Origin of the sequence: Candidatus Methylomirabilis limnetica (genome assembly GCF_003044035.1) — a bacterium.
In the GTDB taxonomy this organism is placed as follows: Bacteria; Methylomirabilota; Methylomirabilia; order Methylomirabilales; family Methylomirabilaceae; genus Methylomirabilis; species Methylomirabilis limnetica.
This window is the reverse complement of sequence record NZ_NVQC01000015.1, coordinates 1-57,418: the sequence shown is the minus strand read 5'-3', so window position 1 is coordinate 57,418 and position 57,418 is coordinate 1. Positions and strand designations below refer to the sequence as shown.

The following is a 57,418-nucleotide window of genomic DNA, read 5'->3' as shown; positions in this document are numbered from 1 at the left end:
GGCGGCTCTCTGGACTAGTACTGACGCTGAGGCGCGAAAGCTAGGGGAGCGAACGGGATTAGATACCCCGGTAGTCCTAGCCGTAAACGATGGGCACTAGGTGTGGGAGGTATTGACCCCTTCCGCGCCGAAGCTAACGCATTAAGTGCCCCGCCTGGGGAGTACGGCCGCAAGGCTAAAACTCAAAGGAATTGACGGGGGCCCGCACAAGCGGTGGAGCATGTGGTTCAATTCGACGCAACGCGAAGAACCTTACCAGGGCTTGACATCCCACGAACCTGCCTGAAAGGGCGGGGTGCCCGCAAGGGAGCGTGGAGACAGGTGGTGCATGGCTGTCGTCAGCTCGTGTCGTGAGATGTTGGGTTAAGTCCCGCAACGAGCGCAACCCTCACCCCTAGTTGCCACCGGGTAATGCCGAGCACTCGAGGGGAACTGCCAGCGTCAAGCTGGAGGAAGGCGGGGATGACGTCAAGTCATCATGCCCCTTACGTCCTGGGCTACACACGTGCTACAATGGCCGGTACAAAGGGATGCGAGACCGCGAGGTGGAGCCAATCCCAAAAAGCTGGTCTAAGTTCGGATTGCAGTCTGCAACTCGACTGCATGAAGTAGGAATCGCTAGTAATCGCGCATCAGCACGGCGCGGTGAATACGTTCCCGGGCCTTGTACACACCGCCCGTCACACCACGAAAGCTGGCTGTACTCGAAGTCGCTGAGCCAACCCGCAAGGGAGGCAGGCGCCGAAGGTATGGTTAGTGATTGGGGTGAAGTCGTAACAAGGTAGCCGTACGGGAACGTGCGGCTGGATCACCTCCTTTCTAAGGAGTACCATTAATCTCCTAGGTCAATTTACCCCAGGTCGGTAGCAACAATATTTTTTCTTTTTCTATAGGAGAGTCCGAGGTGCGATCGATAAGTTGGTGATATCGGTGGCGTCTTGGGGTCTTGTATAGTGTTTACTTTGTGTTTTGTCGAAGGGGCCTTTAGCTCAGCTGGTTAGAGCGCACGCTTGATAAGCGTGAGGTCTCTGGTTCGATCCCAGGAAGGCCCACCATTCCATTTCGGATAGCGGAATTATTATTTTGAGCAACGTTCGGTATCGTTTATCCGATATCCGCAGTGCGTGTGGGGGATGTAGCTCAGTCGGGAGAGCACCTGCTTTGCAAGCAGGGGGTCAGCGGTTCGATTCCGCTCATCTCCACCAAGTGGGAACTTCGGGAACTTATTGCACATAGCAAAAGCTAGTTTGAATTAGTTAACGCGAGCATAGCTCGCGGTGCTCTTTGACAATTGAATAAACGATCCGTGTCTCCAATGAATACAGACCTCGAGTTAGGTAATAATTGGGGTCAAGCTAGTAAGAGTGTACGGTGGATGCCTTGGCATCAGCAGGCGATGAAGGGCGTGGTAAGCTGCGATAAGCCTCGGGTAGTCGCATACAGACGTTAATCCGAGGATGCCCGAATGGGGAAACCCGATCCGAGTAATGTCGGATCATCGCTGGGTGAATACATAGCCCAGCGAAGCTAACCGGGGGAACTGAAACATCTCAGTACCTCGAGGAAAAGAAAGCAACCGCGATTCCCTGAGTAGCGGCGAGCGAAACGGGAATAGCCCAAACCAATAACGTGTGATAGCCCGTGTGCGTTGCGTTATTGGGGTCGTGGGGTCCTGTCTGGCTCTAATACGGTAGAGCCGAAGAGTTACAAATCTCATTCCTAATTGAACGATCTGGAAAGGTCGGCCATAGAAGGTGATAGCCCTGTAGAATAAAGGGATGAGACTCTTTGTGCAGGAAACCCAAGTACCACAAGACACGTGGAATCTTGTGGGAATTCGGGGGGACCGCCCTCCAAGGCTAAACACTTGCTGATGACCGATAGTGAACCAGTACCGTGAGGGAAAGGTGAAAAGCACCCCTGTTAGGGGAGTGAAATAGTACCTGAAACCGTACACTTACAAGCAGTCGGAGGGCTATGCTCACCGCAAGGTGAGAATGCCTGACGGCGTGCCTTTTGTTTAATGAGCCGGCGAGTTACTTGTACGCAGCGAGGTTAAGCCGCAAGGCGGAGCCGTAGCGAAAGCGAGTCCGAATAGGGCGTTTTAGTTGCGTGCAGTAGACCCGAAGCCAGGTGAGCTACCCCTGGCCAGAGTGAAGTGCCGGTAACACGGCATGGAGGCTCGAACTCATCACGGTTGAAAACGTGTGGGATGAGCTGGGGGTAGGAGTGAAAGGCCAATCAAACCTGGAAATAGCTGGTTCTCCCCGAAATAGCTTTAGGGCTAGCCTCGCAACGTAAGTGACGGAGGTAGAGCACTGATTGAGCTAGGGCTCCTACAAGGGTACCAAACTCTATCAAACTCCGAATGCCGTCAACTGGAATTGCGGGAGTCAGACTGTGGGGGCTAAGCTCCATGGTCGAGAGGGAAACAGCCCAGACCACCAGCTAAGGTCCCAAAATACAGGCTAAGTGGGAAAGGTTGTCAGGTTGCGTAAACAACCAGGAGGTTGGCTTAGAGGCAGCCATCCTTTAAAGAGTGCGTAATAGCTCACTGGTCAAGCGATCTGGCGCCGATAATGTAACGGGGCTCAAGCCTGTTACCGACGCTGTGGGATACTGTTCGCTTCGGCGAATGGGATCGGTAGGGGAGCATTCTGCAGTCAGTGAAGCTGGACGGTAACGACCGGTGGAGAGTGCAGAAGAGATTATGCCGGCCTGAGTAACGATAAACTAGGTGAAAAACCTAGTCGCCGTAAGTCTAAGGTTTCCTGGGGAAGGTTAATCCGCCCAGGGTTAGTCGGTTCCTAAGCTGAGGCCCAAGGGCGTAGGCGAAGGGCAACAGGTTAATATTCCTGTACCGTCTAGCGACGATAAAGACGCGATGGGGGGACGCAGGAGGGTAGGCCATGCTCGTGTTGGAATACGAGCTCTAAGCCGGTAGGGGGTCCTGACAGGCAAATCCGTCGGGGCATTAACTCCGAGAGGTGATGGGGAGGCCGCAAGGCCACAACTGGTTAATCCCATGCTGCCAAGAAAAGCCTCTAGCGAGTCGTTAGGCGACCGTACCGCAAACCGACTCAGGTAGACAGGGAGAGAATCCCAAGGCGCTCGAGAGAACACTCGCTAAGGAACTCGGCAAAATAGCCCCGTAACTTCGGGAGAAGGGGTACCATACCAACGTGAGCAGGTTTACCCTGCAGAGCGGTGGGAGGTCGCAGTGAAATGGGTCAAGCGACTGTTTACTAAAAACACAGGTCCGTGCGAAGCCGAAAGGCGATGTATACGGACTGACGCCTGCCCGGTGCCGGACGGTTAACAGGAGGGGTTATCTGCCGCAAGGTGGAAAAGCTCTGAATCGAAGCCCCGGTAAACGGCGGCCGTAACTATAACGGTCCTAAGGTAGCGAAATTCCTTGTCGGGTAAGTTCCGACCTGCACGAATGGCGTAACGACTTGACCGCTGTCTCGGCGAGTGGCTCGGTGAAATTGTAGTACCGGTGAAGATGCCGGTTACCCGCAGCTAGACGGAAAGACCCCGTGAACCTTTACTGTAGCCTGATATTGAATCTTGGTGCAGCATGTGTAGGATAGGTGGGAGGCTGTGAAGCGGGGGCGCAAGCTTTCGTGGAGCCATCCTTGAAATACCACCCTTGCTCTACTGTGGTTCTAACCTAGACCTGTGAAGCCAGGTCGGAGACAATGTCAGGTGGGCAGTTTGACTGGGGCGGTCGCCTCCTAAAGTGTAACGGAGGCGCCCTAAGGTTCCCTCAGCACGGTCGGCAATCGTGCGTTGAGTGCAAAGGCATAAGGGAGCTTAACTGCGAGACCTACAAGTCAAGCAGGTGCGAAAGCAGGGCTTAGTGATCCGGTGGTCCCGAGTGGAAGGGCCATCGCTCAACGGATAAAAGGTACTCCGGGGATAACAGGCTTATCTCCCCCAAGAGTCCACATCGACGGGGAGGTTTGGCACCTCGATGTCGGCTCATCGCATCCTGGGGCTGAAGCAGGTCCCAAGGGTTGGGCTGTTCGCCCATTAAAGCGGTACGCGAGCTGGGTTTAGAACGTCGTGAGACAGTTCGGTCCCTATCTGCTGCGGGCGCAGGAGATTTGCGGGGATCTGTCCCTAGTACGAGAGGACCGGGATGGACGAACCTCTAGTGTGCCAGTTGTTCTGCCAAGGGCATCGCTGGGTAGCTATGTTCGGAAGGGATAAACGCTGAAAGCATCTAAGTGCGAAGCCCACCCCAAGATGAGATCTCCCGGGCGCAAGCTCCTAAAGACCCCTTGTAGATCACAAGGTTGATAGGCCAGATGTGTAAGCGCAGGAATGCGTTCAGCTTACTGGTACTAATAGGTCGTGAGGCTTGACCCCAATTATTTCTTAACTCTATTCTGGATTCCTGGTGATGAAACGGATCGCTTGTGTGGTCATATGCATTATCGTGGCGATAGGCCTCGCGGCTTTTGGCGTAGGGTCTGAACCCACTAGGCATACAACGCCCAAAGAGATCACTGCCACTAGCAAGTCAACACTGCGTAAGACTGATCTGAATGCAGCGACAGTTCGAGAGCTTTCGAAGCTTCCTGGTATTGGGAAAGAAGCAGCCGAGCGAATCGTTCGACACCGACCATATCGTAAGCTTGACCAAGTGATTGGTAAGAAGGTGCTGGGACGCAAACAATTCGCTAGAATTAAGGATAGAATTTGGGTTAGTTCAGTCCCATAGATCAGTATTGAGAAGCAATGTGTTGACTCGACGATAAGTTATAAGAACTCGGAAAACTTCTTGCAAGGTTCCTGGTGGCTATAGCGGAGGGGAAACACCCGTTCCCATCCCGAACACGGAAGTGAAGTCCTCCAGCGCCGATGGTACTACGTGGGCAACTGCGTGGGAGAGTAGGTCGCCGCCAGGAGCATTTTAAAAAGCTCACACGTAACATTACGTGTGAGCTTTTTGTCTTTCCGGGTTGGCCCTATGCGTTTCACAACACCGGGACGCAGGGGCATAATTCCTTTCAGAGGATGTTCGAACTTGCTGGTGCGCTGCTGTAGGATGAGAGAACTGACTTGAGCTTGAAGAGGCGAATTCAAGTATCTTCGGCAAAGCGAGCCGTATTAATTTGGGCTATAGTGATTGCGGCTACGCGCATGTCCTCTGTTGAGGCGGCCCAGGTAAGGCTATATCTCGAGAAGGAATCCATAGCCCTTGCATTAGTAAGGGTTTACGGTGCTGAATATGTGTCGCTAGCGGGTCTTGCGAGGGCCGTAGGAAAGCCTGTGGAGCAAGTGCGAAAGCAGCGAAGCTATCGAATTCAGCTTGGGAATTCCTCTCTTTTAGTCACAGTCGGTTCTTCCGAAGTTCGAGTTGGAAAAACCGTCGTCCCGCTCTCGCTGCCGCCTCGGATGTTCGGAGGGAAAGTGATCGTTCCACTCGAGCTCCTGCCAATTGCGCTGAGCGCACGATATGGTGAAAGCCGAGTCAACTGGGATCCTGAGGCGCGGGTGGCTAGGATCGACGAAATAGTGTACTCGCTGCGCGCCTTGCGATTTCGTACATATCCGGATCATACCCGAGTTGTCCTGGAAGGCACGCGACCACACGATTTCGTCCTTGTTGAGGATGGCGTATCAGGACGAGTTGTTCTGGAGGTAAAGCGCTCGGTCGCAAGCCCCGTAATCCAATCCAGCCAGGTCTCCGATGGGCTTGTGTCCTCAATTGAAACTCGGCAGATTGGTCGTGATAGTCAGATCACGATCCATGGGGCAGGGCGCCGTTTGTGGAGCAAGGTATTCGCTGTGGAGAGCCCTGACCGGATTGTAGTCGATCTCTTTCCACGCGAAGGGCTGGAGCTGAATTCGCGACAAACCGATACCGCGACGAAAACGCCATCTGGACGAGTAGGCCACCCAAAACCCATTACTCGAGATGTCGAGCCGGCTGAGCCGTCCGGCGTATTGCCGCCGGAACACATCGTTAAGACAGTGGTGATCGATCCCGGCCATGGAGGAAGAGATCCTGGTGCGATCGGCCAGTCGGGAGTGAAGGAGAAAGATATTACCCTTGATATCGGTCTCAGGTTACAGCGATTGATTGAAGAGAGTCTTGGGTTGAAGGTCATCATGACTCGGACGGAGGATGTCTTTGTCCCGCTTGAGAGACGGACAATGATCGCCAATCGACACCGAGCAGATTTTTTCGTCAGTTTGCACGTCAACGCAGCTCCCAGGAGTCTTGCTGTCGGTGTAGAAACCTATTTCTTGAGCCGTGAACCATCCGATCTGGGCGCAAAGGCTTCTGCCGTCAGAGAAAATACCGCCCTCAACCTCGAGGGCGTCGGCCAGGATGCGCAGCGAGGCTTGAAAAGCGTCCTTTGGGATCTAACCCAAACGTTCTACGTCAGGGAATCCAGTGAGTTAGCAGAACTGCTCCTGAACGAACTCGGGCAGAGTCTCAGGGTAGACAATCGCGGGGTGAAGTCGGCACCCTTCTTCGTTCTAATCGGGGCTGCGATGCCGTCGGTCCTCGTAGAGGTGGCCTTTATCACGAACCTGCAGGAAGAGCAAAAACTTAATCAAGAGGCGTATCGACAACAGATCGCTGAGGCCCTGCTGGCCGGCATCGGCCAGTTTAAGGCAAGATATGAAAAACGGGTAGGTGCGATGTCTGTGCCTTCACCTATCAGCCTTCAGTCTTCAGCCTTCAGCCTCAAATAACAATGCGCAACCTCAAGACTGCGACCGTATCCATCGCTTTGCTGGTGGTGATCGTCGGTGCGATCGCTCTTTGGAACAACGAATCGGTCACGGTGAACAGACCCGCTGTCCAACGTACCGCCTCAGAGCCGATGAAGCCGACGTTTGAAAATGGGAGAAAAAACGTAGCGCTCTTCTTTTTAACCAGTGACGGCAACTCGTTCCACGAGGAGACCAGAGAGATTGGAGGTGGAACGACGACGACAGAAGAGGCCAAGCGAACCTTGGCTGAGCTCGTAAATGGGCCGAAGGGTGGTGATCTGGCACCGACGGTCCCTCGGGATGCCCAGCTTCTCAATCTGTTTATTGATTCATCCGGGACTGCGTACGTCGATTTCAATAGGAGGTTACGGGATCGTCTGCCTGGAGGCGCTCAAGGGGAACTCTACACCGTCTTCTCTATTGTGAATACCCTCGCCTCGAACTTCGTCCAGATCACGCGTGTGCAGATCCTTGTGGAGGGGGCGGAGATTTCAACATTGGCAGGACATGTTAATACACGAATGGCTTTATCTCCACAGTACGTCTTTTGAGATTGCTGGTGGGAGATCAGGCGAAAGGAGAGACTGTGAGGATTGATGGTCGGAAGATGGACGAGAATAGGCCGGTAAAGGTGGACCGCGGCTTCCTCAAGTATGCTGAAGGGTCACTGCTCATTGAGGTTGGTGAGACCAAAGTTCTCTGCACGGCCACGGTAGAGGAAAAGGTTCCGCTGTTCCTGCGTGGAACCGGGCAGGGGTGGGTTACTGCGGAATATGGGATGCTCCCCCGCTCTACCAAGACGAGGATACCTCGGGAATCGGCAACCGGGAGGGCTAGCGGCCGAACATTCGAGATCCAGCGCCTCATCGGTCGGTCGCTACGGGCGGTGATCGATTTGACGCGATTGGGGGAGCGGACAGTGCTGGTCGATTGTGACGTGATTCAGGCTGACGGAGGGACTCGAACCACCGCTATCACAGGGGCCTTTGTGGCAATGGTAGATGCGCTCTCTCGGCTTAAAGAGAACGGCCAGATCAAGAGGCCACTCCTGAAAGATTTCGTGGCTGGTGTGAGCGTCGGGTATGTGGATGGAGAGCTCTTGCTGGACCTCAACTATGCCGAAGACTCCATGGCAGAGGTTGATATGAATGTGGTGATGACAGGCTCCGGAAAGTTCGTCGAGATCCAAGGGACCGCCGAGGAGGTTCCCTTCGACAAGGCCCAGTTAGACCAGATGCTCCACCTGGCGACGCAAGGCATCGACAGGCTCGTTGATCTTCAACGCCAACTTTTGGGATCTGATCTCAACAGCCTGAAGACGGCCTAAAGATGTAGCTTGACATCGGGGGGCGAGGTTTCTAGAATGCAGGTGGTGTTGGCTACGGCAAACGTAGGAAAGCTTCAGGAAATCATAGCCATCCTCAGCGATCTGAGGATTTCTTTTTTGTCGCTCGCCTCGCTTCACGGGTATATTCCGTCGGTCGAGTCCGGCGTTACGTACGCGGAGAACGCCGCTGCCAAGGCAAAGGCAGCCGCAGAGTTCAGCGGTTACTGGGCTCTCGCGGATGATTCCGGTATCGAGGTAGACGCTCTCGGAGGGCAGCCCGGGGTTCACTCTGGCCGCTATCTCTGTGTGACAGCCACTGATCAAGAGCGTAATCAGCGCATCCTTGAGTTACTGGATGGGATGCCTCTCCAGCGGCGGGGGGCGCATTTTCAGTGTGGGGTGGCCGTGGCCGGACCAGGAGGAGAGTTGTCTATCTTTCATGGGAGTTGTTACGGGAGCATCGCTGAGGCTCCCTACGGCAATAGTGGGTTTGGCTACGATCCTATTTTTATCGTCCCTGACTTTGGCGTAACGATGGCCGCGCTTCCACCGGACGTCAAGAATGGAATCAGCCATCGTGCGCGTGCCATCGAGAAAACAAAACCGTTGTTACGGCGCCTCTCGCTTACTGCGGCTTAAGCCGATCGAAGGTTGATGTCGGCGGCTGGAGTTGGGAAAGATGGATGACGGGGCGTGGCGCAGCCTGGTAGCGCACCTGCTTTGGGAGCAGGGAGTCGGAGGTTCAAATCCTCTCGCCCCGACCACGAAATGGGGTTTAGGGTAGAAGGTCTAGGGTGTAGGGACGAGACGGGATTGCTGCGGAGTACCTTTACATCCTATACCCTAAACGCTATACCCTGGTCTTGCGCGCCTGTAGCTCAGCCCGGATAGAGCAACGGCCTCCGAAGCCGTGGGCCGCCCGTTCAAATCGGGCCAGGCGCACCACGAAATAGGGTTTAGGGTAGAGGGTCTAGGGTGTAGGGATTGAGGCGGTGGGTTAGAATGGGTTCCGTTTTCTATACCCTATACCCTGTGCGGTTCGTATGGTGAGCGTAGCTCAATGGCAGAGCACTGGACTGTGGCTCCAGGGGTTGAGGGTTCGAGTCCCTTCGTTCACCCCATAAAAAAGGGTTTAGGGTCAAGAGTAGAGGGTCTAACCCCTATACCCTGTTCTCTTGCGCCCATAGCTCAGCTGGATAGAGCGCCGGACTTCGAATCCGTAGGTCGGGAGTTCGAATCTCCCTGGGCGCACCACGATAACAGCCATCAGCCATCAGCGTTCAGGAAAGATTAGGAGATGCTTTGCGCGCCTCGCTGAAAGCTGATTGCTGATGACTACTTGAGGAGGCGCCCATAGCTCAGCCGGATAGAGCGGCTGCCTTCTAAGCAGTAGGTCGGGAGTTCGAGTCTCCCTGGGCGCACTAGTATGAGAGCTATCAGCCATCAGGAAGAATCCGGGGGTGTTTACCGTAACTTGCTGATGGCTAATCGCTAATCGCTGTTTTTGTGGGGCCGTTAGCTCAGTTGGTAGAGCAGCTGACTCTTAATCAGCGGGTCGTTGGTTCAATTCCAACACGGCCCACCACCTATTCCGTAAGTGCTGATAAATGCAAGAGTTCCAATTGACCTCGCATAGTTGCCACCGGTAATGCGATAATGTACCGAAAGCGGTAACGAAAAGTGTACCACCCTGAAGGTAAAGTGGTATCCCTTCTTTTAAGAGAAAGGAGGGTAGGCCAATGATCTCCAGGGAGGCTTTTCTGGACATTGTTTTATTCGATTCAGGCTAAGCCCTGCGACGGGACGCGTCCGCGCTTCGGTGTGAGGCGAACGCGAAATTCCTCATGAAGAGCGCCCTTTTCTCCTACCCAAAGCCAATGAAGGAAAAGCGCAGGACCCACCGAGGCGGTCGCCAGGCAGCAAACCCTGTCCCTACTTAAAGGCGTAGTTTATGTAGACGTGGTACGTCATGAGCAGCAACAACGCCATAGACAATCCGACATGGGCACTTATCCACACCGGCCTGTACCAAGGCTTGTAGATTGTGACGATTTGGAGATTGAACAGGCCGGTGAGGAAGATAAGTAACAACGTCAGGCTGAAGATCTGCTGATAGCCGTAGCCTAAGGTTTGGGAATGGAAGAAGAAAACCAAAGGGAGCAGGGTGCCGAACAGTTTATGGCGACCCATCATAGTCTCGAAATTGTGCTGCCCCCCCTGGGCACGCGTCACAGAAAAGCGCCATTGATAAAGGACACACGCAAGCAATCCGAGGCCTGTAGCGAGCTTATACGTCTTGGTGCCTTGCAGTTCGGTCAACAAGGTCCACCGCCACCCGGTTGATTGCTGGACAATCAAGGCCGTCAATAGAAACAGACCTACCCCAAAATACCCCCTGACGGACGCGCCTGGCTTGAAGGCGACTGGCAGCGACGATTTAAGACGGATGAAGTCTTGCATGGAGACTAAGCCTTTAAGGGGTGATGACATGGGAGCCCCCTTATTTGTTCGTTGCGGACCCCGATTGGGGCTTGCTTGCCAGCGAACTGAGCGCCGCCAAGGTTTGTGGGGCTGTGCGCCTGGCAATTTCCCCCATGAACACCTCGGAGCTCGGCAGGAAATAACCCTCGACCGGCCAGTGTTCGCCAATGGCAGGGGGATTGGCGAATTTTTGCGCCTTTTCCAGGTAAGACTCGTAGGCCTCCTTGAAGCCTTGGCGTAAGGCTACGAGTGTGCGGAGCAACTCATCCATGGACACGCTGCCGCTTGGGTACATCCAAGTGGTCGCGCCCATCACATCATTGAGCTTCCAATCGTGCTTCGGTGATTGTTCGTGCTTGTTATGGCATTGGATGCAGCCCTCGACGACCGCCAAATCGCTGAACATGGCTACCCTCATTTGAATGTCTGGCAGGAAGAAGAATTGCGGCTTGAGGGTTTGCTTGACCACCTGGAATTTTTCCAATTGCAGCCCCTCGAAGCGGTTAGCCGAGTTGATGGGATAGTCAGAACCTAGGAACAGACTGAGCGGCGTCGGATTCTTTTCCAGACTTCTCGCCGTCTCGCGCAGAAACAACGCAGGCAAAGGGCCGGCCTCCACGTCCGCATCGCGCCAACGCTCGTCGAACTTCAAGCCATTCTGTTTACCCGCGCCGACAACTTCCTTGGTCCACATCGCCCTCACCACGTCGTTTTCCACCTTGAGAATTTCAAACATCCGTTCTACCGGGATGGGCGCGTCGGTGGCCTTCTCTTCTAATGGCGGCGGGGCGCTGACAAATAGGTATACGCTTAAGGCGCCCAGCGCCAGGCAGGCGATCCAGAAGTGTTGCTTAGCCATCTTGACCATCCTGTTTTGCTTTGTAGTGGAGGGTTGTGCCGTAAGGGGAGGGCCCGCCGTCAAAATAGGCGCGGATTTTCTCTGTCGGCGTTCGCTTGTCGACCGATTTCTCGACCTGCATGATGTGGTTGCCGTGGAAGTCGTGGCAGCCCAGGCAGGAGTCCCATTGCTTGGCGGCGATCAGGTCCGCATGGGGCACGTCGATCGGATCTTTCTTTAACCGGGTATCCTTGTGGCAGTTAACGCAATAGTTGGTCTCCGCCAAAGTGACACGCCGGCCCTGGTGCTCGGCGTGGCAGGAGACGCACTGATGGGGGCGCAGCTTTTCCCGGGCCTGGCTGAAACGGGGCTCGAGGAAGCGATAGACCGGGTGGCGGTCATTGGGCCGCTCGTGACAGGAGAGGCAGTTCTCATTACTCACGGGAAGTCGTCCAAAGAAGGGGCCGGGCCCTTCGCGCCGGCCAAAGGCGTGGCGCAGGTTGGCCTGAATCTGCTGACGGAAGCTGCCAGGTGCGTTTTTGTGGCAAGCCCCGCAGGCAAGTTTGCCGTGGCCTGTATTCATGGTTCCTTTAGCATGAAACCATTCCCCGACGGGGACTACAGTAAATGCCAGGATCGCAAGTCCAAAACAGAAGCCGGTCAAATAGGCGCGATTTTGCCATTTCCTGGCACTTCCAGTTTTCGCTCTCATAGCCACCACCTCAAGCTACGCGCAAGGAACGAATGCTGATGCATTAGACCTTACTGTGCCTGCGTGTAGCTTACCGGTGGCGAAAACAACCAAGGAATTGTCATGGCCACTGGGGCCACCCACATACATCTTACCTGAATTTTGCGCGATGGCGATGAAATGTGAGTGAAAAATCATCTGGGAGCCTTGGTAGGATTGGCTGAAAGCGAAATCGGTCGATCCGAAAGGTGGTAACCCAGATGGCTTATCCCAATAATAGCGGGAAACGGACTGGCAGGCAAGCGGGAAACGAGGCGAGGGATGGGCGAAAATAGGAAAATAGGGCCAGACCCAATACTGTCCGGCACATAATTTGCCGTTGCTGAGCATGGAGCAAGAAAACAGGTGAGATTTCTTCCTGACGGAATACTCCTTAAAAAAGTTTCATTAACCTCTTCATTTTTGCTGGACTCACGCGTTTTTTAATGTGATCTGCCACGGCATGGAGCAATCCATAACCGTAAATGTTCAGCAAATCCGATAGCTGCTTGCTGCCAATCCCGACTGGCACCGCACCCGCCTCTCTTTGGAGATTTGCAGGTTGTGGAGCTGGCAAATCCGCACCTCCAATACTACACAGTCACTCCACCACAGCCTAAACGCGCCCACAACCACGTACCCAAGAACAGCGATAGACTTCGCAACTACCCGATTCTTACCGTCATTGCGAGCACCCGCAGGGTGCGCGGCAATCTCAGTACAACAATGCGAGATTGCTTCACTGCGTTCGCAATGACAACTTTCTATCGCTGTTCTGGGGTGTTGCGGTTGCACATTTGATCGCTGACACTGCCGCCTTGATATCTTCTCTCCGTGCGGCCGTACCAGGATCAATTCTGCCACCTATTCGGCGAATACCTCAGCGTCACCCTAGGTTTCACCACGCCGAACTCCGGCTGAAACCTGCCACACACAGGTGCGGCTTAGAACTGGACCATCAGCTCGGCGATCCCTTGATGAGCGTTACCGCCGGAACTATTGCTCATCCCGACGATATTCTGCTTTTGGGCGAGGTCGGTGATAATGTAGTTCCCTCGCAGCCGGACGCTGGGGTTGATGTACCATGCCAGACCTACGGTCCCAGAACGCAACTCCATCGGCTGCTCTACGGTGCCCAAAGCCTTATTAAATCCCCCGCTGTTATCATCGACGCGCACGTGCTCGTAGCGGAGGTTGGTCAGTAAACCATTGCGCTTATTGCCGAAGATCCAGTACCCGATCGACCCATACCCACCCTGCACGATAAGGTTCTCGAGATTGCCACCGCCAACATCCAATCCGTCACGATCCTGTGAGGCGTAGGCGTACTCACCCTTGATCACAAACGGGTAGAAGTCGAACACGATGTCGCCGCCGCCAGTAATTCGATCTCCGTTGATCCGAAAGCCGTTCTGGGTCCCGCCGACGCCGTTGCCAGCCAGCCTGACGCCGGTCGGACCAACCGGGTTGAAGTTCTCAAAGCCGCCGACGACCCTCGTCACGCCGTTCGCATCGGTAGCGCCATTACCCCTCACAAGCCGAAATTCTCGCTGATCGACATTCAGACCGATGGTGAGAGTTCCGAAGGGCATAGGGGGTGAAAAGGCCACTCGACCGGTGAACTCTTTATCACCGTCGTTGTCTATGGGGCACTGATCGACCCGGCCGCAGCCGTTATAGATCCCCACCCCGTAGTAGACAGGCATGTTGGCGAGTTTCAGATTGCCCTCGACGGTGGCCCCAAGCTGCTGGTCCGGGGACAGCGCCCTGGAGATGACCGCCCGCTCGGCGAAGTCCAGGCCCCGAGAGGAGGTGAGCATCTCGAGACCGAATCGGGGCTTGTACTGCCCTACGGTCACCTTTGCCCACGGCGCATATGTGTAGCTGCCCCAGCCCTGTTGGAGCCGCGTGCCGATGGAACCGCTTGCGGTCTCTGACTCGATGTAGAAGCCAAAGTCATTGAAGATCTGGCCGCTCACGACGAGTCGAGTGCGGCGCAGCCGAAATGTGCTCGGGTCGTGCCGTGCCAGCCCTGCTGCCGTCAATCCAGCGGGGAACTCTTCTTCATTTCGCGCCCCTTCCACTTGCATCCAAGTCTGGACGTACCCGCTCAGGTTCAGTCGGAACTGGCCATCGGCTGACTTCAGGAAGAACCCTTTTCCGGGCTCATACCCGGTGAGCAGTGACGAGGCTGCGGCATCTGCGGCCTTCTTCTCCACCTCCATCACGCGCCTGTCGATCTCTGCTTGTTGCGCGGTCCGGTCTTGCCGCAGGCGGTGCATCTCCTGCTGCAACTGCTGCAGCGACTTCTGCTGCGTCTCAAATACCTGCTCGAGCTCTGTGAGCTTATCGGCCCACGCGGGAGCAGGGGCGAGCAGCAAGGCGCTGCCCAAGACGACACCGCGAACCCACCAACTTCTATGAACCATGATTCTCCTCTGTCCGTGTTGTTCTAAAGTGAATAACGGCGTCACCGTTCCAGCACCTCCGGTAGTACCGGAGACGTTACATTATGGTCGAGATAGATCATGAGGTGACGTATTCTAGCTTGCTGCAGGAGAAAGTGCAAGGCTTGCACGCTTCCGATCCGATCACGCAACTGACCATGGATGCCCAAAGGGCTCGCCTTGCGAGGACTGGGAGAATCCAGTATAGTGAGCACGCTTGACTTGCGGGGGCGCTGGTGACGGTTGTGGGCGAAATGGGCAGCGGAGAGCTGAGCAGATGTGAGGTATGGCATTCAAATGACTGAAGCGTCAGATCGGTTGATAGCGTTTGAGCAGATGTTGCGGCGTCGCATCGTCATTCTTGACGGCGCGATGGGTACGATGATTCAAGCGCATAAGCTGGAGGAAGCCGACTTTCGGGGGCAACCATTTGCCAACCACCCCTGCGATCTCAAGGGGTGCAACGACCTGCTGTCCATCACGCAGCCGGCCATCATTGAGGCGATTCATCGCCAGTATCTGGAAGCTGGCGCCGATATCATCGAAACCAACACGTTCAATTCCACGTCGATCTCGATGGCGGATTATCGGTTGGAATCGCTGGCCTATGACCTGAATGTCGCCGGCGCGAGAGCAGCGCGCAAAGCCGCCCTGGCAGTGATGGCGACAGACCCGAGCCGCCCGCGCTTCGTGGCCGGCGCGATCGGTCCGACGAATCGCACGGCATCGATGTCGCCCGATCTCCATAACGCTGCCTTCCGTGCCGTTACCTTCGATCAGTTGGTCGCAGCCTATACCGAGCAGGTCCGTGGGCTCCTGGACGGCGGAGTGGATATCCTGTTGGTAGAGACGATCTTTGACACGCTGAACGGTAAGGCCGCGCTGTTTGCCATCGATCAGTACCTCGAGGAACTTGGCCGACGCGTACCGGTCATGGTCTCGGTGACCATTACGGATCGTAGCGGTCGCACGCTCGCCGGGCAAACGGTAGAAGCTTTTTGGAACTCCATTGCCCACATGCCGCTGCTCTCGGTAGGCATCAACTGCGCGCTTGGGGCGAAGCAGATGCGCCCGTACGTCGAGGAGCTCGCTCAGATTGCCCCGGTACTCCTGAGCTGCTATCCCAACGCCGGCTTACCCAACGCGTTCGGGGGGTTCGATGAAACACCGGCCATCATGGCTGCTGACCTGAGCGACTTTGCGAGGAGCGGCTGGCTCAACATCGTCGGTGGCTGCTGCGGCACGACCCCGGCTCATATTGAGGCGATTGCGACGGCAGTGCAGGACTTTCAGCCGCGCATTCCCCCTCAACCTCAGCCGCACACCCGATTAAGCGGTCTGGAGCCATTGACGGTTTGTCCCGGCGTGGGTTTCGTTAATATCGGGGAGCGGACCAATGTCAGCGGGTCCACGATGTTTGCCAAGCTCATTCGGAACGGCGAGTACGAGGCCGCCGTCTCCGTAGCGCGCCAACAGGTCGAGGGCGGCGCCCAGATCATCGATGTCAACATGGATGAGGGCATGCTGGACTCGAAAGAGGCGATGGTGACGTTTCTGCACCTGGTCGCCACCGAGCCTGACATTGCGCGGGTGCCCATCATGATCGATAGCTCCGACTGGTCGGTGATTGAGGCGGGGCTGAAGTGCGTACAGGGCAAGCCGGTGGTGAACTCACTCAGCCTCAAAGAGGGCGAACAGGTGTTCATCCAGCGGGCCCGGCTCATCAAACGATATGGGGCTGCGGTCGTGGTCATGGCCTTCGATGAGCTTGGGCAGGCCGATACACTACAGCGCAAGATCGAGATCTGTGCCCGCGCATACCGGATTCTGACCGAGACGGCCGGGTTGCCACCACAAGACATCATCTTCGATCCGAACATTCTGACGGTGGCGACCGGGCTTGAGGAGCATAACAACTACGCGGTCAACTTCATCGAGGCATGCCGCTGGATCAAGGCCAACCTGCTTCACTGCAAGGTCAGCGGCGGGATCAGTAACATTTCGTTCTCGTTTCGTGGGAACAATCTGATCCGCGAGGCGATGCACTCGGCATTCCTATACCATGCCATCCAGGCCGGCCTGGATATGGGGATCGTGAATGCCGGGCAACTGACGGTCTACGAGGAGATTCCCAAGGACCTGCTCGAGCTGGTTGAAGACGTGCTGCTCAACCGTCGTTCCGATGCGACCGATCGGCTGGTGAGGTTTGCGGAGACTGTGACACAGCAGGGTCAGGTTGCCGGCAAAGACGAGGCCTGGCGACGGGGAACGGTCGAAGAACGGCTCACACATGCGTTGGTGAAGGGGATCGTGGAGTATATCGAGTCGGACGTGGAAGAAGCGCGGCAGCAGTATGACAGGCCGCTTCAGGTCATTGAGGGTCCGCTAATGGCCGGCATGAACCTCGTCGGCCAACTCTTCGGCTCCGGGCAGATGTTCTTGCCGCAGGTGATCAAAACCGCGCGTGTCATGAAAAGGGCGGTGGCCTACCTCCTACCCTTTATTGAGGCCGCGCACCTGGCATCTGACAGTAAGCGCAAACAGCGGAAAGTCCTCATGGCCACCGTGAAGGGAGATGTGCACGATATCGGCAAGAATATTGTCGGGGTCGTGCTCGGATGCAACAACTATGAGATTATCGACCTGGGGGTGATGGTGCCGTGCGACACGATCCTCAAGACCGCCCGGGAACAACAGGTGGATATTATTGGTCTGAGCGGGCTGATCACCCCGTCGCTCGATGAGATGGCGCACGTAGCGCGGGAGCTGATGCGAGAAGGGCTTCACGTTCCGCTCTTGATCGGCGGCGCGACTACCAGCAGAACCCATACGGCCGTGAAAATCGCTCCACTCTATGACCAGCCGGTGGTCCACGTCTCGGATGCCTCCCGGGCCGTGGGGGTCGTCGGTCATCTCTTAAGCCAGGAACAGCGATCGGCGTTTGTCGAAAGCAATCGAGTTGACCAGGAGCGGGTGAGACAAGCGCACCAAGACCGCGATCTGAGGGCGTTGCTCACGCTTACCCAGGCGCGAGACCGGAAACACCCCATTGATTGGGGGGTAGCAGACATCCCAAAGCCGTCCTTCACTGGTATCCGCGTGCTGGACGAGTTTCCGCTCGACCAGATCGTGCCATTGATTGATTGGACGCCGTTCTTTCATGCGTGGGAGGTGCGGGGCCGGTACCCTGAGATCTTACAGAAGCCCAAAGCCATGGAGCTGTTCGAGGATGGCCAGCGCTTGCTGGAGCAAATTGTCAGCCAGCGCTGGCTCACCGCGCGGGCGGTCTATGGGTTCTTCCCGGCGAACAGCGTGGACGACGATATTGAACTCTACACGGATGACTCGCGGTCGCAGGTGCTGGCGACCTTTCACACCCTCCGTCAGCAACTACACAAGGCCGAAGGGCAGTGTAATCTGGCGCTGGCCGATTTTATCGCGCCCAGATCGACCGGACTCCCGGACCATCTCGGCGCGTTTGCCGTGACGACCGGCCACGGGCTCGATGTCCTCTGCAAGCGATATGAAGCCTCCTATGACGACTATACCTCTATTCTAGCCAAAGCGTTGGCCGATCGCCTGGCGGAGGCCTTCACGGAATGCCTGCATCGCCGGGTTCGAGCAGAGTGGGGGTATGGAGTCGGAGAACAGCTCAGCAACGAGGATCTGATCCGAGAGAGGTATCGTGGGATCCGTCCTGCTCCTGGCTATCCAGCCTGTCCGGATCACTCTGAGAAACAAATGCTCTTCGATCTTCTACAAGCGGAGCGCAACGCCGGTATGTACCTGACAGACAATTGCGCGATGGTTCCGGCCAGCTCGGTGAGCGGGTTCTACTTTTCCCATCCTGAGGCGATCTACTTTGCGGTCGGAAAAGTCGGACGGGATCAGGTGTTGGACTACGCCAGGCGCAAGCAGATGGATGTGCGGACGGTTGAGCGCTGGCTTTCGCCGAACCTGAATTATGATCCGGATTCCGCGGGCCAATAAAAAGGGCTCATGGCGGGACGGTGTGGATTACAGCTTCGGCCCCCCATCCTAACCTTCCCCCTCGCAGGGGGGAAGGGGCAGATCCACCCACACTTTTGACCTCCTCCTACCCCTCACGCCTTACGCCCATCCCCCCTCCGAGGGGAGGATTCCCTCTCAGACCTCCTCCCCCCTTGAGGGGGAGGATTAAGGTGGGGGGTAGGGATAAAGCCACCCCACCTCCTGCTATGAGCCATGAAAAAGGCAATGGGCAGGAAGGAGACCTTCTTGCCCATTGCATCTCTCTCGAATCGAGTAGAGAGGCGTTCTTACTTTACTGCTTTGAGGTGTCCGAGCGCCCCCTCAGCGGCCTTGGTCGCGATATCGGCGTGATTCGCCTTGCCGTGCTCAACGGCCCCCTTCAATTCCTTAATAGCCGCAGCCGTATGAGGATTGGCCTTTGCCTTCTCGGCTGCCTCGGCATGCTTCAAGGCTTCCGTCGCGTGCGTTGCTAACACATCTGCATGCCCCGCTTTGCCGTGCTCGACGGCTGCCTGGGTATGCTCGGTCGCCTCTACCAGATGGGACTTTTCAGCCCAAGAGACACCAGTTCCCACGAAAGCTACCGCACCCAGGATCAATGCTGCTGCTGCAAGTCTCCGCCTCATCCTGACTTCCTCCTCGTGATAGATTGCCCACTTTCCCCTTTAACGCGCTTGTTCCTCCATCGAAGCTCCTGAACACATCATGTTGCAGAAGCCTGGTAACTCTACCATAGAGATTTTTCAAGTGTCAAGGTGGGCGAAAAGTTCGGCGCTTACCACTGATCGGTTCATCAATGCTTAACGCCACTTGACCCGCCACCAGCGGATGAGTCCGGTCACGAGCAGCGTCGTGGCCAGGACCGCAAAGAGATCGTTCAGCCACTTCCAGTGTTCCCAGAAGATCATCCCATCGTGAAGCCTATTAAGGACGTAGTACCACGGCACGCCATCCTCCATGGGCTGGGTCAGCTCGATCTGGCCACTGACCTGACCCGATCGATCCGTCATCACCACCGTCTTCCCCTGATGGAGCCATCCGATCTGGCCGTCCTCCAGCCGTGTGATGTCGCGGGCCATGTTGGCATGGCGGTCCGAGAGCTTGAGCCACTCGGCCCCGTCTTGCTGCCTGAGATAACTGCCGCCGCCCATCCAGCCGCCTATGTAGACCCGCTCCCCAAAGCGGCGAAGCCTTCGGGCTGCTGGTATTCGCTCGGTACCAGCCTGCTCTGCCAACCAGGTGCGGCCTTCGTCCTTGGACGTGAAGAGCCCGATCCGAGTCCCGATGGACAGCTTCTCCGGTTGACCCGGATACCCGATAACCGCCTCAATCCACCCGTCCCAGGCATTCAAGTGGTACACAGGGGGATGGAACATCGCGGGGATTCGTACCCTTCCGAGCCAATCACCTAGCTCTCGATGCCCAAAGAGGATGCCAGTAATGGCGAGATAGAGGAGCGGCACAGCGGCGCACAGCCCGATCAATGGGCCATGGAGGCGAAACAGCCAGATGAGAATCTTGCGTTTGGTTTCGACGCGAATCTGACCGCAGTTTCGCCGGCGGTGCCGCCAGTACTTGGGGAAACCCCAATAGAACACCCCGCTCAGCGCCAGGGCGCACAGACCAAGGCTTGCAATATCGTTGAGCAGGAGGGAGGTGTTTCTGGCGAAGAGTCCATTGCCGACGTGCAGGTCGATGACGAGCCGTCGCAAGGAAATCTGGCGCGGTAGCGCATCGGCCGCCGGTGCCTCGAAGCGGAGCCAGTCCGGACGGTCCGGTTCGTCGGTGCGCAGTTGGAATATCCGGCTTCGATCCGCCGCTCCGTACAGTTCCGCATGGCTCGCCCCTGCCGTTAGCGCCGTAATCCTCTGTCTCTCCATCCCGGCTTTCACAAGCGTCTTGCCGCCATCCTCCGACGTCCATAACCCATCATCCGTTCCGATCCAGAGCCGATTCCAGCCGTGCTCCGGGTCCGGTTCAACCGCAAAGACCTGGACCTGCCCACCCTCGTCCCCGATCACCCGTGTCCGCTGCCAGCTCTTGGCCCCGTCCTCCGTGACCCACAACCCACGCGATCCCGCAGCTACCTGATGCATCGGCCGATCCGGATTGACCTGTAGGATCTGAATCACGGTCCGACTGAGACTCGTCACCGATTCAGGCAACACGCGTTCTGAAACGGTCGAAAACCACATCCACCGCCACTCCTTGTGATCGAGAAGGAAGCCGGTCGCCCCGAGCACGCACAGCCAGACAGCCGAGATCAGGCCCGCCCATTTGTGAAGCTTGAGGATGGTCATCCTCCGGTACCAGCGTGTCCGTTTTCGGACCGGCTTCCTCTCCATCTCCATCCTTCCTAAAATCTGAGCTTGAGGCCGGCAAAATAGGATCGCGGCTGGCCGGCGAAAAAGGCCTGCTTTGACGTCGCCAGATTGGCCGGCGTATCGCTGAGCGCATCGGCCACGACGTTGGCGCTTGCCATGTAGGTTGCGTCGAACAGATTCTGAATCTCAAAGAAGGCCGACATCGATCGGACAAAGGGGATCGTGACCTCGCGGTCGTAATGGAGGTTCAGGTTCACCAGTTGGTAGGGCTCAGTCTTCAGCGTGTTGCTGTTGTTCACGAAGTAATCGTTCAACCAGTTGACCTCCAGCCATCCGCCCGCCCCGCGCCACCACTCGCTGCGATGGCTTGTGTCGTACGCGATCCTCGCGTTCAGGAAATGCCGTTCAACGCCCGGGATCTTATTGCCGCTCCTATCGAAACTCTTGTACGCTGCACTGGAGCAGATACTTTCCGTAAACTCTGTGTAGATGTGGTCGTTGAAGGTGTATGCGGTTGATACCTTCGCCCCCGCGAATGGCCGCCAGGCCAGCTCCGCCTCGATCCCGCGATGCTCGGCGTTGGGGGCGTTACTGGTAAAGGACGACATGCCCGCGCCGGGCGACTGTCGGACGAATTCGTTGAAGTAGAACTCGTAGTAGCCCGTCAGGCTTGCCGTGACAGTCGGCAGGGGTCGGACATCGATCCCCAGCTCCACCCCGACATTGCGCTGCGTCTTCAAGCCGGTATTGTTCCCCGCGAGCCCTGTCGTAGCCGTAGTCAGATCGCCGATCCCCGGGATGCCGTAGGCGGTCGCTACCCGCCCACGGATCTGGAGGTCCGGGTTTACGCGATAGATCACCCCTGCCTCCGGCGCCACATTTATGAAGTCGCGACTCACATCGACCCTGCTGAGCGGGGCGGTCGTGCTGTTGCGGGATCGGACTGTGGTCCGGATCTCCGAGCCCTCCACACCCACCCCAAGGTACCCGATCCATCGCGGCGAGAACTGGACCTCCTCCCGCACTCGACCCCCGATATTGCGGATGTGGCCTCGGGAATTGGCCTGCAAGTCGCCGCGGCTGCCATGGTAGTCGGCCAGGTTGAAGAAGTTGCTCGATTCCTGCTCCATGTAATTGAAGAAGAAGCCTGCATAGTGTTTCGCCGCAAGGCCCCACAGGGTTCCTTCCCGGGTGATGTCGCCATAGGCGTTAAAGCTCGGATTCTCGTTATCACCTATCGTTCCGAAGGTCTGGTTAATGTCCTTGTAATCATAGCTCCCCAGGAGGCGGAACCCGGTCTGCGCGTCCAGTTGATGTTCGTATCGGGCGCCGACAATCGTGCGATTATCGTTTCTCCCCTGGCGCGCCTGCTCGGCGGTGACGAAGCCCTTGCCGGTCACAAAGGTTCGCCCTGCGCTCAGTGGATTGGCTCGAAATTCCGCCAGCGTCAGGCGGCTTGGAGTCCTGGTGTCAATGTCATTATTGATGAACTTCAGCGTGATCGATCGCTTCTCATCCGGGGTGAAGGTGGCCACCAGGTTTTCAGTGGTGGTGTGGAATTTGCTGTTGCCCAGGAAGCCGTCACCCCGGACGTGGCTTCCAAAGAGGGAGTACTCGAGCTTGTCGAGCTGATCCCCGATCTGGACGTAGTGGTTCGAATAGCCGTAGCTCCCGCCCTCATTCCCTACCTCAACGCCTCGAATGTCGCGCCCTTTGCGGGTGCGGAAATTGACCACGCCTCCGAGGGCGTAGTTGTCATAGAGTGACGATGAGGGCCCTCGCAGGACATCGACCCCCTCATAGGCATGGGGATCGTTCAGGTCCGTCCGCGAGAGGCCGTCCGGTTGGGTGGCTGGAAACCAGTCATCGAAGACCTTGATGTTCCGGATGCCGAAGGTGGTCTTGGCGCCGGACCCTCGAATGGAGATGCCCACATCACGGGGTCCGTTCCCCTGCGAGAGGGTGACTCCTGGGGTGGCCTCGAGTAGCTCCCTGACGCTGAAGGCCCGCGCGTCCTCTATGTCCTCCTGCTCAACCGTGCTGACGGTCCGGCCAACCGGCTTCTCCTCCATCCGGGTGGCGAGCACCTTGACAGGCTCCAGGACCAACGGTTCGCCTGGAGTCGGAGGGGCCACTGGCTGACTCACAGTGGCTGCAGGGGCAGGTGGGGCGGCTCTAACCTTCTCCTCCGGATCAAGCGCCTGAAGCTCCTTCTCGATCTGCTCCAACTGGCCCAGAAGCTCCTGACGTCGCTGTGCCTTCTGAGCTACCTGCTGGGGATCCGGGGTGGCCTGGAGCTGGGCCCAGACGACTCGTTCACCCGCGAAGGCGCTCCATGCCATGAATGTTGTCAGCCCCACAAGGGCTGCTGTACGCCTGCACGTGTGTCTATCGTCGCCTCGTTCCATCGTTGTCTCCTCCTGTATGAACGTCCATGGGGCTACCTGTGAGAATCAGCCCGACCCTCACCATTTTTTCAACCTGAACTCCACAGGGAGGACGACCCAGACGGCGACGACCCGGTGGCCTTTTCTTGCCGGTTCGAAGCGCCATCGCCTGACCGCCTGGACGGCCGCGTGGTCGAGATCCACGTGACCGGACGATCGCTCAATCGTGACGCTGGCCACACCGCCATCGGCCTGAACCAGGAATTTGAGGAGAGCCGTCCCCTCGATGCCGGTCCGCCGGGCCGACTCCGGATAGCGGGGGGTGACCTGGTAGCCGCCCTTGAGCTTCCTGCCGTCGATCAGGCCGCCATCGTCGATACCTGCCCTCCCCCCACCAGCCGCCTTGTAGGCAGGAGAATAGCCATCCGTCCGAGCAGACGCCACGACGCCAACCCCCGCTGCAACAGTATTGCGATTGATCTGCACCGTCCCGCCGGCAGCTTGGTGACCGATCAACGCCTGTGTATCCTGCCTCACAGTGACGATCTGCCCGGAGTTGTCTTCTGCTACACTTGCCGGAAATGCTCGCGTCGATGCGGCGGCGGCCTTCAGTTCTACAACAGCCTCAGGCGGCAGTAGCGGCATTGGTGGCTGTTCGCGTGGCACTGACGACTCGTGTGACGGCGTCTGTACCACCTGCGGCGTCTCGATGTTGGGATTAGATGGAAGAGCAGTGGGATTTGCAGGCGACGAGGGGACGCCAGGAGTTCGGAGCCGGTCCTTCAATATCCGCCCAGTGTGCAGCGTAGATCGCTGAGGCGCCGGCGCGTCAGCCTCTCCGACTGTGATGATCTCAATGGGGAGCCGCATCTCTAAGGGGGCGGAGAGGCCCAGACCCGGCACGAGCGAGGTAAGGGCCAGCAATGAGAGGTGGATCAGGCCGGAGGCCACAGCGGGACCTCTAAACGAATGGACCTTCACTCCTCACGCCTCATCTGATTCGGCTTCACCGCGATCGCCAGCCTGTTCGAGCCGGCCCACCTGGCGATATCCATTGCCTCCACGACGCGCCCGTGCGACACCGCCTCATCCGCGCTGAGGACCACCGTGAGTTCCGGGTTCACCTCGAGCAACTCCTTCAGCCGCCCTCGAAGCTGATCGAGCGAAATGGGTTGCTTGTCCAGATAGAGCTGTCCATCTTTTGTGAGCGTGACCGCCGCATGATCACGCACGCCCTGCTGCCCCGTTCCCGCCTTAGGAAGATCGATTGGCATCCCCCGATAGACGGCCATCGACAGCGACGACATCATGAAGAAGACCAGGAGAAAGAAGACCGTGTCGATCATCGGGATGATCTCAATGCGCGCTTTCGGTGGTGGGCGGCGGGGAAGCTTCACCGGGAGGCCTCCTTCAGCAGCAGCTCAAGGTGCGAGCCGTCGCGTTCCATGGCATCAAGTATACGTTCAGCCTTGGCGCTGAAATAGTTGTACGGGACCAGGGTGACAATCGCGATGGCAAGTCCGGTCGCCGTGGCAATGAGGGCCTCCGCCACGCCCCCGGTAATAGCATGGGGCTGATTGATCGCGCCTGAGGCCATCACCCCAAACGCGCTAATCATCCCGGTCACGGTACCGAGCAGGCCGAGCAGGGGGGAGAGGGTGATGATCGTGTCGAGGGCTGGAAGGTATCGCCTGAGCCGATCTCGCTCCTTCAGCGCCGCGACCCCCATAGCTTCTGCCGGAGCGGGATTCCGATGCGCAATCCCCGCAGCCAGGACCTTCGCGATGGGGCAGTCGGAGGATGCCCCCAGGTGGAGGGCCTCATCCCAGTTCCCTTGTGCGGCCAGGTTAAGCATGCGCCGCGCCGCATCGACGCGTCGGAGGCGCCACCAGAACAGCGCCCGTTCGAGGACTACGGCCAGCCCGGTGATGGAGCAGGCCAACAGGGGGATCATGACGGGCCCGCCTTTCGCCAGAAACGTTATCATTGCAGCCATATCTGACTCCTCACGTTGTACCTTTCCCACATTGTTGATGACACTGAGATCCCCCTGTCCTTGCATTCAGCGTGAGCCTGCGGCTCATGCCGATCACCAACCCCCACAGCGCCGCCAGGTGCTCGCGCTGCGGCTCGAGTGTGATGTCATTGTCGAGGATGCGGAGCGCTTCAACGAAGTAGTCGCGCGATGGGTGGACTCTCTTCTCGTGGGACATGTGTTGGCTCATGATTTGACGCGATCTTCCGACGGGCGCAGTCTTCACGATGACACCTCCAGTTCCTCCGTCATTCCCACGTAGGAGTATAGCGAGCGAAAAGATATAGCGACGCTGATGCGAGCCAGGGCTGTAGCCCATGGCGCCCATAACGACATGATTCGTTCCCAGGACCTACCAAAGTCCTAGAAAAGGCTCAGGCGTCTTGGTTCACGCGAGATAATTGTGTCGTGTGCTGGTTCGAGTACTCGAGTGGAAAGACTTATGCGAAGGCGAGCAGGGGTGGGGAACGGCCGGTCAGCCTGATAGGGCAGGGCTCGGGACTGAGCCGCACCAACGGGAGGAAGACGAGCAGTACAGCCGCCGCCAACGGCAGGGAGACCCCTGACGATGGCACATGGGGGGAGACGGTTTTGTAAACCCACTCACAGACAGAACTGAGACGATTATCGGTCTGGCCTTGGAGGTGTGTATCATGGGGATGGACTAGACATAGAATGAGGAACGCATTGACCAGCAGATAGAGACAGAGCGCTGAGACCGCAAGGGGCCTCAGAGGCCGAGATTCGTGGGATGATCTATTCAAGCGCGCCACTGGTGAAGCTCCGTCTCCTTCGGCAGACGACACTGAGCAGGAACATAGTTCACGACCCTTTCTACTTCTTCCGGACGAGCGTGTCTACTGATGCTTGCTCATGGCTGCTACAAATACTCCGTGCTGACCAAGCCGCTCGTAGGTCATCGCGGCTGCAGTATCCGATGGCTCTTACTTACCTCGGCGTCCCAAGTCCGGTTCTGCTCGATCAGCGCAGCCACAGAGGTCTGAAAGATGCGGAGACTCCCTTTCCCTATCTTGGTTGCATCCAATCGGCCTTCCTGCACCCAGCGATAAATGGTCCAACGGCTGACGGTCAGCAGTATCGCCGCTTCATCGACGCGCAATAAACACTTGTCCATAGTGGTTACTCCTCCCAAAGACCCATCAATGCAATTCTGCCTAAGCGATCAGCAGTCAGCGTTCAGCTTCTGATAGTTCCTTCGCCTTGGCTGAGTTGTCGGGTTACGCTGCGCTAACCCGACCTACGGTTACGGCTGAGCAATACCCCATGCGCCGGTGGCGTGCCACTCCAATCTCCTTCCCTTTGTAGGGGCAGGCCTTGTGCCTGCCCGGATTGGGCGACCACAAGAGTCGCCCCTACGCTGAGGGCTGGAGACCTTCTAACCAATGGCGTGAAGTTTAGGCAGTGAAAGAAGGGGGAGCGCGTCCCTGGACAGGAGCGAGACATGCGATAGAAGGATCAGTAAAGAGGGCTCCTGGAATGATCTCCAAGAGCAGAGCAGGTTTCTCGATGGCCACGGACTCGACGGCGGTGCCGGCCAGATGTGCGGAGGCCGACGCAACCCCGCACTTGGTCGCCTGGTTGAGATGACCGAGGTGGTGCACCGAGTGGAGCGCGGCTGCGAACGCGAAGAGCGAAAGGATCAGGACAAGAGCAAGTGCTTCAATGGGCCGTGCGCGGGGCCGCTTCGCTGTCAACACTCATCTACCTTTGCGTTGATGGTGGCATTGGCGTTGGCGTGTGGTGCGCCGGCGGATGGCCGCCATTATGCTCAAGGGACTTGAGGTGTTCGAGGTGGCGTACATGGCGGGCCGGCATGAGTTGGGTGAGGAGGGCTGAACAGGCTAGCGCCACGACGACCAGCATCCACTCCAGCCGGATGAACCGGGAGAACTGGGACTGGGGCATCCTGGTGAACCGACGGATCGTCCTGAAGATCAGTCCCTCGGCCCTGCCGGACCTGTGCAGCAGTAGGGCGAGAAAGTAATACCGGTTGACAGCCGCTATAATTAAGACGCCGCCCACAAGTAGGAGCTTGACCAGGAGAGTCCAGCCGTACGCAGCGTCGACGAGAGCCGAGATGGAGCCCACCTGCAACCAGGAGTTGTAGAGCCCGGTCGCTAGAAAGACGGCGACGCAGCCGGCCGCCATCCTGGAGAATGGCCTGGCAATTGAAGAGAGGCCTTGCACCATGTCTTCCATACTTGGCGTTGCGAGGGAACGCTTGAGCACGAACCCGAATGTGAACAGTCCGCCGGTCCAGATCGAGACCGCCAGGAGGTGGAACCAGTCGATCAGTACCGGAACCGTCACATCGCCCCTGTCAGCCGCGTGGCCTGAAAGGGTCGTTGTGAGCGGGACGAGGGATGCCGCAAAGAAGGAGGTCCTAGTGAACCGTGGGCTTGCGGCGACCCCCAGCAGCCTCAGCCACCAGGCAATGCCAAGCAGTCCCAGGAGGCTAATTCGCGCGATCCAGACGGTTCCATAATGGGTGTTCCGAAGGACCAACGGAAGTGCGAAGCCCAATGTGGCTAGACCGCTGCCGCTCATCATCAACGTCCTCAGGATCAGATCCGCAAGGCTCGTGAGCGCCACGAGTACTAGCGAGCCTGCTTGGACCCGGCGAAAGTGTCTCTCGATGATCGGGTAATCCTGTCGTGATAACAGGCTTGGTGGGAGGATCAGTGACTGAAACGCTAACCCGCCGACTAGCGTCATGAGGCCCATGAACTCCAGCCAGCGGACGAAGATGTGGAGGAGGGTATGCGAGCCGATCATGGGCTCGGCCCGATGCTGAACGGGAAATCGCCTTCGGTGCGGTGACCATCGTGGGCGACGACGTTCCAGAATACCCGATATTTTCCCAGCGGCAGGGATGGAAGACTCACTTCCAGAATGTTGTGATCCGACGGGTTCACTCGCCCGTCCCCCGCATCGACCCGCTGTTTGTCGGCATTCATGACTGTGATTGTGCTGAAGAGTGGCTCCATCACCCCGTCAAACCAGATCCTGACCTGGGCAGGCGGTTTATTCACCGTCCACCCCACCCGTGGCTCCGAGTGGTCCGGGAACACGTGGCTCCAAGCCGACGTGGCCACGAGGAGCAGCCCTACCGCGAGAGCAGTAGAGCTGCTCCAGAGCCTTGGCAGCCGGTTATCGCGGCAGCGTTTGGGGGCCCAAGACGCCATGGAAAGGTGTCCAGGTGAAAATGTCAGGCGCGATATCGTCGAGGAAGAAATGGACCATCCCTAAGACCCCCACGCGGTCGCCGGAGGTATCGTTCAAGGGGACTTGCGCCGAGACTGCGAGCTCGAAGTACCTACCAGCCCAAACCAGTCCTGGGTTGGCAAAGGCGGTGTGGCTTCCCTTCTCAGGCCCGCTGATCATGGTTTCTCCATTGAACTCCACGACGGGGAACATGCGGTTGAACGGCCAGGAGAGCCCCACGTCTTTTACAAATGATTGCAGATACGGGATACTGTACATCACGGAAACTCCCCAGGCAAAGGCGTGCTGGGCATCTTCTTCTCTGTCATTACGGTTTGTGCGCAAGTCGAAGCCAAGCGACGTTGTGACCGCAATCGGCTTGAGCCAGTCGGCCCAGTCCGGAAGATCGCCGAACCCCTTGCCGATCTGAATGGCCGGGCTGACGGTTGTCCCAGAGAGCCTGCCGACAGTCTTGCCCCCAACTCCGCCTGGCGAAACATTCAGAGCAACGGTGGCGGCCAGTTCACGCAACGGGTCCCGAATAAATTGGTAGCGAAGCATGAACTCCGGATTCGCCCAGCCGTGCAACGTATCAGGCGACCCCTCATGGTGGCCTTCTTCCTCATGGTGCCCTTCCTCGCCGCGGGGTCTCAGGATCATGCGTGTGCCGCCAAGCCCGATGGCCAAATTCGGGGTCAACCGCTTGGTAATCTCCATCTCTATCTCAGTCTCTAGGGCGTGGGGGTCCCTGATGTGGCCGACCGCGATACCTGCCTCGTCAGAGACAAACGAGTCCTCGACAACAATCGTCGTTGGGAAAAACCGCTTTCCCACGATGCCGTGGGCCCAACCGGCGGCCGGCAACGCGATCACGATAGCAATGCCCAACACTAACGAACACGCACTACGCCAACTGGTCGCCTGATGCATGATCTTCCCTCCTGAACGCGAATCGCGCGTTGATAGAGACATGCCGATTACGTGTGACGATGCATGACGACATAAGTCCAAGCAGTTTGTCATTCCGGGCTTGACAAGCCTGCCCCGTACTTGATACGGGGGAATCCAGCAGCTTTCCGACTGGATTCCCGCTCCCGGCTTAGAACGTGCCGGGACAGGCTTCGCGGGAATGACGTCCATTGTTGTGACTTACGATGTAACGTATAACAATTCCGTCGAAAGCAGGTCCGCTGAGCGACAGAAACGTCGATTGAGGCGAGTTACGCGAGGCAGAGCTGGGGCGGGGATCGACCAGTACGCTTGATGATCTGGAACTGGGAAGAGCGCGGGAGGAGCGGCGTCAGGATGAAAAGAGACGCCACAACCACAGGCAGAATCAATATGGCTGATGGCGCATGAGGCGAAACGGTCTTATGGACCCACATACAGATCGAGGCGAGAGGACTATTGGCCTGACCTTGTAGGTGCCCGTTGTGGGGCTGGACGAGACAGTGAGTGAGGAAGGCGTTAAGCAGTAGATAAAGGCCGAAAGTCACAGCCGCAAAAGTTTTGAGGCGCAGGCGAATCAGGGACCCTTCATGCAATCTTTGCATAGAATAATTACCCTATTTCGCTTACCGACTTTAGCATACTCCTATCCTGGGAGTAGACTAGCGAAGCCCGATTGCTGCTGTCAAGTGAAAAGGTAAAAAAAGGATCGCGGGGGGGGGTCAGGTAGAGTCTGTGGCTTCGCGTTCAAACCAGCGATAGAGGCTCGGGAGTACGAAGAGTGTCAGCAGTGTGGAGGTGACGAGGCCGCCGATGACGACCGTGGCCAGCGGGCGCTGGACTTCGGCCCCAACGCCGGTGGACAGGGCCATGGGAACGAACCCAAGGCCCGCTACCAGGGCCGTCATTAAGACCGGTCGTAAACGGATCTCGGCAGCCTTGAGTGCCGCATCAGCAGGGGACAGCCCTTCCTCGCGGAGCTGCAGAATGTAGCTCATCAGGACCACGCCGTTCAGGACGGCCACGCCGAACAGGGCGATGAAACCCACCCCGGCGGAGATGCTGAATGGGAGCCCGCGCAGAGCCAGAGCGGCCACCCCTCCGGTCACCGCCAGCGGGACGTTCAGGAAGATAAGGAGGGCGGGTCGAACGGCGTTGAAGGTCATATAGAGCAGGACAAAGATGAGGAACAGTGAGAGGGGAACGACGATCGCGAGGCGACGGGTTGCGCGCTCCAGATTTTCAAACTGCCCACCCCACTTCATATAGTAGCCAGGCGGCAGTGTGAGGTCTCGGGCAATGCGGGTCTGCGCCTCGCGCACAAACGAGCTCAAGTCACGACCTCTCACATTCGCTTCCACCACGATCCGCCGGCTGATGTCTTCGCGGCTCACCTGGGCCGGCCCCTCCTCGACGCTGACAGATGCCAGTTGCGCAAGGGGGATGAGGGCGCCATTTGGGGCGGCAACGGGCAAGTCCTGAAAGGAAGGGAGATCGGTAGGGCTGCTGCCGACCACTCGGACGACCAGAGGGAACCGTCGCTGCCCTTCAAAAACCGTCCCAACGATCCGGCCCGCGCCGGCTGCCTCCACGGCGGCCAGAACGTCTGCCACATTGATCCCATACCTGGCGATCCGCTGTCGGTCCACCTGAATCCGCAGGACGGGGAGGCCGGCAATCTGCTCGACTCGAATATCCTGGCCACCACCGATCTGTCGCAGGATGTGAGCTGCCCGATCTCCTTTTTCCTTTAAGATCTTGAGGTCATCCCCGAAGATCTTCAGCCCCACATCGGATCGGACCCCTGCAATCAGCTCGTTGAAACGCATCTCGATCGGCTGGGTGAAGCCTATACTGACGCCCGGAACCTCAGACGAGAGGGCGGCAGCAAACTTGGCGATCAGCTCTTCCTTCGTCCGGGCGGACTTCCACTGGCGGCGTGGCCGGAGGCTGACGAAGATGTCGGACAGTTCCATCCCCATGACATCGGTGGCTATCTCCGCCGTCCCGGTCCGCGAGACGACCTGCCGCACCTCCGGAAAGTGCAGAAGGGTGCGCTCGATCTCTAGCGTGCTCTTAAGCGACTCGCTCAGCGCGATGCTTGGCGGGCGCCAGGCCTGGATAGTGATATCACCCTCATCCAGTTGTGGGATGAATTCGCCGCCAAGGAACGGCACAAGTATGAGACTCAAGACGAAGGCCGATGCCGCGACGAGGGCTGTGACTTTCGGATGATGGACGCACCAGGCGAGCCTGGGAAGGTAGAGCGTCTTGGCGCGTCGGAGGAGCCACGAATCGCCCTCGGCGATCGGCCCCCGCAGGAACAGCGAAGCCAGGACCGGCATAAGGGTAAACGACAAGATCAGCGATGCTATGAGGGCGAAGATGACCGTGAAGGCCATCGGTCGGAACATCTTTCCCTCCACGCCCTGTAGTGTGAGGATCGGCAGGTAGACGATCACGATAATGCTAACGGCGAAGAAGATCGGCCGCAGGACCTCACGGCCGGCCCGGAGGATAATGAGAGGACGTTCCTCTCGGCGCACCCCTCGCTCCTTCGCCAGATGCCGGACGATGTTTTCAATCATTACCACCGCGCCGTCCACGATCAGTCCAAAATCGATGGCGCCCAGGCTCATAAGATTTCCGGAAATCCCGGTCTGGATCATCCCCGTAAAGGCGACAAGCATAGAGAGAGGAATGGCCGACGCTACGATCAGGCCGCCGCGGAGGTTGCCAAGGAGCAGGAGCAGGACCGCGATGACCAGCATGGCCCCCTCCAGGAGATTGGTAGTGACTGTCCGGATCACCTTGTTGACGAGGTCGGATCGGTCATAAAAAGGCTCGACGGAGATGCCGGGAGGAAGGGTGGGTAAGATTCGCTCAATCTCTTGTTTGACCAGCTCAGCCACCACGCGCCCATTGCCACCCCAGAGCATGAGCGTCATGGCGATCACCGCCTCGCCCTCGCCATTTCTGGTCGCAGCGCCGATACGGGGCATAGCGTCGATCTTGACCTGGCCCAGTTGCGCAATGGTTATCGGTGTGCCGCCCGGGCCGACCCCCACGACGATGCGCAAGAGATCCTCCGACCGTTCGACCAACCCTTCTCCTCGAATCAGGTATGCTTCGCCGCTGTGCTCGATATAGCCACCGCCGGCAATGGCGTTGTTCTTCTCTAGCGCCTCGAAGACGCGGTCGATAGGGATGCGGTAGGAAACGAGTCGCGCCCGATCGACCATCACATGATACTGCTTGGCATATCCGCCCTCGGCGGAGATCTCGGTGACCCCCGGGACCCCTCGCAGCCGGTAGGCGATCTGCCAGTCGAGGATCTCTCGGAGCTGCATGGGAGTGTAGCCCTCGCCCCTCACCACGAACTGATAGACTTCACCCAAGCCCGTGGTGACCGGTCCCATCTCAGGTGTCCCAAACCCTACCGGGATCTGCCCCTTCGCCGCGCTGAGCCGTTCTGCGATGAGCTGTCTGGCGAAGTAGACGTTAACGTGGTCCTTGAAGACCACGGTCACGGCCGACAGGCCGAACCGGCTCACCGAGCGAAGCTCCTGGAGGTCTGGCAGGCCGCTCATGGCCGCTTCGATTGGGAAGGTGATGGATCGTTCCACTTCAACCGGACCCATTGGCGCCGTCTTGGTGAGGATCTGGACTTGGACGGGGGTGATGTCTGGGACGGCGTCAATGGGCAGATCTTTGAGCGCTACAATCCCACCGACGACTAAGAGCGCGGTGAGGATCAGGACAAGAAATCGGTTCTCCAGAGAAAGCTCAAAGATGCGCTGGAGCATGTGGGATCCTTTCGGAGGTTATTGTCCCTGGGCTAGCTGTTCCTTGAGGAGTTCTGATTTCAGGGAGAAGCTGCCCGTGGTCACGAGATCTTCATCTCCCTTAAGACCTTCGGTGACCTCAACGAGGTCCCCTAATGTGAGCCCAATCTTCACCTTCCGCCGCGCAAAAGTCACAGCGTCGAGTTTGATGAAAACAGACGGCTCCCCATCGATCCGCTGAATCGCCGATGAGGGAATGGCCACAACCGTGGCAGTCCCACCGGTGACTTGGGCCCGAAGCCTGACGGTCGCGAACATCCCGAGCTTCAATTTCCGTTGGGGGTTTGGAATCTCGACCCGTGCCTTGGCGCTCCGTGTCTCAGGATCGAGAAGATCGGCGATATACGCGATGGTGCCACGAAAGGGTTCACCTGGGTACGTCTCTACGGTGATTTCGACTGGGGTTCCGCGATGAACAGCGGCCAGATCTTTCTCGTATATGTCAATCAGGGTCCAAACGCTGGATAGATCGGCGATCGCCAGGATCTCTTTCTCTGGTCCCACCACCTCCCCTGGCGCCCCTTCGCGCTTGATGATCACACCGCTGATGGGCGCCTTGACGAGGGTGTGCGAAGCCTCCCGGCGGTGGGTTTTCTCATGGTCCGCCGAGAGGGCGTCGATCTGCTCATCGGTCATCCCGAAGCGGTACAGCTTTTCCTTAACCCTGGTGATCCGGGCGTGTCGGTTCTCGACCGCTGCCTCAGCGACCCGGGACTCTGTCTCCCGGACATGAACCTCTTTTGCAGCAATCGCCTCTTTTTCCAGGAGCAACCGAGCTCGGTCCAACAAACTCCGTGAGTACTCCAGATGCGCCATGTTTCCGTTGAGGTCGGCCAACTCCGCCAGATAATCCCCGACCGCTTCCCCCAGCTCGATGTTGTCGTACTCGAAGAGTGGGGCGCCTCGGCTCACCGAATCCCCGACCTGCACATGGACCCGCTCGATCCGGCCTTTGGCGATGGGGGCGATATGGGCTACACGGGCCGGGTCCGGTGCGATAGCGGCTGTCGCTTCTATGATCCGGACCCGCGCGATACGCTGCGACCGGGCGGTAGCAAATCCAAACCTGGCCTGAACCTCGGCCGAAATCGTGACCTTGCCATCTCCCTGCTCGGCTTTGGGCTCAACCTTTTTTTCTTCGGGGGTGCGGCCGCAGGCCGCCAGCGCCAGGACTGCCGCAATGATCACCGTCGGCAATAAAGGAGCGCGAAGTGCGAGGTGCGAGGAAAGAGGGGGCAACCCGCCCTTTGGCAAAGGGAGGTGAGGAGGGTTTGTTTGAGAATGTGAACCTATTATTGTGAGGCAGTTAATAACGAACGGGTGTAGGTTCATCGTGTACCCCTATCGGCCCATGGCTGCGTCGATTTGAAATCTGGCAATGCTCAGTTCGTAAAGGGAGCGGTAATAAAGCCGCTGGACCTCCAGAAAGGTCCGGTGTGCGTCTAGAAACGCAGTGAGATCGATTGCTCCCATCTTGTGCGCGGCCTCGGCGATCTCCCGCGATTCGCGGGCCTTGGGCAGGTATTCGGTTTCCAGTCCTTCGAGGCGTCGGCGTTGGCTCTCAAACCTGTTGAACGCCTGATCTACTTCCAGGAGCGCCTGGCTCTCCAGTCGCCTGAGCTGGAACGATTCTCGATCCTCTTCTGCCTGAGCTCGAACGATACCCCCCTGGTTCCGATTGAAGAGGGGCAGGGGAGCCGCCAGGCCAAATATGACGCTGTCCTCGCTGAAGTTCCGCTTGTAGCCCAGGAAGGGGAAAAGGTCCGGGAAGCGCCGCGCCTGTTCGAGCCTGATCTGTTCGCGAGCCTGGATGATCCGCTGATGCTGGGCTTTGAGGTCTGGGCGGCTCTGCAGGGCCTCGGCATGCAACGGTGGCAGACTGCCAACAGGTTCGCCCTTTACAAGCTCTTCAGTGACATCGAATTCGGATGTCGAGTCGGGGAAGCCGAGCAGCGTGAGCAGCGCGGTCCTGCCCTGTTTGAGGTTCAGCTCTCCGGCGACCACGTCGTCAAACACCCTGAAGCGCTCAACCTGCACACGCCTGAGTTCCGCCCCAGAGATCTCTCCGAGACGAAACTGCTCCTCCTTGGAGCGAATAGTCCGGTCAAAGTCGGCCAGCAGGTCGCGGGCCACAGCAATTTCGGCCTTGGCCAGTACGATCTGGAAATACGCCTGCTTGACCGCGAACCTGAGTAAACGGGCCGTATTGTCGACGTCGGCTTCAGTCGCGCGAAGATTCGCTCCTGCGACGGCCTTTCGCTGGGAGCGCTTGCCGGCTGTCTGAATCTCATGGCTGACTTCAAAAGAGAGCTCCTGTCGATCCAGGAACGATCCCCCGCGAAACCCTTCTGATCTGAGCGAAAGCTGTGGGTTTGGAAGCAGCGCAGCGGTGGTAGCGTCTCCATGCGCGATCTGTCGGGCCGTCATCTCTGCCTGCAGACCAGGGTTTTGCCGCCCTGCGATCTGCAAGGCGTCGGCGAGCGAGAGCGTTCGCGGGAGGGTTACAACCTGGGATTCGGCGGGAATGGGCGCACTAATCGAAAATACGAACAGAGTGAGCAGTACAGAAAGCATCGAGATTCTCATCGCCAATCCATCCATGAATATACCTCAAACGATAGGCCGATTCAACGAGCCTTGAGACGATTGACCGCCAGCAGTGAGGAGAAAGAAACACAATGGCGTTCGACTAAAACGCCTACCGCGAACTAAGCAGTCGTAAGAAAGGAAAGGAGAACTATACCTGGCGAGGAGGTAGGGAAGGTGGATCTGAGGTAAGGGAAGAGGAAGAGAGAGCAGGCCGAGCGTTACCCTCTTTGACATACCGTGGGAGATCTAAAGCAAACGAGGGCGGATTGGCCGCTGGGTTTACCTCGAGATCGCAGTGAGGAAGCGATTGCCCTGCGGGTAGAGGCTTGTTGTCTTGTGCTCTCTTGGGCTCTTGCGTATCTTCAGGCAGGTTCACATGCGAGTGGTGAGCGGCAGGTCGGTTCCCGAGAGCGGTTGAATGGGAATGGTCATGGAGGCCGATAATCGCCATATGGATGGCTGGTGATCCCGTGTACACAACGAGTAGGGTAAAGGCAAGAGCAAAGACTCTCTGACTCCGACTCGTCATGGAAGCCTAACCCTCCAGGTGTCTACTCGTAACTCAAGTGGGGGTAGAGCAGCCTCGCTCACGTCGAACACGGAAAGCAGTGTACCAGTCGTCATGTCACATTGTCAAGCTGCGCTTGATTCCCCAAGAACAGCGATGGACTTCGCAACCCCTCGACTCCTTGCGTCATTGCGAGCACCCGCAGGGTGCGCGGTAGTCTCAGTGCAATAATGCGAGATTGCTTCACTTCGTTCGCAATGACAACTTTCTATCGCTGTTCTTGGGTGATTCGCTGTACGTTGTCAACAGGCATGGGTGACAGCTTGCAGTGCTGGCTGAGCAGATGCCTGTACGGTAGCCTCCAGGAGGCTACTTTGCCCACGAAGGAGACTTGAGATATTTGGCCTGGGACTGTTGAGGGTGGAGGCCGGTTCCTCAAGCTGACCAAGGCTCAGCAGTACGGCAACCGGGCTCCCCCTTCGGACAAGGGCACCAGCCTCTGGATCCTGGGCGATCACCTCCCCCTTGGGGCGCTCCGACGAATGGACCTGCGCTACCCGGCCAAGGGTGAAGCCATACGCAGAAAGGATCTGCTGGGCCTGGGGTAGGGGCAGCCCGGCCAGACTAGGGAGTTCGACAGCATCGCTCCCTTGACTGACCACCAGGCGGACCTCGCTGTTCTTCTGGACCCACGAGCCACTAGCCGGCCGTTGGAACAGGACCGCATCCGTTGGAACCCCTTCGCTGTACTCCCGACCGCTCACTTTCGGTTGAACGCCCTGCTCGCGCAGCAGATTGAGAGCCACCGTGGAGTCCATCCCGATGACTCGCGGAAGCCGCACCTTGTCCTTCTCCGCCGCGAACCACATCGTGATGGCGCCGCTCACGACAGCCACAGCGGTGAGGATCAGGGCTGCAGCGAGCCCCTTGCGCAGCAGCCGGAGGAATCTCATCTGTCCCGCTTGCGGAGTCGGATCGCATAGAAGCCATCGAGTCCGTGCAGGTGCGGCCAGGTGCGAAGGACGCCCGTGGAATCGATCAGCTCCGCGACCGTTGCAGCAAGGCTGCCGGGGGTGTCAGCGACTGTAAACTCCGGGAAGTCACGCAGGAACGTCTCAATCACGGCGTCGGTCTCCTCCGGCTCGAGCGAACAGGTGCTGTAGACCAGGAATCCTCCAGGTTTGAGTAGCGGCGCGACACCGTGAAGCAGCTCAAGTTGCAGGCGCGCCAAGGCTGCCAAGCCCGCCTCTTGCTGTTGCCACTTCCGCTCGGGATGGCGTCTGAGGGTGCCGAGGCCGCTGCATGGCGCATCCACTAAGACCCTGTCCACCGGGCGCGTGAATAACTGCGCTGCTTGCCTGGCATCGGCTTGGACCGGGCTGACTCGATCAAGACCCAGGCGCGCCCTGGCCTCTCGGAGGCGTCGGTGAGCGCGAGCGCTCGGGTCGAGCGCGATCACTCGCCCGCTTCCGGCGAGCTGTTCCAGGAGCAGGGCCGTCTTACCGCCGCCGCCGGCGCAGGCATCTAACACGACATCGCCGGGCTGGGGATCCAGCAGCAGGACCGGCAAGGCCGCTGCCTCATTCATCGGGAAGTACCAGCCGTCCGCGAATGCCGAATCCCGCAGCGCCTCTGCGCCATCTTTGAGGTGAAAGATGCCTGGGGCGAAACGTCCTGGCGTCACCGATCCCGCGATGCAGGCGAGGCGCTCCTTGACCTCCTCAGGCCGACGCTTCAGACGGTTGACCGCGACTGACAGCGCCGGGATTTCGTTGTTGGCCCGTAGCAGTGCTTCGGTCTCTTCGGCCCCCAGGCGGGTAAGCCAGCGAGCGACCAGCCATGGCGGGTGCGACCAACGCGTAGCGAGGGCGCCGACCGGATCGCTGGACGGGTCAGGAAAGTGGATCGTTGCATGCCGCTCCAGTAATCGGCGTAAGATCGCATTGATGAAGGCTTTGGCGACGGGCTTGATTCGACTGTGCACGACTTCTTGGGTCAGGGCGACGGTCTCGTTCACGGCGGCATAGGCCGGGATGCGCGTCAAGAAGAGGATCTGATAGGCGCCAAGGCGAAGCAGGCGGCGTAGCGCCGGATCAACCGTATCCCAGGGGCGGTTGGTCACGGCGGCCAGCAGATAGTCAAGACGACCCTGCCAGCGGAGGACGCCGTACGTCAGCTCGGTGGCCAGAGCCCGCTCCTGTTGCGAGAGGCGCGACTGCTTCAGCTTGGCGTCGAGGAGGAGACTCGCGTAGGCCTGCTGCTCCTCCACCTGGGTCAATATCTCGATCGCGATCCGCCGTGCGTGCATCTACGCCTCTTTAAGGAGCCTGTCCTGAAAACCCCGTGTCGTGCTTCGACAGGCTCAGCATGAACTAGAAAATGTCATCGCTTTCAATGTATACCGTTCACCCTGAGCTTGTCGAAGGGTAAACGAGGGTCTGGCAGATAGGCTAGGACGAGCCAAACACGTCGCCGAGCCGGACACGGTACCCCCTGGCAAACTCCGCTGCGGTCATGACACGGCGGTTCTCTGGTTGCACCTGGGATAGCCACAGACCCCCCTGCCCGGCGGCGACGAACACCCCCTTCACGCGATCGATCGCACATACGGCGCCTGCAGGAGAGCCGGCGGCGGCCTCTGCCTCGGCTTGCAGCACCTTGACACGGCGTCCCCCGAAGCTGGTCACGGCTCCTGGCACTGGACAAAGGCCCCGAATCAAGCAATCGAGGGCTCGCGCGTTACGGGCCCAGTCAAGATGCGTATCGCCGAGGGCGAGCTTCGGCGCATAGGTCGCAAGGCGCTCATCCTGCGGGATCGGCTGAGCTGTCCGGTGTGCCACGTGATCCAGCACCAGGCACAACATCTCAGACCCAAGGATGGCTAGGCGCTCTCCGATGGTCCCTGCGGTATCCTGAGGCCCGATCGGTACGGGCTGCTGCATGAGGATAGGACCGGCATCCATCCGCGCCTCGATCTGCATAATGGTGACCCCTGTGACGGTGTCTCCTTGGATAATGGCCCGCGGGATTGGCGCCGCACCCCGGTACTTCGGCAGGAGCGAGGCATGGAGGTTCAGGCAGCCATGCGGCGGTAGGTCGAGAATGGCTTGCGGTAGGAGCTGGCCATACGCGACGACGACGATGGCCTCTGGTTGGATCGCCTGTAGCGCCGATATAACCGCCGGCTCGCCTATCTTCTCCGGCTGCAAGATCGGGAGCCTGAGCTCCAGCGCAGCGAGTTTCACTGGCGGCGGGGTAGGCACGCGCCCGCGCCCGGCCGGCCGATCCGGTTGGGTTACGACCAGGCAGATGTCGTGGCCCGCAGCAATGAGCGCCGTGAGCGATGGCAGGGCGAACGTTGGTGTGCCCATGAAGCTCACGCGCATCGGCCATTCCCTTTTGCATTGCCCAGAAAGTCCCCCTCAACACTCTCCTTCCCCTCTTGCGGGGGAAGGTGGGGATGGGGGGTGTCGCGGACCTTCACACCCATGGGCGCGCTGCTGGCGCATGCGGTATTGGAATCGATCGGCGATCGTTTCATCTTTGTGACAGCCACCCCTTTCTTCCATCCAGGTAGGCGCTCGAGGACTTCCATCATCCGGGCGTAATGCGTCCCCTCCCAGTAGATCCGGAGGCAGCCATGGCAGCGGGCGAATCGCTCATGGGCCTGCCAGACGAACGCTGGGATCTCGGCGCGCACCTCGGCTTTTTCCGTCGGCTCGATGGCGAGGTTGCATCGCAGGCACAGACGGCCGATCCGGGGCGGCACCCCAAAGCGGGCCACCACCTGGCCAAGTTGCTCATCGTAATGATCGCTGACGATCAACAGGGTCAGATGGGGTGGCAGGCGCGGCGGAATGTGGGTGTCTCGTGTGAGCAGCAGCCGGTTCTCCGCCAAGACCAGGCGCACCAGCCTGGCATCGTCGCCTCGCCAATACAGCGTGTCGTAGCCCAACAGGCGGAGCCACTTGGCCAACCGACCCAGCATCGCATCGGCCACGAACCGCATCCTTGTTCCGTCCCTCCCTGGTCCTCTGCGTCCTTTGTGCGCGAAAGATGCGCCTGTCCTGAGCACAGTCGAAGGACTTAGTACGACCGGGAAAACATTAATCCTTCCAATACCCATACCGTTCACCCTGAGCATGTCGAAGGGTAAACGGGGGTTTGCAGGACAGGCTCAGATGCGCCGCGCAACTGTGACTATAGCACACGAACAGGATCCTGGCGTTGGGGGATCACAGGCGGGGCATGGGGGAACATCCCGGTCAGCCGCTATTGATCGAGCCACCTTTCAAGAAGCTCATCGTTCAATAGGCTCAGCAGGAGGCCCGCCCAAGCAGGATCGTGGTATCGTGGGCAAAACGGTCATCCTGGAGCCTGAGAATGAACAGATGGCGCAAACGCTTCGCGCCGCGCCATCGAGGCTAAAGCGGACGGTCGTCCACGCGAGCACGTTCGCGCATCCGCCCGCCGCTGATCCACAACGCCGGCAGAGGTTGCCAACCGCCACATTGTTAGCCATACAGTTATATGGTTAATATCGCCATCCTGTGCTAAGCTATTCCGTAACTACTCAGGTAGATAGGCTGAAGGCTGAAGGCTTTTAGGGGTAAGTCATGCGTGATCATACAAAACTCCGAAAAGATCTTGAATGGCTCGATTCGTGCCTTGCGAGATAATTTAGAACCTTCAGTCTTCAGCCTTCAGTCTAAACACCTTGTAGTTACGCTATTCCAATGAATAAGGCACGGTTTGATTGGGACTCTGCCAAGGATGAAGAGAACCAGAAAAAGCACGGAGTACCGTTTTCTCTGGCTCAATATGCCTTCGCTGACCCGCACCGTGTCATTGCCGAAGACCTTACCCACAGCAAAACTGAGAAACGCCACTTGTGTTTCGGCGAAGTTAACGGGGGTATTCTCACCGTCCGCTTTACCTATCGCGGCGGTGTCATTCGAATCTTTGGTGCCGGCTACTGGCGGAAAGGAAAGGCAATGTATGAGAGCAAAGATTAAGTACACCAGCGAGCCTATTGAGGCCAAGGTCATTCTGGATTTTCTCCCTCCACCGGAGGAACTTGCGTTTCGAGAAGAAGGAGTTAAAGTCACCATTGCTCTAAGCAAGAAGAGCGTCGAGTTCTTTAAGTCCGAAGCCTCAAAGCATCACACGCAGTATCAGCGTATGATTCGGAAGCTCATCGACTCTTACGTTGACTCTTATGCAGAACATCGAACCCATCGCTCAACACGGACTGCCGGCAAGCGGGCGGCCGGTTAGCTCAACGTGTTAGGCGCACAAAGTAAAGGAGCAAGAGGAACATCATGCCAAAGGCCTATTGGGTCAGCGCATATCGCGCAGTAAAGGACCCTGACAAGCTTGCCGCATACGCGAAGCTTGCCGGTCCCGCAATCACTGCGGGCGGAGGACGCATTCTCGCGCGTGGCGAGCCGGCGAAGGTTTACGAATACGGCTTGAAACAGCGCATCGTGCTGATCGAGTTCGAGAGTATCGAGCAGGCTGTTGCCACTCATGACAGTCCTGGCTACCAGGCTGCGCTGGCCGCTCTTGGCGACGGTGCCGAACGGGAAATTCGCATCGTCGTAGGTGTCTGAGTGTCGTCGATCGCGATGCCTTTCACCCTGAGCTTGTCGAAGGGTAAATGAGGGTTTGCAGGACAGGCTCCATTTGTTGAGATTTGCCTGCGTCGGACGATAACCAGGACATCAACTCGGACACGGCTTCGCCGCGCCTATTCTGCTCGCCGTGAGACCGGCATTAACCATCCATGGGGAAACTAAGAACATGATAAACACAATGTCGAACGAAGAGCTTGTGAGCCGGATAAGGCAAAAGCGCATACAAATGGAAACATTCCTTTCAGTCGCACGACCGCGGAAGCGTCGACTCATCAACACCACGATTGTGGGCGGCACGCTTGCTGCGGCATTGACGGCGGCCCCTGCTGTCGGCGGACAGGCATTTACCGTGTGGCTTACCGGAGTGCTTGGTCTGGGTTCACCGTCCTGGCGGGTTCTGTGTGCGGCCGCGTCCGTCTGCTCGGCAATGTCGACCGTCGCGACGCAACTGCTTACGTCGCACAAGATTGAAGAGAAGGTGATCCGAGCTCAGGGTTGCCGCGAGAAGCTCGAAGTCCTGGAGGTCGGTCTGACAATGGGCCAACTCGATGTGCAGCAGGCCACGACCGAATATTTGAAGTGCGTGGAAGAGGCGGCTTTTCTCGAAGTCTCGTGAGTCACACACGTACCGTCTTGAGATACCAGTACTTTTGGCAAGGCTATCGTTCCATTCTAATCCTGTGGCAAGATTATGCTGCAGGTACCCGGCTAGCCATGCTAAAATCAAGCCCCGAGTTAAGGCTCAAGTGGCAAGCGTTGGGTTCCATGTACTGCAAGATAATGGGTCAAGTGACACTTGTTTTATCGGTCAACGTACCTGGGACCACGCCAGGCTTATGAGCGCATGGCCGAACACGACAGCGGCAGATCTGCGATCACGTCATCTCACTCAACAGGAGGAACACCCATGGCTGTCACCGCGAAGATCGAAGGCAGGAAGCTCATTATCACGGCAGACCTTGAGGCGCCCACCCCGAGCGCAAGCGGAAAGACTCTCGTCGTTGCCAGCACACGCGGGAATATGAAGACGGACGTACTCGTAGAGGGAAAGCCCCTCACCATCGGGCTGAATGCCTATATTGCGAAGTGACCGTCAACCCCCACCTGTGCTCCGCGCTCCCGGCCGCCTCCGACAAGCGAGCCGCTCGCGATGCCCTCACGCTCGCGATCAAGCCAGGGGCTCCGGCGCAGCCACTCTGCCATCCGTTCACACAGGGGCAGTGACCATTTGTGTGGATGTGCCTGCATCGGCTGATAACCAGGCATCAACTCGGACACGGCGTCGCCGCACGGTTCTGCGAGCCGTTAGCCGCCAGGGAAAACCTCTGTGTTTTCCACGCAAACCCAGTACCCTTATGGTGGTTGCCTGCTCGTACTCGATATAGGGGCAAGCGTTTTAGCCCTCGCAAAGCCCGAACATCTCATCTTGACAATCTGAGGATAGGAGCGCACGCCGCACGCATTGGACGCTATGAAAAGATGTCTTGCCGGGCTGTGTTTACCTTAAGAAGGAGCGAACAATAATGCGGAGATATTTGACTACGGGTGCTGTCATCAGTGTCCTTCTGCTGGGCTCGTTTCAGGCAGCCTTAGCAACAGATATTGTTGATTTACTTTTTGAAATCAATACCAAGGACGGTGACAAAGCCAAAGGCGAACCGATTAATTTTCAAATCCTAAAAGACGACACCGTCGTGGTCTACGATTCCAACTGGATCTTTCGCAACTGGCTCTTCACGAAGGACTCATATTACTATCGGAGGGCGCCTTGGGCCGGAGCCAAGATTCTTATTCCACTGACAACCGACGACTGTCCCAAACTGAAATTGCGTGTTGAAAAAATGGGCGACAGCGGTTGGAAGGCCACCTTTAAGGTTCTGGCTAACGAGAAAAAGTTCACACTGCTAACCGAGACGCCGATCGTTCTGTTTGGCGAGAGTCATCCGGTCCGTCCAGAAAAGCCGCTTGAGGGCCAGGGAGGCGCAAAGGTTACGCAGTGGAACGGCGGGAGCGTTCATATCTTCAGATTTGACTGCCCACCGTCGGAAAAAAAAGTGACTCCGTGATCTTAACCCTGCCGACTTCGGATTAGCCGGTTGGAGGTAGTGCAGCGCCAGCTTATGCGTTCATCAAGAGACAGCGGAAGGCTGACCCGGCGGCTGTACACGGACGCACGACCGTATGCCGGTAAACGGTAATGTCAGACGGTGAGGGCCAGACCGATGGGTGAAGTAGTGGCGGTGTGCTGTAGCTCGACGCACTCGTTCGGCAAGCCGCCACTCGCTGCCATTCGTCTGCTCGCAGGCCTTGGCGTGGAGGGTGACGCCCACCTCGGGCGAACGGTCAAACACCGCTCGCGCGTGGCGGTCGACCCGACGAGGCCGAACCTGCGGCAGGTCCACCTGATCCACACCGAACTACACGACGAGCTGCGGGTTGCCGGGTTCGACGTATCCCCCGGTCAGATGGGCGAGAACGTCACCATCAGAGGCGTCGACCTGCTCGCCCTGCCCATCGGCACCCTGCTTCGACTTGGTCTGGATGCAGTCGTAGAGGTGACCGGATTGCGCAACCCGTGCGCTCAGCTCGACGCCTTCCGGCCTGGGCTGATGGCGGCGGTGCTGGACCGGGATGGGTCCGGTCGACTGGTCCGCAAGGCGGGTATCATGGGGGTGGTACTGGTGGGCGGGGTGGTACGACCCGGAGACGTGGTGGGAGTTGAGCTGCCTCCGCCGCCTCATCGTCCGTTGGACCTGGTGTAGTAACCGCAGCGAACGACGCGCTGGACTGGATCGCGGCGGGATCATTGAGTCCAGTTCAGACGGTTTGGTGCTCCATGTTCTACGCGAGTTATGCCTTGTTCTCGCATTTGCTCAGCTGGCGTTTCGCAAGCCACTGAACGGGGGGCGCTAGCCCACGTGCCGTTATTTGTGGAGGAGCTATATGCATAAGACGCACTTTTCTTGGTTCAAAACTATTGTGTTCACCTTGGCTATTTCAGAAGCAGCCTTGATTTTCATTGGCCTTCAGTTCATCCCCTACGGCCGAGGGCACAATGATCCCTCGGTGAAAGCGGAGCCTAAATGGGACAGCCCTCAGACGAGAGAGCTTTTTTTCCGCGCCTGCGGTGATTGTCACAGCAACGGAACCGTCTGGCCATGGTATGGCTACATTGCACCCATCTCATGGCTCATCCAATACGATATTGACAAAAGTCGCGTTGCCTTCAACGTGTCAGAATGGGGACGTGGAAAGAGTAATAGTAACAATGCTGCAGAAACTGTCCGAAGTGGCTCGATGCCGCCAACGCGCTATACAATCTTACACCCATCAGCAAGACTATCCGCTTCCGAGAAGCAGGCATTCATTCAAGGGCTGGTTGCCACCTTCGAGAGCAAGCATGAGAGCGAACAAAAAGGTGAGCAGCGTGACGATTAATCCAATGCAGTCCGACGGCAAAGGTTGTGAATGGTGCATGGCAACAACACGCAATCCGATTACGACGGCGGTCAAATCTCGACGCCAGAGGGGCGAGGGATGGACTTTGATCTGAGCGAGGAACAGCAGGCGGTTCAGACGATGGTCAGGGAGTTTGCCGAGCGAGAGATCGCGCCGGTCGCAGCCGAGCTTGACGAGCAAGAGCAGTTCCCGGCCGAGATCATTCGGGAGCTGTCGGAGCTCGGGCTCATGGGGATCCTCTTTCCGAAGGCGTACGGCGGTACGGCGATGGACTACATCACCTATGCCCTGATCCTGGAGGAGCTCGGGCGGTACGATGCGTCGGTCGCTCTGACTGTGGAGTCGCACAATTCGCTCTGTAGCAATCATATCTATCTCTTCGGAAGCGAGGCTCAGAGAAGGCAGCATCTACCCCGATTGACCGGCGGACAGGCCCTTGGCGCGTGGGCGATGACGGAGCCCGGGTCGGGGAGCGATGCGGCCGGGATGCAGGCCACTGCAACGCGTGATGGCGATCAGTGGGTGCTGAACGGGACAAAGAACTTTGTCACGCAGGGAAGCGTGGCAGGCATCTATGTAATCATGGCGCTCACCAATCGGGCTGCGCGGGAGAGGGGGATCTCGGCCTTCATCGTGGAGCAGGGGACGCCTGGATTGCGGGTCGGCCGGAAAGAGCACAAGATGGGATTTCGGGCCTCCGATACAGCCCAAATCATTCTGGAAGGCGCGCGCATCCCGGAGGCGAATCTGCTGGGCGAGCTGAACCACGGCTTCATTGATGCGTTGACGATCCTGGATGCGGGGAGGATCGGGATGGCCGCCCTCAGCGTTGGCATCGCTCGCGGCTGTCTGGAGGAAGGGCTGAAGTATGCCAAAGGACGACAGGCCTTCGGCCAGCCAATCGCGGACTTCCAGGCGATCCAGTGGAAGATAGCCGATATGGCGACCGAGATCGATGCGGCCAGGCTCCTTCTCTGGCAGGCCGCCTCCCTGAAAGATGCCGGTCAGCCATTCACGAAGGAGGCGTCGTACGCCAAGCTCTTCTCCGCAGAGACGGCCATGAAGGCGGCCACTGAGGCGGTGCAGATCCACGGCGGCTATGGCTACATCAAGGAGTTCCCAGTCGAACGGTATTTCCGGGACGCCAAGTTTTGCGCCATCGGTGAAGGGACCTCAGAGATCCAGCGCCTGATCATCGCTCGCGAACTTCTTGGCCGAGCGTATGTGTAGGGGCGCTGCTCGCTGCGCCCGGTCTCCCAGTGTCCTACCCTAGACCCTATACCCTGTTTATTTGGTGACGCATGGAGCTGGTGCAGAAAATTCTAAAAGGTGATGTCCGCGCAGCGGCCCGCCTGATGACGATGATCGAAAACGGCGACGCCGAGGCCAGGGCTGCGCTAAAGTCGCTCTACGCCCACACCGGCTCGGCCCACATCATCGGGATCACCGGTCCTCCAGGCTCAGGGAAGAGCACGTTGGCAGACCGGCTCACTGAAGAGTTGCGAAAGCGCGACAAGACGGTGGGGATTGTCGCGGTGGACCCGACGAGCCCGTTCACCGGCGGGGCGATTCTGGCAGACCGGATTCGGATGCAAAGCCACAGCCTTGACACCGGCGTCTTTATCCGCAGCATGGCAACGCGAGGCCATCTAGGTGGCTTGGCCCGTGCTACCAACGAGATCGTAGACGTCATGGATGCGGCGGGGAAAGAGGTGATTCTGATCGAAACGGTGGGGGTCGGCCAGGACGAGGTAGAGGTCGTGGGAACGGCGCACACCTGCGTGGTGGTCTCGGTTCCGGGTCTCGGTGACGAAGTTCAAACGCTCAAGGCGGGCATCCTGGAGATTGGCGATCTATTCGTAGTCAACAAGGCAGACCGGGAGGGCGCGAGCCGGACGGCCACTGAGCTTGAGATGATGCTGCACATGGCGCCGGAGGCGGCTGGCTGGTCTCCAAAGATTCTCAAGACGGTCGCCACGACGGGGGAGGGCGTTGCAGCGCTGCTGGATGCGATCTTTGAGCACAAGGTGTTCATGGATAAGTGCGATCTGCGGAAGCAGAAGGGGCGAGCGCGAAGTGAGCGCGTGTTTGTTGCGCTGCTTCAGGAGAGACTCACGGCCAGAGCGCTGGAGCGGTTCGAGCAGAACGGGGGGATGAAGGAGCTGATCGCCCGTGTCGCCGATCGCGCGCTCGATCCGTACACCGCCGTGGACGAAGTCCTCGCAAAGATCGGCCTGTAGAGGGAGCGAGCACGTGTCATTGCTTCGAAAGTCTCCCGCCCTCAGCGTAGGGGCGACCCTTGTGGTCGCCCAATCCGGGCAGGCACAAGGCCTGCCCCTACAAAGGGGAGGAGGTTGGAGGGTGCACGCTACCAACTTTCATGCCCATGGGCGTGCCGCCGGCGCATGGGGTATTGCTTCAAAAGTCTCCATTAGGGGTCATTGCGCTGGAGCGTAGCGACCGAAGCAATCTCGCAGTGGAAATACGGTGAGATTGCCGCGCTTCCGTTGGTCGCTCGCAATGACGAGCCTCTCGATTAAAGTAGGGTAACAGGAGATGTACGCGATGGATGTGCTTCAGGCAGGAGTGGGGGAATTCAGCGTCACAGACCCGGACGATCTGCGCGCCTTCATGCGGACCGAGAAGCGGCGGCAGATGGTGGACAAGGTCATGCCCGAAGCTGAGGCGGTTCGCCGCTATGTGAAGGACGGCGATTATGTCAGCTTCGACTTCTCCTCCTTCACCCGAGGCCCGGCCTCGCTCGTTCGGGAGATCATCCGCCAACGGAGACTGAACCTCTGGTTTGCGGCCAAGTTCACGCTCATGGAGACCACGCTGCTGGCGGCCGGAGGTTGCTTACGGGGGGTCGACGTGGGATTTCTGGGTCTGGGCTACCTCATCGGCAAGTGGGTGGAGGAGGGGCGGATCAAGGTGACGGAGTGGACCAACGGTACGCTCACGCTCCGCCACCTGGCCGGGGCGATGGGGGTGCCGTTTCTGCCGACCAGGAGCCTGCTGGCCACCGATACCCTGACCTACTCCGGCGCCAAGGTGGTGCAGGATCCCTTCACCGGCAAGCCGATCGCGCTGGTCCCCGCCGTGAATCCCGATGTCGGGCTGGTCCATGTCCACCAGTGCGACATCTACGGCAACGCTCGCTGCTTCGGTCCTGGCGTCTCACCGCTTGAAACGGCCATGGCCTCCAAACGGACGATTATCTCTACCGAAGAAATCATCACGACCGACGACATCCGCAAGGAGCCGTCGAAGACCACCATCCCGTACTACATGGTGGATGCCGTCGTCTATGCCCCATTTGGCTGCCTGCCGGGCGGGACGCAGGGGATCTACGAGATGGATACCCCGCACTTCCTGGAGTTTATGGGCGCCTCACGCGACGAACAGAAGATGGCCGCCTATCTCGACAAGTATGTCTACAGCGTGGCCTCTCACGAGGAGTTTTTGGAGAAGCGCGTGGGGGTAGCAAGGCTCTTGGAACTGAAGCGACAGGCTACGATCAAGGAGGGGTACCATTGAACGGCAGGGAGTTCAGCGAATCAGAGTTCATGATCTGCCAGTGCGCCAGGCTGATTCAAGACGGTACGCTTGCCTTCATCGGGTACGGGATGCCGCAGATCGCCGCGATCCTGGCCCAGCGTCTGCACGCCCCTCGGATGGTCCAGGTCTATGAATTCGGCGCGGTCGGGGCGCTCCCCGAGACCCCATTCGTCCGCTTCACGATGGGCGGGCCGCGCAACTGCTATCGGTCGCTCGCCTGGACGAGCATGAACACCATCTTCGCGCAGGCCCAGCTTGGGATGATCGATATGGGTGTCCTCGGCGCTACCCAGATCGACCGGTTCGGCAACCTGAACTCGACCATGCTCGGAACCGATTACCACCGCCCGCGGAAGCGATTTCCTGGGAGTGGAGGGGCCAACGAGGTCCTCACGCAGTGCTGGCAGACGGTGATCGTCATCAAGCACGAGCATCGCCGTTTCGTGGAGAAGGTCGATTTCGTAACCTCCCCCGGGTATCTGGATGGAACGCCCGGGGCCCGCGAGCGAGCTGGTTTGCCCAGGGATACCGGACCCTGGCGGGTGGCGACCTCCAAGGCCCTGTACGGATTCGATGACCAGACCAAGCAGATGATCCTGTTGGGGGTCCTGCGTGGCCTGAGCGTAGATGACGCCCTCAAGGAGATGGAGTTTACCCCGCTCATTGCCGAACGGGTCGAGGAGCTTTCACCCCCGACGCCTGAAGAGCTTCGCATCCTTCGTGAGGAGATCGATCCCGATCGCGCGATCATCGGTGCCGCCGGGGAGTAACGGAAGGAGGGTCCCCGTGAAGACGGCAGCACTCTTAGAAATTAGCGCTTGCGTGCTATGATTATCCAAATCCAGGGTCGGGACATACTGTGGGCTGTTACTCAGATTGAGGTGAGACATGGCGGCTATCCGTATCGAGTCCAACCCGGCGATCATGATGGGTAAACCGGTCGTCGCGGGAACGCGCATTACCGTTGAGCTGATTCTCGAGAAACTCGCGGCTGGTGAGACGGTCGAGCAGTTGCTCGCAGCCCATCCTCGCTTGACCCGTGAGGGTATTCTGGCCGCTCTGGATTTTGCGGCGCGAGCGCTTCGTGCGGACGTTGTCTATCCCATTCCTGATAAGGCTGCATGAATTTCCTCGCGGACGAGGGCGTCGATCGCCAGATCGTCGACCGTCTTCGGGCAGGTGGGCATGAGGTGTACTATGCGGCCGAGTCTGCTCCGGCTAGCTCTGATGACCATCTCTTGCAATACGCCAATGAGCGTCACGCGATAGTCGTGACGTCCGACAAGGACTTCGGCGAACTCGTCTACCGAATGCGTCGCGTTCATGCCGGCGTGATTCTGTTACGCCTGACGGGTCTCTCCATTGACGCAAAATGCGACCATGTTCTCGCGGTGCTTCGAGAGCGCGCTGCTGAGATTCCGGGTGCCTTCACAGTGATCACGCCTGGTGCGGTTCGCATACGAGGGGTGGCCTGAGAAAACGCCTGTCCAACAGCGCACTGAAGCAGACGAGGCCGCTGATGTGCAGTGCGGGCTTGTTCGACGGACGGTTTGGCTGCTTAGTGCGAGCGATGGCGCGGACGCTTCGCGCCGCGCCATCGGCGTTCCGGATTGTGCCTCTTGCGCGCGTCCAGAATCATGGCTTCTCCGCCCAAGAGCTTAACCAGATTCGAACTGTCATTAAGGCAAACCTGCAAAAGATTCAGGAGGCGTGGCGTGAGCATTGCGGTTAGCACCGATACTCGGGTCAAGGAAGTGTCGGTGACCGAGGAAGTGATCACTTTCAGCCTTGTGGACGGACGTGTTGTGAGTGTTCCACTGGCGTGGTCCTGGCGGTTGAGTGAAGCCACGCCAGCCCAAAGAAACAACTTTGAGATTATCGGCGATGGGTATGGAGTCCACTGGCCGGACGTCGACGAAGATCTCAGTGTTGAGGGAATGCTTTACGGAGTTCCCGCGCCGCGTCCCAAGATGTAAACCTTGCCAGACGGTCTGCGAGCAACAGGGTCGAGCCGACCCCTGAGGAGCTTCGCATCCTGCGAGAGGAGATCGATCCCGATCGCGCGATCATCGGCAGGACTGCCGCAGACTAACGACAATAGAGGTCTTTAGCTGGACTTGGGGTAGCGAATATACCCAATCCCCTTCGGCAAGATACTTCCGAACGCTGGAAGCCGGCGTTGCGTGCCCTTACCGAAAAGCTCCGCAAAACCACCCATTCCGCTCGCAAACCGGCCACCTGTTCCGATTGAACTTGGTCAGGCATTCCGATGCTTGTGCAGATGCGTAGTTGAAATCGACACGGCCATCCTGGTCAGTGTGGCCCCTGAAAAAGGCTTGAGAACCCCGGGAAGACGTTATAGAGTGCACCACGGTCGCGTGCGAGGATATTGCGGAAGGAGAGATCACATGGGCAAGTCGATGACGTCGATGATGACGGGATTCGTGGTGGTGTGCGTCGCGGGGCTCTCTGTCGGCTGGGCGCAGCAGACCACGGTCACGCTCGTGTCGCCGAAGGATGGGGACGCCATAGGTTCCCGCATGGTGATCCAGTGGGAGTTCAAGCCGGCGGGGGAGGTCACCCACATCCATCTCTACCTGGACGGGGCCAACCCGGGGCCACCGTTTGGGACCTCGATGGAACTCACGGGCCTTTCGAACGGGCCGCACATTGTCAGGATCGTCGCGGCGAATGCGCGCCACCAGGAGATCGGACCTGAGGCCATCGCGACGGTGACTGTGCAGGGCGCGGCAGCGCCGACCACGCCAGGGCCAGCCCCCAGGCGGAGCCGAGCGTACTAGCTGCTGGGCTCCGAGGGAAGCGGGGACCGGCGAGCCCTCCGAATCATGGGTGCCTCGCGACCCTCCTGTTCCTCGGCTGGCATCTCCTATTGTGCGCTGCCGTCCTCTGCTACATCCGGCCTCTTCGGTCACACCCCCTCCTGTGGACTCCCAGGATGGCAGATTCGTGGTTGTAATCTAAACTTGTGTCCTCACCGATATGGCTAAAACATACATGCAAGAATTGCTTGACAGCGAACATGAGGATACGATAGTTTGCCGCCTCCGAATATAGGTTTGGCTTGTCGGGGCTGCCGAAGGACCGCGGACGCTTATATGAGGTAAGCGCTCGCTGCCTCTTTCATAGCATCTGACACCCGTCCTAAGTTGGCGCATCGCTGGAATGCAAGGACGAAGTTCGGCGAAAGGAATGCACCCGCAAAGCGGTGGGTTCGTTGCTTTGCTCCTTAACCCACGCTGCGGGAGTGAAGCCTTTTTGGGGTTTTTGAAGACTACCGGGTCGAGCGGGGCTCATTCATCTATTCAAGCCGAACCCTGTTCTCCTGTTTTCTGTCCCGACCAAACTAGGCCAGGAATGATGAAAACTGATTTGTCAGGTTTATGTTCTTCGCTGTGCTCTTTTACTGTTTGCTGGAAGATGGTGTTAACCTCTGATTGATCTCTTCCCTCCCTTACAGCTTTGCTTACGGCCGCAAAAGCTAATGCTCCAATTGCAGGATCAGGGCGGTTCTCAGAATCAAAAAGAGCGAACACAGGCACGGTTTTCACCACCTTTAAACCGGCTGCAATTTTACCATCTTCATCGGATAGTTGGATGGTAGGCCCCGTTATACCAACATTCATCTCCAGCCGTGGTTTTTGATCGCCATCAAACATGGACAAGAAAGCGCCGTTCAAATCCCCGAACTTAGCATCATACCCTAGCTCTGCTCGTAGATCCCCCTTCTCATTGAAAACTTTCAAACCAGAGGTTCCTTGATCCATGCCTATTAGCGTTCTCAGCTTACCGTCGGGTCCAGCGAACTGTAGTGAGGTCCCCCCTGCATGAACGCCGAATACTCCTCGTAGTTTCCCTTCCGCATCGTGCAGGGTGAACTTGTAACCTGCTTCCTGCTGGCTCATTTGCGCCTGTAGAGTTCCCTTCGCATCATACATCGAAATAGTTGGGCCTGTGCTGTCATTTACTCCAAATACCAGCCGATTTTCTCCGTTCTCATCGTTTAGAATTGCCACAGGCCCATCCGGACCGCTACGGAATAACATCCGAGGCGTTGCATCTCCGTCGGTGATTATTAGGTTTTCGGTCGTGATCACTTTCTGCGCATTGGGTTCCAGCGTCTGCTTGGACGATTGCCTAGAAACAAGGAAAGCAACTACCGCTGATAACAAGACCGGGATTAGAATAGTTTCAATCATTTTTAAAATCCCTTTTTGAGCGCTAGCGAATCCACATTCGCCCCCCTACCCGCGCGAGCTGGATTCTCCCACCAAGGCAACAAATTCGTCAATAAGAATCTTCTTGCTTTAGACGCGCGTAGGGCTACACTTTAAGTCAGCGTTGGACGCCTAGTTTGGCCCGCGAAAATCCGGAGGCCAGAGAAAGGGGACCGGATGACCCCAATGCAGAAGGCTCAGGCGCCAGGTAACTCAGCCATCTCCCACATCTTTTGCGCCCTGGCGAAATTGCCTGCAGAGTGGTATTATTCTCGCCACTTATTAATTTGACTAACATCGGTATAGCCGACTTTAACGATGCGTGATTTGCGATGGCAATCCATGAGATTGCGGGACAAGGCTTCACTCATCAGTATCTTTGGAATTGCGCCGAAGCTTTATTGTCCCAAACGGAAACCAAATCGCCTACCGATGGGTATTTTGCGATGGCGGGAATGTTATTGGCTTACTTTGCCTACGAGGCTTACTTGAATCTTGTTGGCCCGCGGATCGATGCGGAGGCATGGAAAAACGAAAGAGATTTCTTCAGTAAGCCCCCATACAGAGGAACTCAGGGCAAGCTTCAGAGGATATGCGAAAAGATTGGAATTGAAGTCGATCGTGGTAAGAGGCCCTATCAAACTATACGAGACCTCGGCAGGCTGAGGGATTTTCTAGCGCACGGAAAGCCGGATACATACGCGTTTGAAATGGACGTGGAAAAAGGCAAGGAACCAGATATGTTTCACGACCTACAGATCTACAACATGGTGAATCGCAAGAACGCTGACCGGGCGTTAAAAGATACCGAGGAGTTCATTGAATATCTTCACGCAAGAATCCCTGCAAAGCGCAATGGCGATGACACTCTGTTTAGGGGTAAGGCTCTAAAGTTTCCTTTAGCGTTGGCCTCTGGCGGGACAAAGCAGACATAGTGGAAGCTGCCAGGGTCAGACTTCCGTATACGGGGGGACATACGGTTGCACACGGGTCGCGTCCGCTAGGGTAGGCGACGGCATGACAAATGGAGCCTTAATACGGGCTATCCACTTAGGCGGCAAGAAACCGATGGGCATGTGATTCGGATCGTCGCCCCGTCAGGGATGAAGGCCAGGATCCCGTTGAGTTCGGTGCGCCTGCGCGAAGCGATCATCTGTAGGCTCCCTGGAAGCCGGGCGTGAGGCGCCAGAGTGTAGGTGAGTGGTGCTCGCTGGAACCCCGCGCCTGCCGCCGAGTGCGGTGTAGATTACACCCCCGTAATGTGGACTCCCCGGATGGCAGATTAGTGGTTGAAATCTGCACCGCGATGCCAAAGGTGATATCCCCGCTTGGAGGTGGAGTAGAGTCCCCATGGTCAGTCGGAATAGGCTGACCGCTCCTGCAGTGTTTGCCATGTTCCGGATCGTTGGAAATTTCTTGCTAAGTGCTGGATAAGGTTCTAGGATTTGGCCGAACTACTTACCTAATCAGGATAGGCAGACCCATCCCTCAATAGCCCAGGCAACTGTTCGATCTCTTGCGGAGGCAGGATGGGACGACCCATGCTATTGACCGGCCTCTGCGACCACATTAGTTTCGATCTATCCCGTCCTGTTTGGGTTTGACCATGTTTTCCTACATACACAATCAATATACAAGTTGGGCGGCGAGAGAATGATTTAGATTGCATCATGAGCGCGGGGGAAACGGTTGCTGTCGGCCTTTTTGCTACGTACGCCATTCTAAGCCAGTACGTTTTTCGCTTTCAACGCACTACGAGAGGAATCTCGCAGGAACTTCTCGACAGCGTAGACCAAAACTTAATGCTCCTCTTGACGCCAGGGTGGATGGGAGCGCTGGGCTGGACGTCCAGCCTTCTGTTCGTGATCTCGATCGCGGCAGCGTGGTGGGCCCTTGGTTGGGTTGCCGCGCTGGCGGTAGTGGCTTACGGCCTTCTTCTCTCCGCGATCATCGATGTGATCAGCCCACTTCCCACGTACTCGCACTGCTTCAACATCGTCGAGTCCACGCTCAAGGCAGCTTCGAATCCCACCGTCCGAGATCTCGCCGATCGAGTTCACGCGATTCGGGTTCATCATGGAAGATAAGGTTATGCGAACAGTTGCAGGGCCGAACATCGGGCTCCCGGAGACGGCGGGGTTGAGACGATTCACCCCAGCGGCCGCGTGGCGTTTCCCCGCCGCGCCCGAGCCAAGGCGTTAGGACCGATGATTACTTTCTATGCGAATGGTGAGCCCCATCCAGGTCACTCGCCCCTTTGGTGAAAAAACGATGCTGCTTGACCACTATGTCTCCCAGGTGCATCTCAGGAAATTCTATTCGCCGGTTCTGGGCGATCGCATGTATGCGATCCGCAAGACCGACCTCAAAGCCTTCACGCCAGACTCGGAATCGGTCTGCAAAATTATGGATGGGAGCACGAACGCCTATCTGTGGGAGGATCGGGCGATTGAGGAATTTTTGAAGACGATAGAGCCAAAATATAATGCCGCTCTGGACAAACTGATTAACAGAAAGATCGACAACGAGTGCATTTACACGATTGCCGGTTTTGTAGCCTTTGTCATTACCTGTTCGCCGGCGGGCATGCGCATTCAATCTGGACCACTCAAGAGCTGGGTAGAAACCCGCACCACCATGCTTGACGCTCAAGGGTTGTTTCCACCCCCTCCTCCTGTGTTAGCCGGTACAAATCTCACCGAACTTCTGCGCAATGGAGCCGTCGAGGTCGTGATCGATCCCAAATTTCCCCAGGCGATCGGCATAAGCTCGATCCTGAAACTCACAGTCCTCCTCGGGAATTTCAAATGGCAGATTTTACACAACAACTTCGACGATAGCCCGTTCTTCACGAGCGACTTCCCGGCCGCCATTGAGAAGACGGACGACCCACACATCTTGAATCGTATCGTCCCCCTGGCACCCAATCTTGCGCTTCGGATCATGCCAGACCGCACACTCGACAGGAGCCGATTAGACTTTGCTTTCGCGAAGTTTCGCTACCACACGCGCAACATCAGCCGTCAAGAGCTTGCAAAACTAAACTGTTTGATCGTGCGATGCGCCGAAGTCACCGTCTTCTATCGCGACGATTCTCCGTGGGTTCAACCGTTCATAGCCAAGAATCGGCATTATCGCATCGCGCCGTATACCCAGGAACTAAAGACTCCTACCGGCACGCTTCTAGTTTCGACGCAAAGAGTTGTCCCAAGCACTCCACCGGTTGAACCGACAAAAGCGAGCGCTGGATAGTTCTCATTCAGGCCCTAACTTTTGCGCGCAGTGGGCACCCGTAGCATCTTTCTGCTTTGCAGGCATCGTGGTGGCGCGCCGCTCACCGCGAACGTTGAGTCTGTAGAAAAAGTCAAAATGAAAAGCGCCACACGAAAAGCAACCTCCACATTTGACCTGTAGGTGACGATCTCGGATCGAGGGACCATTTCGGTGCCCCCAATTTGGATATTTTTTCAGTTGGTCGGGACTTTTTCTACAGACTCGTTAGGGGGCGTAACATGAATGGTGACGCTGGCTATGCTCTTAAAAAGCTCGATTTGGCCATTTTGCTTCTTGCGACGGGTAGAGGCGACGTAAGATCAAGGTTGTTAAATGCCTTTCACGCTGAGTTAGCTGTAGTCCAAGACTCGGACTTTCCCGACAATCTCCGACCCGATTGGTTGTGGATTAAGCAATGTTTGACCCGCAAGGGTCCTCGCGTGCGGGAAGATGGGACGGTTTTGATGGGCGCCGTGCAGAATACGTTGTACACAATGCACAACAAGACGGGGAGCAGGATTTCCGAGCGACTTATCGATCTTAAAGATAAATTGGAAGGGTACCTGATCGACGAGCAAAAAAACTCCCTAAACCAACCGCTCCAGCTAGCCGTTCGGCGGCGGCGGGCTCGCGGTAGCTGAAATAATAGGGACAGCGACTATTTAAAATGAGAAAATCATAAGAACGCCGACCATAAAAATTATGGCTCTTCGCGTAATCGAGTGGGTGAATTTAACATGAAATCCTCTGTAAGCCTTGTGGCATCTGGTAAAATCCGGTCTGCACCCCTTGCAGAAAACGGGAGGATTTCTCAATGGCTATTT

At 57.8% G+C, this 57,418-nt stretch carries 51 protein-coding genes, 8 tRNA genes and 3 rRNA genes (1 of these 62 cut by a window edge); 38 read left to right on the top strand and 24 right to left on the bottom strand.

The annotated features are described in order from the left end of the window. The 16 genes from CLG94_RS03925 to CLG94_RS03850 form a co-directional block, all read left to right on the top strand. A 16S ribosomal RNA gene (locus CLG94_RS03925) occupies window positions 1–819 on the top strand (it extends 742 nt beyond the left edge of the window). A 159-nt stretch (window positions 820–978) separates the two neighbouring features. Further along, a tRNA-Ile gene (locus CLG94_RS03920) sits at window positions 979–1,055 on the top strand. Between the two features lie 74 nt (window positions 1,056–1,129). Further along, a tRNA-Ala gene (locus CLG94_RS03915) sits at window positions 1,130–1,205 on the top strand. 143 nt (window positions 1,206–1,348) lie between these two features. Then, window positions 1,349–4,374, top strand: a 23S ribosomal RNA gene (locus CLG94_RS03910). A 34-nt stretch (window positions 4,375–4,408) separates the two neighbouring features. Beyond that, window positions 4,409–4,729, top strand: coding sequence for a ComEA family DNA-binding protein (locus CLG94_RS03905; RefSeq protein WP_107561572.1), 321 nt, complete (start codon window positions 4,409–4,411; stop codon window positions 4,727–4,729). A gap of 70 nt (window positions 4,730–4,799) precedes the next feature. Continuing rightward, window positions 4,800–4,916, top strand: a 5S ribosomal RNA gene (gene rrf / locus CLG94_RS03900). Together the 16S, 23S and 5S rRNA genes with 2 tRNA genes alongside form the textbook arrangement of a ribosomal RNA operon. A 235-nt stretch (window positions 4,917–5,151) precedes the next feature. Further along, on the top strand, window positions 5,152–6,717 hold the full coding sequence (locus CLG94_RS03895) for an N-acetylmuramoyl-L-alanine amidase (protein WP_333783538.1): 1,566 nt from the start codon (window positions 5,152–5,154) through the stop codon (window positions 6,715–6,717). Window positions 6,718–6,719: 2 nt separating this feature from the next. Continuing rightward, window positions 6,720–7,289, top strand: a complete 570-nt coding sequence (locus CLG94_RS03890; protein WP_107561570.1) for a GerMN domain-containing protein — start codon at window positions 6,720–6,722, stop codon at window positions 7,287–7,289. A 35-nt stretch (window positions 7,290–7,324) separates the two neighbouring features. Then, on the top strand, window positions 7,325–8,065 hold the full coding sequence (rph, locus tag CLG94_RS03885) for a ribonuclease PH (RefSeq protein WP_133174630.1): 741 nt from the start codon (window positions 7,325–7,327) through the stop codon (window positions 8,063–8,065). A 36-nt stretch (window positions 8,066–8,101) separates the two neighbouring features. Next, the gene (gene rdgB / locus CLG94_RS03880) at window positions 8,102–8,704 is read left to right on the top strand and encodes an RdgB/HAM1 family non-canonical purine NTP pyrophosphatase (RefSeq protein WP_107561568.1); all 603 of its coding nucleotides are present in this window, start codon (window positions 8,102–8,104) and stop codon (window positions 8,702–8,704) included. 48 nt (window positions 8,705–8,752) lie between these two features. Then, window positions 8,753–8,829 (top strand) — tRNA-Pro (locus tag CLG94_RS03875). A 103-nt stretch (window positions 8,830–8,932) separates the two neighbouring features. Next, window positions 8,933–9,010, top strand: a tRNA-Arg gene (locus CLG94_RS03870). Between the two features lie 101 nt (window positions 9,011–9,111). Beyond that, window positions 9,112–9,186: transfer RNA gene (locus CLG94_RS03865), tRNA-His, on the top strand. 56 nt (window positions 9,187–9,242) lie between these two features. Then, window positions 9,243–9,319 (top strand) — tRNA-Arg (locus CLG94_RS03860). Between the two features lie 93 nt (window positions 9,320–9,412). Next, a tRNA-Arg gene (locus CLG94_RS03855) sits at window positions 9,413–9,486 on the top strand. An 88-nt stretch (window positions 9,487–9,574) separates the two neighbouring features. Beyond that, window positions 9,575–9,650, top strand: a tRNA-Lys gene (locus tag CLG94_RS03850). Between the two features lie 347 nt (window positions 9,651–9,997). Here CLG94_RS03850 and CLG94_RS03845 read toward each other — a convergent pair. The 4 genes from CLG94_RS03845 to CLG94_RS03830 form a co-directional block, all read right to left on the bottom strand. Further along, entirely contained in the window at window positions 9,998–10,525 is a 528-nt protein-coding gene (locus CLG94_RS03845) for a hypothetical protein (protein WP_161954010.1), read from the bottom strand. 40 nt (window positions 10,526–10,565) lie between these two features. Then, window positions 10,566–11,405 (bottom strand): c-type heme family protein, encoded by an 840-nt coding sequence (locus tag CLG94_RS03840; RefSeq protein ID WP_107561656.1) that lies wholly within the window; start codon window positions 11,403–11,405, stop codon window positions 10,566–10,568. Beyond that, complete coding sequence (locus CLG94_RS03835; RefSeq protein ID WP_107561566.1) at window positions 11,398–12,096, bottom strand: cytochrome c3 family protein; 699 nt, start codon at window positions 12,094–12,096, stop codon at window positions 11,398–11,400. The genes CLG94_RS03840 and CLG94_RS03835 overlap by 8 nt, the downstream gene beginning before the upstream one ends. A 962-nt stretch (window positions 12,097–13,058) precedes the next feature. Then, window positions 13,059–14,543: a porin gene (locus tag CLG94_RS03830; protein ID WP_107561565.1), complete on the bottom strand. Its 1,485-nt coding sequence runs from the start codon at window positions 14,541–14,543 to the stop codon at window positions 13,059–13,061. A 315-nt stretch (window positions 14,544–14,858) separates the two neighbouring features. On the opposite strand from CLG94_RS03830, the gene metH reads away from it, so the two are divergent. Next, entirely contained in the window at window positions 14,859–18,551 is a 3,693-nt protein-coding gene (gene metH, locus CLG94_RS03825) for a methionine synthase (RefSeq protein ID WP_107561564.1), read from the top strand. A 308-nt stretch (window positions 18,552–18,859) separates the two neighbouring features. Here the strand turns inward: metH and smbP are convergent, their stop codons facing one another. The 19 genes from smbP to CLG94_RS03725 all read right to left on the bottom strand — a co-directional run bounded on the left by smbP (window position 18,860) and on the right by CLG94_RS03725 (window position 40,442). After that, the gene (gene smbP / locus CLG94_RS03820) at window positions 18,860–19,198 is read right to left on the bottom strand and encodes a small metal-binding protein SmbP (protein WP_107561563.1); all 339 of its coding nucleotides are present in this window, start codon (window positions 19,196–19,198) and stop codon (window positions 18,860–18,862) included. 174 nt (window positions 19,199–19,372) lie between these two features. Next, entirely contained in the window at window positions 19,373–20,917 is a 1,545-nt protein-coding gene (locus CLG94_RS03815) for a PepSY domain-containing protein (protein ID WP_161954009.1), read from the bottom strand. 11 nt (window positions 20,918–20,928) lie between these two features. Beyond that, window positions 20,929–23,304 carry a TonB-dependent receptor family protein gene (locus CLG94_RS03810; RefSeq protein WP_107561561.1) on the bottom strand — a complete coding sequence of 792 codons (2,376 nt, stop codon included), beginning with the start codon at window positions 23,302–23,304 and terminating at the stop codon, window positions 20,929–20,931. A 57-nt stretch (window positions 23,305–23,361) separates the two neighbouring features. Continuing rightward, entirely contained in the window at window positions 23,362–24,264 is a 903-nt protein-coding gene (locus CLG94_RS03805) for an energy transducer TonB (RefSeq protein ID WP_107561560.1), read from the bottom strand. Next, the gene (locus tag CLG94_RS03800; RefSeq protein ID WP_107561559.1) at window positions 24,261–24,680 is read right to left on the bottom strand and encodes an ExbD/TolR family protein; all 420 of its coding nucleotides are present in this window, start codon (window positions 24,678–24,680) and stop codon (window positions 24,261–24,263) included. Before CLG94_RS03800 ends, CLG94_RS03805 begins: the two co-directional genes overlap by 4 nt. Continuing rightward, window positions 24,677–25,279 carry a MotA/TolQ/ExbB proton channel family protein gene (locus CLG94_RS03795; protein WP_161954008.1) on the bottom strand — a complete coding sequence of 201 codons (603 nt, stop codon included), beginning with the start codon at window positions 25,277–25,279 and terminating at the stop codon, window positions 24,677–24,679. The genes CLG94_RS03800 and CLG94_RS03795 overlap by 4 nt, the downstream gene beginning before the upstream one ends. Before the next feature lie 10 nt (window positions 25,280–25,289). Then, window positions 25,290–25,496 (bottom strand): hypothetical protein, encoded by a 207-nt coding sequence (locus tag CLG94_RS12975; protein ID WP_153062387.1) that lies wholly within the window; start codon window positions 25,494–25,496, stop codon window positions 25,290–25,292. Window positions 25,497–26,234: 738 nt separating this feature from the next. After that, a complete protein-coding gene (locus CLG94_RS03785; RefSeq protein WP_107561556.1) occupies window positions 26,235–26,453 on the bottom strand; it encodes a helix-turn-helix domain-containing protein in 219 nt (72 codons plus the stop codon). A gap of 280 nt (window positions 26,454–26,733) precedes the next feature. Beyond that, window positions 26,734–27,033 carry a hypothetical protein gene (locus tag CLG94_RS03780; RefSeq protein ID WP_107561555.1) on the bottom strand — a complete coding sequence of 100 codons (300 nt, stop codon included), beginning with the start codon at window positions 27,031–27,033 and terminating at the stop codon, window positions 26,734–26,736. Window positions 27,034–27,040: 7 nt separating this feature from the next. Then, on the bottom strand, window positions 27,041–28,114 hold the full coding sequence (locus tag CLG94_RS03775; RefSeq protein WP_107561554.1) for a CopD family protein: 1,074 nt from the start codon (window positions 28,112–28,114) through the stop codon (window positions 27,041–27,043). Further along, complete coding sequence (locus tag CLG94_RS03770) at window positions 28,111–28,524, bottom strand: copper resistance CopC family protein (RefSeq protein WP_107561553.1); 414 nt, start codon at window positions 28,522–28,524, stop codon at window positions 28,111–28,113. The genes CLG94_RS03775 and CLG94_RS03770 overlap by 4 nt, the downstream gene beginning before the upstream one ends. Next, a complete protein-coding gene (locus CLG94_RS03765; RefSeq protein WP_107561552.1) occupies window positions 28,490–29,473 on the bottom strand; it encodes a hypothetical protein in 984 nt (327 codons plus the stop codon). The genes CLG94_RS03770 and CLG94_RS03765 overlap by 35 nt, the downstream gene beginning before the upstream one ends. Before the next feature lie 740 nt (window positions 29,474–30,213). Then, the gene (locus tag CLG94_RS03755) at window positions 30,214–33,297 is read right to left on the bottom strand and encodes an efflux RND transporter permease subunit (protein ID WP_107561550.1); all 3,084 of its coding nucleotides are present in this window, start codon (window positions 33,295–33,297) and stop codon (window positions 30,214–30,216) included. Window positions 33,298–33,315: 18 nt separating this feature from the next. Further along, a complete protein-coding gene (locus CLG94_RS03750) occupies window positions 33,316–34,524 on the bottom strand; it encodes an efflux RND transporter periplasmic adaptor subunit (protein WP_239993112.1) in 1,209 nt (402 codons plus the stop codon). A gap of 153 nt (window positions 34,525–34,677) precedes the next feature. Then, window positions 34,678–35,910 (bottom strand): TolC family protein, encoded by a 1,233-nt coding sequence (locus CLG94_RS03745; protein ID WP_161954006.1) that lies wholly within the window; start codon window positions 35,908–35,910, stop codon window positions 34,678–34,680. A gap of 825 nt (window positions 35,911–36,735) precedes the next feature. Next, complete coding sequence (locus CLG94_RS03740; protein ID WP_107561547.1) at window positions 36,736–37,386, bottom strand: PASTA domain-containing protein; 651 nt, start codon at window positions 37,384–37,386, stop codon at window positions 36,736–36,738. Further along, the gene (rsmB, locus tag CLG94_RS03735; protein WP_107561546.1) at window positions 37,383–38,741 is read right to left on the bottom strand and encodes a 16S rRNA (cytosine(967)-C(5))-methyltransferase RsmB; all 1,359 of its coding nucleotides are present in this window, start codon (window positions 38,739–38,741) and stop codon (window positions 37,383–37,385) included. Before rsmB ends, CLG94_RS03740 begins: the two co-directional genes overlap by 4 nt. A 142-nt stretch (window positions 38,742–38,883) precedes the next feature. Beyond that, the gene (gene fmt, locus CLG94_RS03730; RefSeq protein WP_107561545.1) at window positions 38,884–39,819 is read right to left on the bottom strand and encodes a methionyl-tRNA formyltransferase; all 936 of its coding nucleotides are present in this window, start codon (window positions 39,817–39,819) and stop codon (window positions 38,884–38,886) included. After that, complete coding sequence (locus CLG94_RS03725) at window positions 39,810–40,442, bottom strand: Mut7-C RNAse domain-containing protein (RefSeq protein WP_161954005.1); 633 nt, start codon at window positions 40,440–40,442, stop codon at window positions 39,810–39,812. Before CLG94_RS03725 ends, fmt begins: the two co-directional genes overlap by 10 nt. Window positions 40,443–40,785: 343 nt before the next feature. Between CLG94_RS03725 and CLG94_RS12970 the strand changes: the two genes are divergently transcribed. The 18 genes from CLG94_RS12970 to CLG94_RS03645 all read left to right on the top strand — a co-directional run bounded on the left by CLG94_RS12970 (window position 40,786) and on the right by CLG94_RS03645 (window position 51,887). Further along, window positions 40,786–40,971, top strand: coding sequence for a hypothetical protein (locus CLG94_RS12970; protein WP_133174627.1), 186 nt, complete (start codon window positions 40,786–40,788; stop codon window positions 40,969–40,971). Window positions 40,972–41,169: 198 nt separating this feature from the next. Beyond that, entirely contained in the window at window positions 41,170–41,448 is a 279-nt protein-coding gene (locus CLG94_RS03720; protein ID WP_107561543.1) for a BrnT family toxin, read from the top strand. Next, on the top strand, window positions 41,432–41,710 hold the full coding sequence (locus CLG94_RS03715; protein WP_107561542.1) for a hypothetical protein: 279 nt from the start codon (window positions 41,432–41,434) through the stop codon (window positions 41,708–41,710). The genes CLG94_RS03720 and CLG94_RS03715 overlap by 17 nt, the downstream gene beginning before the upstream one ends. 44 nt (window positions 41,711–41,754) lie before the next feature. Then, window positions 41,755–42,045, top strand: coding sequence for a DUF1330 domain-containing protein (locus CLG94_RS03710; protein ID WP_107561541.1), 291 nt, complete (start codon window positions 41,755–41,757; stop codon window positions 42,043–42,045). 202 nt (window positions 42,046–42,247) lie between these two features. Next, complete coding sequence (locus CLG94_RS03705) at window positions 42,248–42,685, top strand: hypothetical protein (protein ID WP_153062386.1); 438 nt, start codon at window positions 42,248–42,250, stop codon at window positions 42,683–42,685. A 291-nt stretch (window positions 42,686–42,976) separates the two neighbouring features. Next, window positions 42,977–43,159 carry a hypothetical protein gene (locus tag CLG94_RS03700; RefSeq protein ID WP_107561539.1) on the top strand — a complete coding sequence of 61 codons (183 nt, stop codon included), beginning with the start codon at window positions 42,977–42,979 and terminating at the stop codon, window positions 43,157–43,159. A gap of 433 nt (window positions 43,160–43,592) precedes the next feature. After that, complete coding sequence (locus CLG94_RS03695; protein ID WP_107561538.1) at window positions 43,593–44,135, top strand: hypothetical protein; 543 nt, start codon at window positions 43,593–43,595, stop codon at window positions 44,133–44,135. Between the two features lie 156 nt (window positions 44,136–44,291). Then, window positions 44,292–44,831: an MOSC domain-containing protein gene (locus CLG94_RS03690; protein WP_107561537.1), complete on the top strand. Its 540-nt coding sequence runs from the start codon at window positions 44,292–44,294 to the stop codon at window positions 44,829–44,831. A 181-nt stretch (window positions 44,832–45,012) separates the two neighbouring features. Then, window positions 45,013–45,507: a heme-binding domain-containing protein gene (locus CLG94_RS03685; protein WP_107561536.1), complete on the top strand. Its 495-nt coding sequence runs from the start codon at window positions 45,013–45,015 to the stop codon at window positions 45,505–45,507. A gap of 99 nt (window positions 45,508–45,606) precedes the next feature. Next, entirely contained in the window at window positions 45,607–46,758 is a 1,152-nt protein-coding gene (locus CLG94_RS03680; RefSeq protein WP_107561535.1) for an acyl-CoA dehydrogenase family protein, read from the top strand. A 71-nt stretch (window positions 46,759–46,829) separates the two neighbouring features. Further along, window positions 46,830–47,768, top strand: a complete 939-nt coding sequence (gene meaB / locus CLG94_RS03675) for a methylmalonyl Co-A mutase-associated GTPase MeaB (RefSeq protein ID WP_107561534.1) — start codon at window positions 46,830–46,832, stop codon at window positions 47,766–47,768. A gap of 325 nt (window positions 47,769–48,093) precedes the next feature. After that, window positions 48,094–49,065: a CoA transferase subunit A gene (locus tag CLG94_RS03670; protein WP_107561533.1), complete on the top strand. Its 972-nt coding sequence runs from the start codon at window positions 48,094–48,096 to the stop codon at window positions 49,063–49,065. Next, window positions 49,062–49,856, top strand: coding sequence for a CoA-transferase subunit beta (locus CLG94_RS03665; protein ID WP_107561532.1), 795 nt, complete (start codon window positions 49,062–49,064; stop codon window positions 49,854–49,856). Before CLG94_RS03670 ends, CLG94_RS03665 begins: the two co-directional genes overlap by 4 nt. Before the next feature lie 118 nt (window positions 49,857–49,974). Next, window positions 49,975–50,211 (top strand): DUF433 domain-containing protein, encoded by a 237-nt coding sequence (locus tag CLG94_RS03660; RefSeq protein WP_107561531.1) that lies wholly within the window; start codon window positions 49,975–49,977, stop codon window positions 50,209–50,211. Then, window positions 50,208–50,561, top strand: a complete 354-nt coding sequence (locus CLG94_RS03655) for a DUF5615 family PIN-like protein (protein WP_107561530.1) — start codon at window positions 50,208–50,210, stop codon at window positions 50,559–50,561. Before CLG94_RS03660 ends, CLG94_RS03655 begins: the two co-directional genes overlap by 4 nt. A 44-nt stretch (window positions 50,562–50,605) precedes the next feature. Next, a complete protein-coding gene (locus CLG94_RS13405; protein ID WP_193450632.1) occupies window positions 50,606–50,818 on the top strand; it encodes a hypothetical protein in 213 nt (70 codons plus the stop codon). Further along, a complete protein-coding gene (locus tag CLG94_RS03650) occupies window positions 50,802–51,062 on the top strand; it encodes a DUF2442 domain-containing protein (RefSeq protein ID WP_239993106.1) in 261 nt (86 codons plus the stop codon). Before CLG94_RS13405 ends, CLG94_RS03650 begins: the two co-directional genes overlap by 17 nt. A 432-nt stretch (window positions 51,063–51,494) precedes the next feature. Further along, the gene (locus tag CLG94_RS03645; RefSeq protein ID WP_107561528.1) at window positions 51,495–51,887 is read left to right on the top strand and encodes a hypothetical protein; all 393 of its coding nucleotides are present in this window, start codon (window positions 51,495–51,497) and stop codon (window positions 51,885–51,887) included. 522 nt (window positions 51,888–52,409) lie between these two features. Here CLG94_RS03645 and CLG94_RS03640 read toward each other — a convergent pair. Then, entirely contained in the window at window positions 52,410–53,303 is an 894-nt protein-coding gene (locus tag CLG94_RS03640) for a hypothetical protein (protein ID WP_107561527.1), read from the bottom strand. A 464-nt stretch (window positions 53,304–53,767) separates the two neighbouring features. Between CLG94_RS03640 and CLG94_RS03635 the strand changes: the two genes are divergently transcribed. The 3 genes from CLG94_RS03635 to CLG94_RS03625 all read left to right on the top strand — a co-directional run bounded on the left by CLG94_RS03635 (window position 53,768) and on the right by CLG94_RS03625 (window position 56,573). Beyond that, window positions 53,768–54,256: a hypothetical protein gene (locus CLG94_RS03635; RefSeq protein ID WP_133174625.1), complete on the top strand. Its 489-nt coding sequence runs from the start codon at window positions 53,768–53,770 to the stop codon at window positions 54,254–54,256. Window positions 54,257–54,991: 735 nt separating this feature from the next. Then, complete coding sequence (locus CLG94_RS03630) at window positions 54,992–55,408, top strand: hypothetical protein (RefSeq protein ID WP_133174624.1); 417 nt, start codon at window positions 54,992–54,994, stop codon at window positions 55,406–55,408. Between the two features lie 133 nt (window positions 55,409–55,541). Beyond that, a complete protein-coding gene (locus CLG94_RS03625; RefSeq protein WP_107561524.1) occupies window positions 55,542–56,573 on the top strand; it encodes a DUF4238 domain-containing protein in 1,032 nt (343 codons plus the stop codon). Window positions 56,574–57,418: the final 845 nt, after the last annotated feature.

Coding starts and splice junctions, on each gene's coding strand:
- CLG94_RS03905 (WP_107561572.1), top strand. CDS start 4,409: ATGAAACGGATCGCTTGTGTGGTCATATGCATTATCGTGGCGATAGGC.
- CLG94_RS03895 (WP_333783538.1), top strand. CDS start 5,152: ATGTCCTCTGTTGAGGCGGCCCAGGTAAGGCTATATCTCGAGAAGGAA.
- CLG94_RS03890 (WP_107561570.1), top strand. CDS start 6,720: ATGCGCAACCTCAAGACTGCGACCGTATCCATCGCTTTGCTGGTGGTG.
- rdgB (WP_107561568.1), top strand. CDS start 8,102: ATGCAGGTGGTGTTGGCTACGGCAAACGTAGGAAAGCTTCAGGAAATC.
- CLG94_RS03845 (WP_161954010.1), bottom strand. CDS start 10,525: ATGCAAGACTTCATCCGTCTTAAATCGTCGCTGCCAGTCGCCTTCAAG.
- CLG94_RS03840 (WP_107561656.1), bottom strand. CDS start 11,405: ATGGCTAAGCAACACTTCTGGATCGCCTGCCTGGCGCTGGGCGCCTTA.
- CLG94_RS03835 (WP_107561566.1), bottom strand. CDS start 12,096: ATGAGAGCGAAAACTGGAAGTGCCAGGAAATGGCAAAATCGCGCCTAT.
- CLG94_RS03830 (WP_107561565.1), bottom strand. CDS start 14,543: ATGGTTCATAGAAGTTGGTGGGTTCGCGGTGTCGTCTTGGGCAGCGCC.
- metH (WP_107561564.1), top strand. CDS start 14,859: ATGACTGAAGCGTCAGATCGGTTGATAGCGTTTGAGCAGATGTTGCGG.
- smbP (WP_107561563.1), bottom strand. CDS start 19,198: ATGAGGCGGAGACTTGCAGCAGCAGCATTGATCCTGGGTGCGGTAGCT.
- CLG94_RS03815 (WP_161954009.1), bottom strand. CDS start 20,917: ATGGAGAGGAAGCCGGTCCGAAAACGGACACGCTGGTACCGGAGGATG.
- CLG94_RS03810 (WP_107561561.1), bottom strand. CDS start 23,304: ATGGAACGAGGCGACGATAGACACACGTGCAGGCGTACAGCAGCCCTT.
- CLG94_RS03795 (WP_161954008.1), bottom strand. CDS start 25,279: ATGGCTGCAATGATAACGTTTCTGGCGAAAGGCGGGCCCGTCATGATC.
- CLG94_RS12975 (WP_153062387.1), bottom strand. CDS start 25,496: ATGTCCCACGAGAAGAGAGTCCACCCATCGCGCGACTACTTCGTTGAA.
- CLG94_RS03785 (WP_107561556.1), bottom strand. CDS start 26,453: ATGGACAAGTGTTTATTGCGCGTCGATGAAGCGGCGATACTGCTGACC.
- CLG94_RS03775 (WP_107561554.1), bottom strand. CDS start 28,114: ATGATCGGCTCGCATACCCTCCTCCACATCTTCGTCCGCTGGCTGGAG.
- CLG94_RS03770 (WP_107561553.1), bottom strand. CDS start 28,524: ATGGCGTCTTGGGCCCCCAAACGCTGCCGCGATAACCGGCTGCCAAGG.
- CLG94_RS03765 (WP_107561552.1), bottom strand. CDS start 29,473: ATGCATCAGGCGACCAGTTGGCGTAGTGCGTGTTCGTTAGTGTTGGGC.
- CLG94_RS03755 (WP_107561550.1), bottom strand. CDS start 33,297: ATGCTCCAGCGCATCTTTGAGCTTTCTCTGGAGAACCGATTTCTTGTC.
- CLG94_RS03745 (WP_161954006.1), bottom strand. CDS start 35,910: ATGCTTTCTGTACTGCTCACTCTGTTCGTATTTTCGATTAGTGCGCCC.
- CLG94_RS03740 (WP_107561547.1), bottom strand. CDS start 37,386: ATGAGATTCCTCCGGCTGCTGCGCAAGGGGCTCGCTGCAGCCCTGATC.
- rsmB (WP_107561546.1), bottom strand. CDS start 38,741: ATGCACGCACGGCGGATCGCGATCGAGATATTGACCCAGGTGGAGGAG.
- fmt (WP_107561545.1), bottom strand. CDS start 39,819: ATGCGCGTGAGCTTCATGGGCACACCAACGTTCGCCCTGCCATCGCTC.
- CLG94_RS03725 (WP_161954005.1), bottom strand. CDS start 40,442: ATGCGGTTCGTGGCCGATGCGATGCTGGGTCGGTTGGCCAAGTGGCTC.
- CLG94_RS03720 (WP_107561543.1), top strand. CDS start 41,170: ATGAATAAGGCACGGTTTGATTGGGACTCTGCCAAGGATGAAGAGAAC.
- CLG94_RS03715 (WP_107561542.1), top strand. CDS start 41,432: ATGAGAGCAAAGATTAAGTACACCAGCGAGCCTATTGAGGCCAAGGTC.
- CLG94_RS03710 (WP_107561541.1), top strand. CDS start 41,755: ATGCCAAAGGCCTATTGGGTCAGCGCATATCGCGCAGTAAAGGACCCT.
- CLG94_RS03705 (WP_153062386.1), top strand. CDS start 42,248: ATGTCGAACGAAGAGCTTGTGAGCCGGATAAGGCAAAAGCGCATACAA.
- CLG94_RS03700 (WP_107561539.1), top strand. CDS start 42,977: ATGGCTGTCACCGCGAAGATCGAAGGCAGGAAGCTCATTATCACGGCA.
- CLG94_RS03695 (WP_107561538.1), top strand. CDS start 43,593: ATGCGGAGATATTTGACTACGGGTGCTGTCATCAGTGTCCTTCTGCTG.
- CLG94_RS03690 (WP_107561537.1), top strand. CDS start 44,292: ATGGGTGAAGTAGTGGCGGTGTGCTGTAGCTCGACGCACTCGTTCGGC.
- CLG94_RS03685 (WP_107561536.1), top strand. CDS start 45,013: ATGCATAAGACGCACTTTTCTTGGTTCAAAACTATTGTGTTCACCTTG.
- CLG94_RS03680 (WP_107561535.1), top strand. CDS start 45,607: ATGGACTTTGATCTGAGCGAGGAACAGCAGGCGGTTCAGACGATGGTC.
- meaB (WP_107561534.1), top strand. CDS start 46,830: ATGGAGCTGGTGCAGAAAATTCTAAAAGGTGATGTCCGCGCAGCGGCC.
- CLG94_RS03670 (WP_107561533.1), top strand. CDS start 48,094: ATGGATGTGCTTCAGGCAGGAGTGGGGGAATTCAGCGTCACAGACCCG.
- CLG94_RS03660 (WP_107561531.1), top strand. CDS start 49,975: ATGGCGGCTATCCGTATCGAGTCCAACCCGGCGATCATGATGGGTAAA.
- CLG94_RS03655 (WP_107561530.1), top strand. CDS start 50,208: ATGAATTTCCTCGCGGACGAGGGCGTCGATCGCCAGATCGTCGACCGT.
- CLG94_RS13405 (WP_193450632.1), top strand. CDS start 50,606: ATGTGCAGTGCGGGCTTGTTCGACGGACGGTTTGGCTGCTTAGTGCGA.
- CLG94_RS03645 (WP_107561528.1), top strand. CDS start 51,495: ATGGGCAAGTCGATGACGTCGATGATGACGGGATTCGTGGTGGTGTGC.
- CLG94_RS03640 (WP_107561527.1), bottom strand. CDS start 53,303: ATGATTGAAACTATTCTAATCCCGGTCTTGTTATCAGCGGTAGTTGCT.
- CLG94_RS03635 (WP_133174625.1), top strand. CDS start 53,768: ATGGCGGGAATGTTATTGGCTTACTTTGCCTACGAGGCTTACTTGAAT.
- CLG94_RS03630 (WP_133174624.1), top strand. CDS start 54,992: ATGAGCGCGGGGGAAACGGTTGCTGTCGGCCTTTTTGCTACGTACGCC.
- CLG94_RS03625 (WP_107561524.1), top strand. CDS start 55,542: ATGCGAATGGTGAGCCCCATCCAGGTCACTCGCCCCTTTGGTGAAAAA.